Raw genomic sequence first — 56,296 nt, 5'->3', positions numbered from 1 at the left:
GGACCGCCGCAGCGGCCAGACCGCCGAGGTCGACGCCGCTGGCGACTCGGTGTCGATTGCATGGAAGGAGGATGCCGCCAGTGAGCTGCGCAGGCGCCGGCTTGAACAGCCGCCGGACGCGGTGATCGATGCGGGGTTTGATGCCGCAGTACGCCTGCACTGGCCGGCGCTGCTGCGCGGCGAGCGCATCACACTGCCTTTCCTGGTGCCTGCACGCCAGCGCTACTTCCCGGTGCAGGTGCGGCGCATCGGCCCGGTACGCTGGCAGGGCATCGACGCCCAGGCCATCGAGGTCAGCCTGGACACCTGGTACGGCGGCATCGCGCCGCGCCTGGCCCTGGTCTACGCCACGGCCGACCGTCGTCTGCTGGAGTTCCGCGGCACCAGCAACCTGCGCGATGCGCGCGGCACTTATCCGCAGGTGACGGTGCGCTTCCGGTCGCCAGCTGCCGAGCGACCGGCAGGTGACTGGCAACAGGCGTGGGCGCAGCCCCTGGCCGAGCGTTGCGCCGTGACGCCCAGGTGAAGCGAAATTTAGTTCGAAGTGGCGCATCCATTGCGCCCCCTGCTGCGTAAAGGAAGACACGACACCCGCCGAGATCCGCCATGGCCTCTGTAGCGCCCCTCCCCCGTCGACGCTGGCGCCTGCTGCGTACGTTGCAGCGGTGGGTGGATACCAGCAACGCCACAGAGACCACCGGCGAACAGCCAGGACGCATCGACTGGGTGCGCGCGGTACCCTTTGCACTGATGCACCTGGCCTGCATCGCGGTGATCTGGGTGGGCGTGTCATGGACGGCGGTCGTCGTGGCCACGGCGCTCTACGCCGTGCGCATGTTCGCCATCACGGCGTTCTATCACCGCTACTTCTCGCACCGCACCTTCCAGGCATCGCGTCCGGTGCAGTTCGTGTTCGCAGTCATCGGCGCGTCCAGCGTGCAGCGCGGCCCGCTGTGGTGGGCCGCCCATCATCGCCACCACCATCGGCATGCCGACCAGCCGCTGGACCCGCATTCGCCGCGCGAAGGGGGTTTCTGGCGCAGCCACATGGGCTGGTTCCTCACCCGCGAGGCATTCGCCACCGATCTGTCGCGGGTACCTGACCTGGCGCGCTTCCCCGAACTGCGCTGGCTCGACCGTTTCGATACCGCCATTCCCGTGCTGCTGGCCATCGGACTGTATGCATTGGGTGCAGCATTGGAACGCTGGGCGCCCGGCCTGCACACCACGGGCCCGCAGTTGCTGGTATGGGGCTTCTTCATCTCCACCATCGTGCTGTTCCACGCCACCGTCACCATCAATTCGCTGGCCCACCGTTTCGGCCGCCGCCGCTTCGAGACCCGCGACGACAGCCGCAACAACCTGTGGCTGGCGCTGCTCACCTTCGGTGAGGGCTGGCACAACAACCATCACTTTTTCCCCGGCACCGTGCGCCAGGGCTTCCGCTGGTGGGAAGTGGACCTGACCTGGTACGGGCTGCGCGCGATGGCGGCGCTGGGCCTGGTCAAAGGGCTCAAGCCCATTCCCGGGTGGGTTCTGGCCAAGGCGAGGTACTGAGATGCGCATCGCGGTCATCGGCTCGGGTATCGCGGGGCTGGCCAGTGCCTGGTGGCTGGATGGCCAGCACGACGTCACGCTGTTCGAGGCCAACGATTACCTCGGCGGCCACACCCATACCCACGACGTGCAGGTGGCGGGCCGAGGCATGGCGGTGGATACCGGTTTCATCGTCTTCAACCCCCAGCACTATCCCTTGCTGTCGGCGCTGTTCGACGAGTTGGGCGTGGCGTCGCAACCGACCACGATGAGTTTCTCCATGCACAGTGAGCGCAGCGGCGTGGAGTACAACGCCACCTCGCTGGATGGGCTGTTCTGCCAGCGCCGCAACCTGGTATCGCCGCGCTTCTGGGGCATGCTGGCCGACCTGCGCCGGTTCTATCGCGACGCTCCGTTGCTGCTGGCCGAAGAAGACGGCCCCACGCTCGGCGAGTACCTGCGCAGCCAGCGCTATGGCGAGGCGTTCATCGACGAGCACCTGCTGCCGATGGCCTCGGCGCTGTGGTCCTCGCCGACGGCCACCGTGCAGGCATTCCCGGCGCGCTACCTGGCCCAGTTCATGGCCAATCACCAGATGCTGCAGATGACCGGGCGGCCAAGCTGGCGGGTGGTCAGCGGGGGATCGGCGCGCTACGTGGATGCGCTGCGTCGCCGCTGGCGCGTGCATGAGCGGCTGCAATGCCCGGTCAGCAGGGTCGAGCGCATGCCCTGGGGTGCACGCGTGCACAGCAGCGCCGGCGTGGAGGCCTTCGACGAAGTGATCCTGGCCTGCCACAGCGACCAGGCACTGGCGTTGCTTGCCGACGCAGATGCCGTCGAGCGTGAGGTCCTCGGCGCCATCCGCTATCAGTCCAACGAGGCGGTGCTGCATACCGATGCATCGTTGCTGCCGCGCAACCGCAAGGCGTGGGCGGCCTGGAACGCGCACGTACCACAGGATCGCGCGGCGCCCTGCACGGTCAGCTACTGCATGAACCTGCTGCAGGGCCTGCCGGGCGACATCCCCCTGGTAGTGACCCTCAACCGCAGCGAGGCAATCGATCCGGCCAAGGTGCTGCGGACCCTGCATTACGCGCACCCGGTACACGACCACGCTGCAGTGCGCGCACAGCAGCGCTGGGCGGAACTGCAGGGCCACCGCCACACATGGTTTGCAGGCGCCTATTGGGGCTGGGGATTCCACGAGGATGGCATCCGCAGTGCCCGCCACGTGGTCGATGCCCTGCAGGCCTGCGCTCCGCATCGGAACGTATCCGCCTCGGATGAGGTGGCGGCATGAGTGCCAGCGCGCTCTACATCGGGCAGGTGATGCATCGCCGGCATCATCCGCATCCGCATGCATTCCGTTACCCCATCGCGCAGCTGCTGCTCGATCTGGATGAACTCGACACGGTGTTCGCCGGGCGCTGGTTGTGGTCAGTCAATCGCCGCAACCTGGCCGAGTTCCGCCGCAGCGACTACTTCGGTGATCCCGCGCGGCCGCTGGCCGATACGGTGCGCGACCACGCTGCAGGCACGCTTGGCTACCGGCCAACCGGTCCGATTCGCCTGCTCACCCATCTCCGCTTTGCCGGGCATGTCTTCAACCCGGTCAGCTTCTACTACTGCTACCAGGCCGACGGCAGCACGCTGGACTGCATCGTGGCCGAGATCACCAATACCCCCTGGAAGGAACGGCACGCCTATGTGCTGCCGGTCGCCACGGCCCTCCACGAAGGGGCGTCATTGCGCTGGCAGTTCGACAAGCGCTTCCATGTCTCGCCGTTCATGCCGATGGATTGCCGCTACGACTGGCGCTTCAACCGCCCGGACCAGGACCTGCGCGTGCACATGCAGGTCTGGCGCGACGGGGTGCGCCAGTTTGATGCCACCCAGGCCATGCAGCGACATGCCTTGAACGGCCGTGGGCTGGCCCGGGTGCTGGCCTGCTATCCGCTGATGACCACCCAGGTGGTGGCCGCCATCCACTGGCATGCACTTCGGCTGTGGATGAAACGCAACCCCGTGCACGACCACCCTGCTCTTGCCGAGAAACCACGATGAACTCGATGACCCCTCTGGTCGCCCTGCCGCGCCCCGGCGCCCTGGATGCGTTCCTGCGCCGCCGCCTGCTGGCCCTGCTTGCCCCCATGCGCGACGGTCGCCTGTGCGTACGTGACGCATTGGGCGAGGTCTGGCTGGGCGATGCCCGTGGCGAACTGCATGTCACCGTCACCATCGATGACCCGGGGTTCTATCGCAAGGTTGCAGCGCAGGGCAGTGTGGGCGCAGGTGAAAGCTACATCCAGGGCGAATGGCACTGTGATGATCTGGTGGCACTGATCCGGCTGCTGGTACGCAATCGCGACCTGCTGGACGGCATGGAGCGTGGCCCGGCCCGCGTGGGTGGCTGGCTGCTGCGGGGCTGGAACCGCCTGCGCCGCAACAGCCGTGAGGGCAGCCGCCGCAACATCGCCGCGCACTATGACCTGGGCAACGATTTCTTTGCCCTGTTCCTGTCGCCGGACCTGATGTACTCGTCGGCGTTGTTCGCCAGTGAGTCCGAACCGCTGGAATCGGCCTCGCGGCGCAAGCTGGACCGCATCTGCCAGCAGCTGCAGCTCAAACCCGGCGACCGCGTGGTGGAAATCGGCACCGGCTGGGGTGGTTTCGCGGTCCATGCCGCCCGGCACTACGGCTGCCATGTCACGACCACCACCATCTCTGCGGAACAGCATGCGCTGGCCGCCCGGCGCGTACGGGAGGCAGGCCTGCAGGACCAGGTCACGCTGCTGATGCAGGACTACCGCGACCTGCAGGGCCAGTTCGACAAGCTGGTGTCGATCGAGATGATCGAAGCGATCGGCGCCGAATACCTGGACACCTACATGGCCACGCTGCAGCGCCTGCTCAAGCCTGATGGCGTTGCCCTGCTGCAGGCCATCACCATCGAGGACCACCGCTACGAACAGGCCCGGCGCAGCGTCGACTACATCAAGCGCTATGTATTCCCGGGCAGCTTCATCCCGTCCATCAACGCGATCATGGCCGCCAAAACGCGCTCCAGCGACCTGCAGCTGATCGCCCAGCAGGATTTCGGCCACTCCTACGCATTGACCCTTCGCGCCTGGCGCCAACGCTTCCTGGCCCAGCTGCCGGCAGTGCAGGCGCAGGGCTTTGACGCGCGCTTCTGCCGACTGTGGGAATTCTACCTGGCCTATTGCGAGGGTGGCTTCCTGGAACGTTCGATCGGCGTCTCGCATCTGCTGCTGGCCCGTCCGGACCACCGGCCCATTTTCGTTGCGACCGACAGCCGCTGACATGCATCGCTTCTGGGCCAATCTGCTCGGTAACCAGCTGGTCTGGCTGTGTGCTGTGGCCGGCGCGGGCCGCGGCTGGCAGTGGCCGGCGCTACTGGCCGCTTCGCTCTACGTCGGCAGCCAGCTGCTGACCTCACCGCGCCCCCGGCTGGATCTGCGGCTGTTGCTGTTGGCACTGGCCTGCGCATGGCTGGTCGACGCCAGTGCCGCCGCCAGCGGCACGGTGCGCTACGCGGCGGCCCCACTGGGTTGGGCGCCACCGCCGTGGATCATGGCATTGTGGGCCGCGTTCGCGATGACGCTGACCACGTCGATGCGCTTCCTGCAGCACCACCCGGCCCTGCCGGCCCTGTTCGGCCTGCTGCTGGCACCGCTGGCCTATCTGTCTGCCGCACGCGGTTTCGACGCAGTGCGGTTCGCGGATCCCGCATGGCCAGGACTGCTGGTGCTGGGCGCGGGCTGGAGCATTGCGCTTTCCCTGCTGTGCCGGAACGCCCGTCGCGGCATGCACATCCCGCAGCCACCCTTCGCAGGAGCGTCGTCATGATCAATCTGATGTGGGTCCTGCTGTACGCCGTACTGGTGATGAGCTGGGGTTGGGCCTGGCAGCGCCGCCACCACAACATCGGCGTGGTCGATGTGCTCTGGGCAAAGGGCGTGGGCGCCTCGGCGCTGTTGCTGGCGCTGCTCGGCGACGGTGCGGTGATGCCGCGGATCGCGCTGGGCGTGCTCGGCGGCCTGTGGGGCAGTCGACTCGCCCTGCACCTGTGGCACCGGGTCCGTCACGAAGAAGAGGACGGACGCTACCGCTACCTGCGCCAATACTGGCACGGCCACCAGGGCAAGATCTTCGGCTTCTTCATGGCGCAGGCGTTGCTGATCGTCCTGTTCGCCCTGCCCTTCGTGGCGGTGGCTGCCAATCCTCGGACCGACCTGACCCTGTGGGTGGTGGCCGCAGCGCTGGCCTGGCTGCTGAGCGTCGGCGGCGAAAGCCTGGCCGACCGCCAGCTGGCGCGTTTCCGCGCCGACCCGGCGAACAGGGGCCGCACCTGCCGCGTCGGACTCTGGCGCTATTCCCGCCACCCCAACTACTTCTTCGAGTGGCTGCACTGGTTCACCTATGTCCTGCTCGCGGTCGGCTCGCCACTGTGGTGGCTGGCCTGGGCCGGCCCGCTGCTGATGTACGTGTTCCTGCGCTATCTGAGCGGCATCCCATTCACCGAGAAACAGGCGCTGCGCAGCCGCGGCGACGACTATCGCGCCTACCAGCGCAGTACACCGATGTTCTTTCCCTGGTTTCCCCGTTCTTCCAAGGAGCATTCCGCATGAGCGCGATCCCGTCACTGAACCCAGCCCAAGATGCGGAAACCGGGCTGATCGCCTGGGCCGAACGCGGGCTGGTCCCCGATGCGGCGCTGCGTGCGGGCATCCGCCGCTTGTGCGCGCAGCGCCTGCATGAGGAAAGCGAGGGTGGCATCGAAGGCCAATCGGCACGCTTCAGCCGGCGCATCGCCGAACTGGCCGACAGCCCGCTCGCGTTGCATACCGACGCAGCCAACCGCCAACACTATGAAGTGCCGGCAGCCTTCTTCCAGGCCTGCCTGGGCAAGCGACTGAAGTACAGCAGCTGCTACTACCCCACCGGGCGCGAAACGCTGGACCAGGCGGAGGACGCCATGCTGGAACTGTACGGCCAGCGCGCCGGACTGGCCGATGGCCAGCAGATTCTTGAGCTGGGCTGCGGCTGGGGCTCATTGACCCTGTGGATGGCCGAACGCTACCCGCAGGCGCATATCACTGCCGTCTCCAACTCGCACAGCCAACGCCAGCACATCATGGCGCAGTGCCAGGCGCGCGGCCTGGACAACGTTGAGGTGCTGACCTGTGACGTCAACCAACTTGATCTGCCGACAGCCCGGTTTGACCGCTGTGTCTCGGTGGAGATGTTCGAGCACGTACGCAACTACGAGCGCCTGCTGGCAGGCATCGCACGGTGGCTGAAACCGGATGGCGCGTTGTTCGTGCACATCTTCGCTCATCGCACACTGATGTACCCGTTCGAGACCGAGGGTGGCGACAACTGGATGGGCCGCCACTTCTTCACTGGCGGACTGATGCCGGCCGCCGACACGCTGCTGCATTTCCAGCGCGACCTTCGCCTGGATCAACGCTGGTTGCTGGACGGCACCCACTACCAGCGCACGGCCGACCACTGGCTGGCCAACCAGGATGCCGCCCGCGAGCAGGTGATGCCGGTACTGATCGCCACCTACGGCCACGCTGCGGCGAAGGTCTGGTGGCAGCGCTGGCGGATGTTCTGGATGGCATGTGCCGAACTGTTCGGCTACGACGACGGCCAGCAGTGGCTGGTCGCCCACTACCTGTTCCGACCCCGCTGAGGTGCCCCATGCGCATGTTCTCGCTGCTTCCGCTGATCGCAGTCGGCCTGTTCGGCTCAGGCTGCACCTCCAGCGACACCCGGCCGCTTCCGCGTGCGCCTTCGGTGGATGTGCCACGCTTCATGGGCGACTGGTACGTGATCGCCCATATTCCGTCCTGGCCCGAACGCGATGCCTACGATGCGGTGGAAAGCTATGCCCTGAAGCCCGACGGGCGCATCCAGACCACCTTCACCTATCGCAAGGGCAGCTTCGATGCGCCGCAGAAGTCGATGCACCCCATTGGCCGTGTCGAGAAGGAAGGTAATGGCGCGATCTGGGGCATGCAGTTCATCTGGCCGATCCAGGCCGAGTATGTGATCGCCTGGCTGGATGACGACTACCGCCAGACCATCGTGGCACGCAGCAAGCGCGACTATGTCTGGTACATGGCGCGTACGCCGCAGGTGTCGGACAGTGACTACCAGCAGGCGGTGCAACGCATTGCCGCGATGGGCTATGACACCCAGAAGCTGAGACGCGTGCCGCAGTCGGTGCGATGATGCCCCCGCGCCAGAAACCGGCGAATCCAGGCGACACTGCGCGCCAACCTGACGCCGCGCACCCACGATGTCGATGCCTCGTCGAGCGTCCTGAGCATGCTGCACCGGAAGTCAGGCGGACCGGATGGCCTGCACGGGCATGATCGCGGACGCCCTCAATGCAGGTGCAAGCACCGCCACCTGCCCCAGCAGCCACAGCGCCAGCGCACTGATCGGCAGGTACGCCAGTGGAAGCCGTGGCAGTTCGTAGAACCGCATCAGGCCGAGGTTGAATGCATAGGCCAGCAGCGCACCAACGACGACACCCAGGCTCACGACCAGGAAGTTCTCCAGCTGGAAGTAGTGCAGGATGTCGCGGCGGGTTGCGCCCAGTGCACGGCGGATGCCGATCTGTCTGCGCCGCTGCTCTACCCAGTAGCTGGCCAGGCCGACAATGCCCAGCGCGGTGGCTCCCAGCAGCGCGACGATCACGCCCGCCAGCAGCGCCATCATCAACCTGGCGCCATGGAAATAGTCCGCGCGCAGCTCGGCGACGGTACGGCTGGCGGCCTGGTCGAACACCACGTCGGGGGCCACCGCGGCCACCGCCCGCTGTGCGCCGGCCATCACCCGGGGCAGCGCTCCGGGCGCCGCCCGCACCAGGTAGCGCCCCGCCAACTGCGGACCTGGCTTGGCCGGCATCAGCACGGACCAGTCATTCCCCAGCGCCTCCCCTCCACCGGGTTGTGATACGGCCAGGTGCTCGACCACGCCGATAACGGTGAAGCGGCTGTCCATCGACCACAGGCTGCGCCCGACTGCCGGCGCATTGGGCCAGTAGCGCTCCGCCAGCTGCCGCGTTACCAGGATCGGCGCATTGGCGGGCACGTGCTGCCCGATCGGTGCGTACTCGGCGACGTCCGGCAAGCGCCCGGCCAACAGCTTCAGATCCAGCGCCTGGATCGCCGCCGCGTCACCCAGGTAGAAATCGAGGACCCCACCGAAGACCTTGCCGCTCTCATCGGTATGGACGCCCGCGCGGACACCCGGTTCACCGAACGGAACGGCGCTGATGATGCCGACCGACGTTACGCCCGGAATCGCCTGCAGTGCGCCGGTCACCCGGGCAGTGAGATCGGCGGCCTGGGCGGCGTCGAATCCGGAGAGCTGCACGATGCCCAGCGACGACTCGGCGATGCCACTGTCCAGGTTCAGTGCACGCCCCTTCTCCGTGAGCATGAAGATGGCATTGCACAGCACGGCGCAGGCCAGCGCGATCTCCATTGCGATCAACAGGGTGGCCAGCCGGTGCTTGCGCAGCGCTGCGATGATCAGTCCGGTTTGCATGATCGTTTCCTTTACAGCAGCTTGAGCTGCGCCACAGGCTGGATCGAACTGGCGCGATAGGCGGGAATCGCGCCTGCCGCCAGGCTGGCCAACAGGGAAAGGCCAAAGATGGCCATGAACATGGTCAGGTCCAGATGCATCAGGTCCGCGTAGGCAACCGGCTGGGCACGGATCACCCACAGACCCAGCAGGGTCAGCAGCAGCCCGCCCACCCCTCCGGCGACACCGATCAGCCCGGCTTCCAGCATGCATTGCGTGAATACCGCACGCCGACTGGCGCCCAGCGCGCGCCGCAGGCCGATTTCTCCGCCGTGGCGCAGGAAGCGCGCCAGCAGCAGCCCGACAACATTGGCCAGGCAGACCACCAGGAACGCAAAGGACAGCACCGTCTGCACCTTCACGTCGCTTGGCACCACCTGATTGAAGTCCAGCCACTCCATCAACGAACGAAGCCGGGTGTTGTCCGCGTGCCGGATGCGCCCCAGGCGCTGTTGTTCGCCCGCGTAGTTGGAGAGGTAGCGACGATAGCTGGCCACCTTCTCCGGGCTGCCGAGCTCCACCCAGACCGCGACCGCCACGCAGGGCGAGTTCTGCAGTACCCCAGGGGTCTCGGGCATCGCCCAGCAGGTAAAGGGCTGGAAGTCGCCCTCGTTGATATCCAGGCTGGTCGACATCGGCAGATAGATGTCATCGGCCGCGGCGTAGAAGCTTGACGTCTCGCCACCCGAGAACCGCCCTCCCCTGATCTTGTAGAACAAGGGAGAGGGCCGCCAGTGATCCAGCACGCCGATGACCTGCACATGGGTGTCCTTGACCCGAAGGGTCTGTCCGACACTGTCGCGGCCCCCGAACAGGCGCTGGTTCAACCGGGCCGAGATGACCGCGACGCGGCCGCGACGCTGGTCATCCTCGGCTGTCCAGGCGCGGCCATACTGAAAGGGCACCTCGAACATGGGGAAGAAGTCTGCCGTGGTCGAGATCGAAGATCCCATCAGCGGCGCCATCCCAGCCAGATCCGAACGGAGCTTCACCGGATTGACCACCACCATGGTCTGGCGGTCCGCCTGGCCGGATGACCAGAGATCGTGCGCGGTCCGATAGTCGAGCACGTCGTGGGGTTCGCGCCCTTTCGATCCGGGATCGACATCCACCTGCGGGTAGAAGATCCGATCGCTCCGGCCCGGCAGCGGATCTCCGGAAAGCAGGTGGGTGACGGTCAGCGTGGTCATGCTGGCGCCGATTCCCACGGCAACCGCCAGCACCATCAATGCAGTAATGATCGTATTGCGCCTGGCGTTGTGCAGCGCCAGCTTCAGGTAATAGTCCATCATGGAAGGTGCATCCCCCTGCGTTCGCCATGCTCCATGCAGATACGATGCAGGGGTTGCCAGAAAGGTTTAAACGGATGAGGCGGACGATGAGCGAACGCCCCGACAAGACAGACGCGCAGGCATGGGACGGCCTTGCGATTCGCCCCTTGTACCCCGATGACCTGGATCTGATCTGCGCCCACCGCGAAGCGATGTTCCGCGAGAGTGGTCGCCCCGCGGAGGTGCTGGAGCAGATGGCCGGCCCTTTCCGTGCCTGGCTCGCGCCGCGCCTGGCCTCCGGCGACTATTTCGGGTTTGCCCTCACGGACCAGGGGCGCGCCATCGCGGGCATCGGCCTGATGCTGATCGACTGGCCGCCGCACCCGGCCCACCCCCTGCAGGACAAGCGCGGCTACGTGCTCAACGTCTATGTGGACCCCGGCTATCGGCGCAGGGGCGTCGCCCGCAGGCTGATGCAATTGGCCGATGACGCGTTCGCCGAACGGAAGGTGAGCTACATAATCCTGCATGCCACTGCCCAGGCGACTCCGCTGTATGCCGAGTTGGGCTGGGTGGCAACCAGTGAGATGGCGCGTGCACTGCACAGGAATGGCAACCGTGCATGAGGCGCTCGGCCCGACATGACGCGTCACGCTGACACGCCTCACTTCCATGCAAAAAGCCATCGGCTCGCATGGAACATGCGCCTCACCACGCAAGTACGTTTCTTTGTGAGACAACGCATCCTTGTTTGCCCGCTCATCCAGAAGCAGGGCGCCTACGTGCTGCCCGCGACTCGCTTGCTGCTGGCCTGGCGATCCATCAGTTCAATCAATCGGTGTTAATCGATGGTCACAATCCATCGATTCTTAGGAATAATCGCAAAAAACCTGCAGATTCGATGATCAGCAGGGCGCCAGCGCCAGAATGATCGCCACGCCCCCAGGCGCCGATCACCTCCCCGCGCATGAAAGGACATCCCGCACCGCGCCGACTGCGCCTGGCACTTCTGGACGACCATGAGATCGTTCGTCGTGGCACCGTCCTGCACCTGTCGCAGGACGCCCGCTTCAGGATCATCGCCAGCCATGGGCACAGCGACGCCTTCATCCAGACGCTGCAACAGACGCGGGTGGATGTCGCCGTCATCGATCTGACGCTGGCGCGTGGCGACCGCAGCAGCACAGAGCTGATCCCCCTCCTGCGCGCGGCATTCCCGGAGACGCCGCTGCTTGCCTTCGCCACCCTCTCCCCCTGCACCCGTCTCCACCACCTGCTCATGGCCGGCATCAGTGGCGTCGTCAGCAAAGCCGAGCCCCTTCCCATGCTGTCCGAAGCGATCATTCGTGTTTCACAGGGACTGGAGCGGCTGCCGCCCGACTACTCCATCCCGGCGGACTACACTGAGCTCAGCCGCAACGAGCGTGAAGTACTGGACCTGCTGCTGTCCGGCCTGACCGTCTCCGAGATCGCGCAGCGACGCCATCGCAGCGTCAAGACCATCAGCACGCAGAAAGTCGCGGTGCTGCGCAAGCTTGGGCTGCGCAACGATGCGGAGATCTATGCGCTGCGGCGCCCGCCGGATGCACCATGAGGCCGCCACGTCACTCACAGCCGCACGCCCCCACCCTCCTGCTGCCGGCCCTGCCTCTGCTGCCGGCCGCTTCGGCCGGGGACGCGCAATCGCATCAGTGGGCCGCCGGCCGTGAGGTGCGCGAGGCCACTGCGCCGTCGTTGCGCCCGTTGCCACCGGCACTGGCCGGTTCCGCCCCGCTGCCGACCCGGGCGCATCGTGCCGCTGGCCCCGGTCCATCTGGCCGACAACAAATGCGGGCCGAGCGGCATCGCCGAGGCCATCGAAAAGCACGGCGATGGCATTGCGTGATCGCGCGCGCCGCCTGCAGGGCACGCCGCAGTTCTGCGGTGCAACCGATCAGGTCGGAATCGCGGCCGATCCATGGGAGCTCGGGAACGACGCCGCACCCGACGGGTTGATGTGCGGTGCCTGCTGCAGATACTGCAGCGCTGGCATGGCTCCCGCGCTGCGGAAGCCATGCCGCCTGACTGATCAGGCCGCCAGACGCTCGACCTGGCGACGGGTCAGGTCGTTGAAACGGCCCAGCGACATCAGGTGCTGGTGGATCAGCGCCAACCAGCCACTGCGATGCCACTCGATCACAGTCGCTTCCGGCAGCGCGACGAACTTCTCGACGTCGACGACCTGGAAACCATTGAGGTTGAATTCACGACCATCCGGGGTACGCACGGTGGCGTTGCGCTCGACCAGCAGGCCGTTGTCGATCAGGGCCTTGGAGAAGGCCTGGGTCTGCTCGTGCTCACGGGTGAACTGGCCGCAGAACTCCAGCGCCTGCTGCACCATCTCGGTGGCCTTGCCATCAACGAACAGCGGCTGGCCTTCGTCACCGCCCTTGACCACGCGCGAGCTGTCTTCGTCGATGCCCAGCAGGAAGTCGTTGTCCGCACCGGTGTCGATGAAGATGAAGGGGTGGCGACGCAGGTAGGCCGGGATATAGGCCTCGTCTTCCCACAGGCCGTCCTTGATGAACAGGTTCTGGTCGGAAACACCGACGGCGGCCATCGGCACGGCGGTCGGGCCAGCGAACAGGATCGGGAAGTGGTGCAGCGCCAGCGAGAACTCGCCGAGCACCAGCGGAATGGCGTTGTTGCCAGCAGCAAACTCGAGCCTGCCCGGCAGGATGCGCAGATCGGCGTGCACATCGGCCTGCAGCGGCACCGGACGGGTGTAGAACAGGGGGGCGCCGCTCGGCGCCGCTTCGGTGGTGGTGTCGCTGGTGGTGGTCATCTTGGGAACCGTTCGATCATGCGCGCCTGCCATCCCGGGCGCGCCAGCGGGAACAACCTGAATCCCGCATTATCAACAAGCTCGATGACAACGGCCACCCCACCGACGGCCTATTTCAGTTGCAGGGGGTAGCGCTGCCAGAGCACGTGGACCAGGAACCCAGCCAGTTCGGTGTCGCGCGCGCTCACCGCGGCACGGATCTTGTCCAGCAGCACCATGTCGCTGCAGGAGCGCACGTCGGCATGGTTGGCCTGCCCTGCCCGGCGCGCGCGGTAGCGCGCGGCCCGTTGCGCGTCACTCATGGCGTACCCGAACTTGGGCGGACGGCCGCGCTTTCGCGGCAGGGTCAGCTCCAGGGTTCCGGGGTCTTTGTCATCACGCATGAGAAGGGTGCGGGCGGCGGCGAGCAACGGGGGGTGCGCAATTTATCGTGAGGCATCACTTTAATCCAGCCTTTTCTGCGGTTTTGTTGCGATGCAATGCAAAAAATCGCATCCCGAGGGCCGCATCCACGCCATGCATGCACGGCTCCAACTACAAAAAAGGGAGCCCGCGAACGGGCTCCCCTCTCCTTCCTCATGCAGCACGTACCGGCTCATAGCCGTGCAGGTGCGCCTCACTGCTGGCCCGCCCCTGGCTGAGCGAACGCAGCGAGGTGGTGTAACCCACCAACTGCGCCAGTGGCGCGAAACCACTGACCTCGGCACGACCGTCCTGGTCCTCGATGCGGGCGATGCGGCCATGGCGCCGGTTGAGGTCGCCGACCACATCACCCACCGACGCCGACGGCGAATGCACCGTCACCGCCATCACCGGTTCCAGCAACTGCGTGCCACCTTCAGCCAGCGCGGCCTTGATCGCCTCGGCACCCGCGCGATGGAACGCCATCTCCGAAGAGTCCTTGGCGTGGGTCTGGCCATCGACAAGACTGACCTCGATGCCGACCACCGGATGACCCTGCGGACCTTCCGACAGCGCGGCACGCACGCCCTTCTCCACCGCTGCGATGAAGCTGCGCGGCACCACGCCACCGACGATGCGGTCGTTGAACACCACCTGGTGATCCTCGCGCGGCGCCACATCCAGCACCACGTGCGCGAACTGGCCTTGGCCGCCGGTCTGCTTGACCAGCCGCCCGACTACACCGGACATCGCGCGCAGCGGTGTTTCCTGGTAGGCCACGCGCGGCGCACCTACGCCCACGTCCACCTTCCACTCACTGCGCAGGCGCTCGACCATCACCTCCAGGTGCAGCTCGCCCATGCCCCAGACCAGGGTTTCCGCCGTGTCGCGATCGGTTTCGACGCGGAATGACGGGTCTTCCTGGGCCAGGCTGGCCAGGCCCTGCGCCATCCTGATCAGGTCGGCCGCACGCGCCGGCTCCAGCCGCCACGCCAGCACCGGCGCCTGGGCCTGGATGTTCTCCAGGCGCAGCGGCTGCGCACGGCCACTCAGCGTTTCGCCACTGACCGCATCCTTCCAGCCCAGCACCGCCACGATGTCGCCGGCCACGGCCTGTTCGATGTCGTGGGTCTGGTCAGCCTGCACCCGCACCAGGCGACTGACACGCCGCCCTTGTGGATGCTGCGAACTGGCCACCGCGTCGCCCACCTTCAAGCTGCCCGAGTACAGCCGCACGAAGCTCAGTGCGCCGTGCTGCTGGTGGGTGATCTTGAACAGCAGGCCCGCCAGCGGACCGTCCGGATCCGGCGGCAGCACCACCTCACCGCTCTCGCTTTCAGCAGTGACGGCAGGACGATCCAGCGGCGACGGCAGGTAATCGACCACGGCGTCCAGCAGCGTCTCGATACCCTTGTCCTTGAACGCAGCACCTGCCAGAACGGGCACGCCCGCACCGGACAGCGTCGCCCGTCGGATCGCCGCGCGCAGCATCCCGGCATCGATCACGCGACCTTCCAGCCAGGCATCGGCCAGTTGTTCATCGTGATCGGCCACGGCTTCGACCAGCGCATCGCGCTGAGCCTGCCACTGCGCGCGTGCCGCGTCGTCCCACGGGGCCACCGTGGTTGCGGCGCCATCCTGCCACTGCAGCACGCGCTCATCGACCAGGTCGACCCAGCCATTGAAGCCGCTTTCGCTGCCCAACGGCACGCCCAACGCCCACGGCCGCGCCTGCAGTTTGTCCTGCAGCTGCTCCAGCACGCGCTCGAACGAAGCGCCGACGCGGTCCATCTTGTTGACGAAGGCAATCAGCGGCACGCGATGGCGACGCGCCTGGCGCCACACCGTCTCCGACTGCGGCTGCACGCCGTCCACGGCCGAGAATACGGCCACGGCACCGTCGAGCACGCGCAGTGAACGTTCGACTTCGATCGCGAAGTCAATGTGGCCCGGGGTGTCGATCAGGGTCAGCCGATGCGGCGGCTGGTCACGCGGCGCCCACTGCGCCTGCACGGCGGCCGCGCCGATGGTGATGCCGCGCTCGCGTTCGATCGCCGAGAAATCGGTGGTCGCGTTGCCGTCGTGCACTTCACCGACGCGATGGATTTCGCCGCTTTTCCACAGCAGGCGTTCGGTCAACGTGGTCTTGCCGGCGTCGATGTGGGCAATGATGCCGAGGTTGCGACGGCGGGAAAGGACTTGGGTGTTCATAAAGAGGTTCCTGCAAAGCCAACTTCAGGGGCCGCACACCCCGGTTGGCGACAGGGTGCGCGGCTAGCGTTCGGTCTCGGCGATCTGGTGCATGGCACGTTCTCCTTGCGGTACAGCGGGTTATGGAAAATGGAACTGCGGAAACGAAAAGAGCGCCCCGGAGGGCGCTCTGTCGAAGGTCCAGCGATGGCCGTCTCAACGGCCTCGTGGGGCTCCAGGCAGACACGCCCGCTCCGCGCTTGCGCGGGTCAGGGTGAAAAACGTCAGGAGCGGCATCCGGTTCATGGCGCGCATTCTAGACCTGCCAATCTGGCGCGCAAGTGAATATTGCAAACATAAATAGAACGACGAGGCCAACAAAGATCGAGGTCAGATCCCTTTGCCCTTGGCAAAGGGATCTGACCCCTGGCGGCCCTCACTTGCAGCCGTGCAGCTTGCGCGCCTCGGCCACCGTCGCAGCCTGGTCATCCCCCATCGAGATCCAGCCCTGCAGCGACATCGCCGGATCTACATGCGGCTGGCGCGCGCCACCGCGCACCACCACTTCGGTCCAGCTGCCCACCGGCGCCAGTTCCGACAGGCGTGCCGCCTGATCGTCCTCGGTACTGAACATGTCGTCCGGGCCCGCCGGAGGCGTGGTATTCACGGTTTCCGTCTTGCGGGTCCGGACCCGAAGTGCACCGTCCGGCAGCCGCTGGGTGATCACCTCGTATCGCTCAACACCATACGCCCAGCTGCTTTCGCCAACGCTGCGGGTCTCGCTGCCGTCATCGGCCACGGTCACCACCTCGCCTGCCGGCCCGATGACGCCCGCGACAGCCCCCAGGCCTGACATCAGCGCCTGATAGACGATCATCTGCCGCTGTTCGGGGGTCAACGCACCGGCCTTGAGCTTGGTCGCAGGAATCTTCAGGTACGCCGCCTCCCTGCACAGCACCAGCACCTGCTGGTCGTCCCAGCTCACCGACATTTCCTCGTTGGCGAAGTACTGCGTCTTCATCGACGTCACAGCGGCACCGTCGCTACTGGAATGCCGGGTCTCGATCAGCGAGGCGTTCTCGGCCGCGTCGGTCAGCGAAACCTGAGCGGTCGAAGCCGCATTGGCAGCGCAAGCGGAAGCAATCATTGCGGCGAGCAGCACGCTGCAGGTAACGGTGCGGAACATGGCATCAGTCCATTGAAGAAAACGAAGCAATCATGATACCCGGAGCAACCTGGCGGGCCCTCGCTCAGGTCACCACCACCAGCGGCACCCCGCGCCGCGGATGCTCCAGCACCACCACATCCTGCTGGTAGACCCGCTGCAGGTTGTCTTCGGTCAGCACCTGCAACGGCGTGCCGTCGGCCGCCACCCTGCCCTGTTCCAGCAGCACGATGCGGTCGGCATAGCCGGCGGCAAGATTGAGGTCGTGCAGCACCACGATCACGCACGCACCGGCTTCGGCACAGGCGCGCACACTGCGCAGCGTGCGCTCCTGATGGCGCAGATCCAGCGCGGCGGTCGGCTCATCCAGCAGCAGCAACGGCGTGTCCTGCGCCAGCACGCGCGCGAACGTGGTGCGGGCGGACTCGCCACCGGACAGCTGCTGCACCTCGCGCAGGCGCAGCGCCTGCAGTTCGGCGGCATCGATGGCCGCTTCCACCCGGGCTTCGTCCGTGACCGGGTCCGGCGGGTGTGGCAACCGGCCCATCACCACCACCTCCTCTACGCTGAAGGCGAAACGAACGCCGTGCTCCTGCGGCATTACCGCGCGCTCGCGCGCCAGCGGCCCGGCCTTGTAGCTGGCCAGCGGCTTGCCCAACAGGCTCACCTCGCCCGCATCGGCGCGCAGGTCGCCGGCCGCTACCGCCAGCAAGGTGGACTTGCCTGCGCCGTTCGGGCCAACCAGCGCGGTCACGGTACCCGGCTCGAACGCGAGCGAGATGCCATGCAGGATCTCGCGCTGCTGGCGGCGCACCACCACCTCATGCAGCTTCAACAGCACGCTCATGGCGCCGCCTTGCGGCGCTGCTGCAGCACCAGCCAGAGGAAGAACGGCGCACCCAGTGCGGCCGAGAACAGGCCCAGCGGAATCTCCGCGGGCGGATCGAGCGTGCGGGCCGCGGTGTCGGCCACCACGATCAGCAGCGCACCGAGCAGGCCGGACAACGGCAGCAACCAGCGATGACCGGGGCCGACCAGCAGGCGTGCCACGTGCGGCACCACCAGGCCAACGAAGCTGATCGAACCGGCAAATGCCACCGCCGCACCCACCAGCAGCGCACTGAACGCCACCAGTCGGCGACGCGTGCGGGTGACATCCAGCCCGAGGTGCTGTGCCTGGCGTTCGCCCAGCGCCAGCATGTCCAGCGGCGTAGCCAGCCGCTGCAACGCGAACACGCCAATGGCGAACAACGGCACCACGGCCGCCACATCAGCCCAGTTGGCACGCGCCAGCGAGCCCATCTGCCAGAACACCAGCGACTGCAGTTCGCTTTCGCTGGCGATGTAGGTGAGGAAACCGATCAGCGCCGAGCAGAACGCGGCCATCGCGATGCCTACCAGCAGCAGCGTGGCATTGCCACTGCCTTTCCCGGGCCGCGCCAGCGCGTAGGTCAGGCCGATCGCCAGCGCACCGCCGACGAACGCGGCCACCGGCACCAGCCAGCCTGCCGCACCGGCGGCCCCCAGCACGATGGCAGCCACCGCACCCAGCGCAGCACCCTGGCTGACACCGACGATGCCGGGATCGGCCAGCGGGTTACCGAACAGGCCCTGCAGGCTGGCACCGGCCATCGCCAGCGACGCACCGACCATCGCACCCAGCAAGGCACGCGGAATACGCAGCTGCCAGACCACGGCGAGGTCGCGGCTGCTGACCGCCTGCGGATCGAGCAGGCCCAGCTTCACCGCCAACGCCTGCATCACCTCCAGCGGCGGCAGCCGCAACGGGCCCACAGCGAACGAGGCCAGCACCGCACCCAGCAGTGCCAGCAACGCCACCAGCAACATCGTCCGCCCGCGACGGCGGCGCCGATCCGCCGGACTCATGCCTTCGGCAACGCCGCCAGGGCCTTGGCCAGCGCCAGCGCGCCAGCACCGGAACCGACACTGGTGTACTTCAGCTGCACGTCCGGCATCACCCAGACCCGATTGGCCTGCCCAGCCGGGGTCTGCTTCAGCGTCGGGTACGCCTTCCACAGGCCCTCGGCACCGCCGAACAGCTGCAGGTCATGCTCGGTCACCAGGATCACCTCCGGTGCTGCGGCGACCACGCCTTCATTGCTCAGCTGCGAGTAGTTCTTCACCCCCGCCTCGGTGCCGATGTTGACGCCGCCAGCCAACGCGATCAGCTGCGCCGAGGCGCTGTCGGCACCGGCAACAGTTGGTGAGCCGCCAGCGCCGGTGGCCGATACGTGGATCAGTCGTGGCGCATGGCCCAGGCCCTTGCCAATCGCTGCAGCCTCGTCGAGCTGGCGCTGCACCTGCGTGGCCAGTGCTTGCCCTGCCTCGGCCAGCCCTAGTGCCGCGGCGACCTTGCGCACCTTGTCCGGGGCCGGCTGCAGGTCATCGATGACCACCGCCGGCTCGCCCACTTCGCGCAGCTTCTTGGCCAGTTCGGTATGGCGGCGCAGGCTGTTGCCGAGGAACAGCGAGCCCTGCAGGCTCAGCACGCCCTCCACGCCAGTGGTTCGGTTGAACAGGAACTGGTGCGGCGCGGCCAGGCCAGCCTGGGTGGTGGTGTTGGTCGGCGCGGCAAAGACCTGCTTGCCCAGCCCCAGTGCTTCGATCACCGCGATGACGTCGTCGCCACCGGCGATGATGCGACTGGTATCGGCCACTTCAATGTCAGCGCCATCGTCGGAATGCACCTTGGCCGGCAGCACCGCCTTCTGGCCTCGCACGGCCGGCATTTCGGCACCTGCCACGCGCTGCCAGCCTGCCGGCAGCGCGGTTTCCGCAGCGGCCGCCGTTGCTGCGGGCGCCTCGGCAGGCGTATTGGCATCAGAGGGAGCCGACGAGCCGCCACAGGCAGCCAGCGCCAGCGAAACAGCCAACGGAAGCGCACACAGGCGCAGACGGGACGCAATGTTCATGCACATTCTCCTTGCTGGCAGGGCGACACGCACGCCGCCCTGCCCTGTGATTTACTGCTTCGGGGTGATGCGGGTGATGCGGTCACCCTTCGGGTCTTCAGCGCCGCGCGACTTGTTCACCGCGAACACGTTGCCCTTGCCATCGGCGCGGACGTGGTTCGGCAGCGTGCCGCCATCAAGATTGGCGACCACCTTGCCGTCACCGTTCACCACGGTGACCGTGCCAGCGCCACGGTTGCTGACATAGGCCAGGCCGGAGGCATCATCGAAGGCGACGTTCAGCGCGCCGGCGCCGACCGGCACATCGTGCAGCACCTTGCCGGCGGCCACATCAACGATCAGCAGGTTGTCGGTGCCCTGCGAGGCCACGTACAGACGGTTGCGCGCGGCGTCGAAGGCCACGCCCGAGGCACTGATCGAATTGCCCAGATCGATGACCTTCTCGACCTTGCCGCTGGCCACATCGATCACTGCCGCCTCCGGGGTGCCGATGCTGACGGTGAACAGCTTGCCGCCCTTCTCGTCCAGCACCAGGCTCATCGGGGTGAACTTGCCGTCGTCCACGCCGGATTCCAGCGTCACCTGCGGCAGTTCCTTGAAGGTCTTCGCATCGAACACCGACAGGTGGTCCTCGCCGGTGGCAGAAGCGAACACCTTGCCGCGCGTGCCGTCGACCACCACGTCACGCGCATGCGGCACGGCATCGACCGGGAACTGATGAACCAGCGACAGGTCCTTCTGGCGATAGACCGCAATCGAATTCTGGCGCGTGTTGGTGACCCAGACGTTGCCGTTGGTGTCATCCACGCCGACGCCGTAAACCGCGTACACCGCACCATTGGTGCTGCCGGGCACCTGCGCCGGGGTGATCGCCTTGGTCACCTTCAGCGACTTCGGGTCCAGCTTCAGCAGCTGCGATCGGGTCACCGGCGGGCGGCCCACGGCCGAGGTCACGAACACCGCGTTGCTGGCGGCGCTGTAGGCAGACTGGTACAGGCCCGGCACCAGCTTGTTGGACTGCGTGGCGAACTGCGCCTGGCCGGACAGCGGCAGCTGCGGCGAGACGCGCAGCTTCAGCACGGTGGCTGCAGCCGGCTGGCTGGCGCGTACCACCACCGGGTGGGTACCCGGCACCGCGTCGGCCGGAATGCTCAACTGGGTCTTGAAGTTGCCATCCGCGTCGACCACCAGCGGCTGCGCGTTGAGCACGCTGTCGCCACGCAGCAGGCTGACCTTCTGGCCCGGCACGAAACCGCGGCCGACCACGTCGGCAGTGCTGCCGGGAACCACGTTCTCACCGCGTGAGACAACTTCACCCTTGAAGGTGGCGTTGGCCGGCTGATCGAACACCGGCTGCGCGGTGGCGGTTACCGCCAGCAACAGGCCGGCGGCGAGGAAGGTGAGACGGAAAGACGGACGGAACGACATGGAAGGCTCCTTGCACACGTAGACCGCGCCACGCGACGCGGGATTCATCGGTTGCCTGGGCCGCTGCACGCCGGCAGCTTCGCCTGGGTAGTGGGGTCGCACGGCATCGCGTGCGAAGGGATTCACTCGGCGGCGTTGTCACCACCCGTGGCGGCACCGTCACCGGCGCTGCGGTCGGTCACGCCGTACAGTTCATGCAGCGCGGCATGGAACGAGGCCGGCAGCATCGGGCCGTGTCCCAGCCCCGGGAACTCGCGGTACTGCACGCTCAGGCCCGGCACCTTGGCCAGCCGTTCGGACAACTGCATCGCCGCATCCGGCGTGGCACCACCGATGCGGCGCAGGTGCGCGACCACCCGTGGGTTGCTCAGGTCGCGCTTGCCACGGTCGCCAACACGCTCGGCGCCACCCAGCATCAGCCAGAGCTTTGCCGGCTGGCCATGCACGTTCTGCACGAACTGCTGTTCCGGATCACCCAGCGCCGCGCCCTGGCTCCACCACAGCGACGGGCTGGCCGCCAGGTAGGACTGGAAGGCGGCGGGACGGGTGTACAGCGCATTGAGCACGAACAACCCACCCAGCGAGTGGCCCCACAGCGCTTGCTGCTGCGTATCGATGCGTGCGCGACGCTCGACTTCCGGCTTGATGCGGCGTTCGATCACATCCAGGAAGGCCGCAGCACCACCGCCGACCGCCTGGGTCGTACCGCTCTCATCGTCGGCGCGGTCGATCCACGCGGTGTAGTCGCGGGTGCGCGCCTTGGAATCGATGCGCAGGTCATTGTCGTAGCCGATCAGCACCAGCACCGGCGGTGCCTTGCGCGCGGCCAGTTCGGCCAGCAGCGGCTGATCCAGCACCATGGCCACGGCATTGCCATCCAGCGCGTACAGCACCGGCAATGGCGCCTTGCCGGCCTTGGCCGGGATCGCCAGGTTCACCCGCCAACGGCGTTGCTGGTCGGGACTGTCCACCACGAAATGCTCGAAGCGATAGCTGGCCGCGGGCTCGTCGAGCACGGTGTGGCCGATCTTCTGCAGCGGATTGCGCTGCTGTGCATGGGCGTACGGGGTGGCCAGGAGCAGACCCATCATCAAGGCGGCCACGCCGCAGGCCAGCGGACCACGGCGCAAAGGCGGGACGAAATGCTTCATCAGCGGCGGCAGAAGCGGCCCAGGGCCGCCGGTTCACAGGGGACCGCAGTCTACCTTAAACGCGAATGATTATCACATCGATCGAACGTCACGCTGTGTATCACGCGCGCGACGACCGGTTGCGCTGGGCACGGCATTTCCCCTATTTTGCCGGCCACCGGGGCATTGGATCGCCCCGCTTACAGCGCGTCCACGGAAGGCGGGCAGTCTGCCGTCGGTCCGGTCGCGTTCATCCGCGCCATGACCGCCATGGGATTGGATCCCATGATTGTGAGAACCCGTGAAGCACACCGCACTGATTGCCCTTACCCTCGGCCTGCTCGCCCCGCTGGCCGCACAGGCCGCGCAGGACCTGCCAACGCTCTACCAGGCCTATGAAGAGGCCGGCAACTCGACACTGAGCATGGAAGAACTCAACCAGACGGTGACTTTCAGTGCTGTGGCGCTGGGCGTCTCCAGCAACCTGGCGGGCGAACCGCTCATTGAGGCCGGCGACGACCAGGGCAATGTCCTGGCCCGGCTGACCACTGACGATGCGCAGCAGGCCGCCAAGCTCAGCGCGCTGGAAGAAGGCGCCGTGTTCACCGCCAGCTGCACGCTGCAGTTCAGCTCGGGCACGGACTACCTGTCCTTCGGCGATTGCGCCATCAAGTAAAGACGAAGCCGGCGAAACGCCGGCTTCTTTTCTTTGCCTCTATTGCGTCGAGCCATGCTCGACGCATGCAAGATCACGGCCCCGAAGGCACCGGACCATACACGTTCTCCTGCGGCGTGCCCGGCAGCAGCGAGAAGATCATGATCACAATGCCACCGCCCGGCACCAGCGCCAGCAGGAACAGCCAGCCCGACTGGTTGCAGTCATGCAGGCGGCGTACGGTCACAGCGATCAGCGGCACGATCGTGGCCAGCCACATCACACACAGCAGTACCACCATGCCGATCAGGATGGCGGCCAGTGCATCGGGGCTATTGCGCAGCAGGATCGCCAGCACGCCAGCCAGCAGCATCACCGCGGTTGCGACCAGGAACAGGAACAGCTGGTACATCCAGTACTCGCGGCGGTTGGCACGGCCCTCGAACTGGGCGTAGCGCTTCAACGGCAGAATCATTTCCTGCACGGCATCGATCCTTGAAAAGAGAAGCCGCGCAGTCTGCCAAACACGTCCCGAACAGGCAACGGCCCGGCGCCGTCGTGCAGTGCCTCAACGCTGCCAGGGCTCGAAGATGACGGTCACGCTGCCCTGGTAGTGCGTGCCGGGGTGGCGCAACAGCTCGGCGGTGGCCTCGGCATCGGTCTCCACCCGCAACCGTGCATGCGGGGACAGCTGCGCCCCGATCGACCGATCAGGCTCGACCACCAGCGGCGGCCCTGACGAGGCCTCGGCAGGGATACGCGCGTAGTGTACCGGCCCACCCTCATACCGGGCGTAGCCGGCCAGGTTCACGCTCAGGTCGATGGGCACCGGTGCCGGCCCGGCGCCCGCCGGCGCGATCGCGCAGCGCTCGCCGGCATACAGCCCGCAGCGCAGCCTGATCGACAACGGCGCCGTGCTGCCAAAGCGTAGCGGCACCTCCTGCAACAGGCGCTGGGGCGCCGGATTGGCACGCCAGCCGCCCTGCGGGGCCAGGGTGACCTGCGCGGAGGCGGCGCCATCGCCGAAGCTGACCACCACCTGGTTGACGACCTCGACTTCAAATTCCACCTCGAGTGTCGTCGCGCCGTCCGCGCCCACGTCGATATCACCGGTACGGCCGACCTGGATGCGCCGCGTGCCGCGATAGATGCCGTTGCCCACGCCAGCCAATCCAGGCGCAGTCATGCGGAACGTCAACGCGGTCAGCTCGACGCTTGCATCGATCTCATCTCCCGGCACGACGTTATCCCAGTCGCCGCCGATGCCGGTGATCGGCTGCGGAAGGCAGAGCGCCGGCCCCGTTGCGCTGGCAAGCACATACAGATTGCTCCAGCTGCGCGGCCCGGCGTGACCGAAGCTTCCCACATCGGAAGTACGGCATCCCCCACTGTCGCTCGCACGGGCACGCGGATTGCGCCCCTCCGCCACCTGGTACCTCACCGCGGCGCCGATCAGCTCGACCTCAATCCTGAACCACTCGCCGTTCTCGCGGGTCAGGTATACGCCCTGGGGACCGGTATCCAGCTCGATGTGCGGGCGAGAGGTGAGCACGGTACTGCCCGCCACCAGGGTCTGCCGGCCGATCACCACGCCCGGGCTCTGGTAGCGTCGCCATGCCCATCGCCCGGCAGGCCTCCGGCGTGGCCCCCACGTCTCCGCCTCTTCTGCCACACGGCCCGTTGTGATTGGCGGGGTTCATCTCGGTCCACTGCACGCGCGGACGGCCCTCGCCCAGTTTCGGCGCAAAGCGGCCGGCAATGGTTTCGCTGGCGGTGGCACTACCGGCCAACAGCAGCAGCGCCCACAGCGGCAACCACGCCCACCGCGGGAGACCGCGGGCCGGTGTGCAGCTCCATACGCTGCGCCCCTTCCGACCGCACCCGCATCGGCCCGTGCAACCCGGCAACGGCATGAAGACTTCCAGCAAACAGACAAGGATGTCTTATCCCACGCCGGGTCCACGCTGCCCATGCAACAAGTACGAAAATGCGGGCTACCTGCCCTTTGCCGCCCTCGCCGCTTCGCGCTCGGCACGCAGCCGGTCCAGCTTTTCCTTCAGCTTGATTTCCAGGCCGCGCGGCACCGGGTTGTAGTACACCCGTTCGCCCATCGCATCCGGGAAACCCGTCTGGTCCAGCGCGATGCCGCCTTCGGCATCATGGTCGTACTGGTACTCGGCGCCGTAGCCGAGCTCCTTCATCAGCTTGGTCGGTGCATTGCGCAGGTGCAGCGGCACTTCTTCGGTACCACTCTCGCGCACGTCGGCCTTGGCCTGGTTGAAGGCCGCATAGCCGGCATTCGACTTGGCCGTGCTGGCCAGATAGAGCACCAGCTGGGCGAAGGCCAGTTCGCCCTCCGGGCTGCCCAGCCGCTCGTAGATGTCCCAGGCCTCCAGCGCCATGCTCTGCGCGCGTGGATCGGCCAGGCCGATGTCCTCGATGGCCATGCGGGTCAGCCGCCGTGCCAGATAGGACGGATCGCAGCCACCATCGAGCATGCGGGTCAGCCAGTACAGCGCCGCATCGGGGTTGGAGCTGCGCACGGACTTGTGCAGCGCCGAGATCTGGTCGTAGAACTGCTCACCGCCCTTGTCGAAGCGACGGGTGCGGTCGGCCAGCACCTGGGTCAGGGTCTGCGGGGTGATACGCCCCCCCTCCCCGCCCGCCAGCTCGGCGGCGATCTCCAACAGGGTCAGCGCACGGCGCACGTCGCCGTCGGCGGCGGTAGCGATTTCCAGCAGCAGCTCGGGGGCGACCTCGATGCCCTCTTCGCCCAGGCCGCGCTCGCGGTCGCCCAGTGCGCGCTGCAGCGCCTCGACGATGTCGGTCGGCGAAACGCCTTCCAGCACATGCACGCGGCAACGCGACAGCAGCGCCGAGTTCAGCTCGAACGACGGATTCTCGGTGGTGGCACCGACGAACAGGATCGTGCCGCGTTCGATGTGCGGCAGGAATGCATCCTGCTGTGCCTTGTTGAAGCGGTGCACCTCGTCCACGAACAGCACGGTGCGACGGCCTTCGGCGAAGCGCTGCGCCGCCTCGGCCAGCACCTGGCGCACTTCCGGCAGGCCGGACAGCACGGCAGAAATGGCGCGGAATTCCGCATCGGCGTACTCGGCCAGCAGCAGCGCCAGCGTGGTCTTGCCGCAGCCCGGCGGCCCCCACAGGATCATCGAATGCACCCGCCCGGATTCGACCGCGCGGCGCAGCGCGCTGTCCGGCGCCAGCAGGCGCTTCTGCCCGACCATTTCGTCCAGGGTGCGCGGGCGCATGCGCTCGGCCAGCGGGCGCATGTGTTCCCGATCGACGCTCAGCAGATCGGGGCCGGGGAAGGAAGTGGAGCGATGTCTTGGCACCCGGTCATTGTACCGCGCCGCCAAAAGGTAGCGCCGGGCCGTGCCCGGCGGGCGGGATGCGATGTCTGGTAGTGCCGGCCGCTGGCCGGCAGATCAACAGCGTGTCAACCAAGGTTGACACCCACCAGGGCGGTCCCGGTTGAAACCCACCAGAGCAGAAAGCGCCGGGCCATGCCGGCGATCAGGCCGCACGGGTGGTAGTGCCGGCCGCTGGCCGGCAGCCCCGCGATGTGTCGGAAATGAACCGAAGCCGGCGCAGCCAATCCACCGGTAAGCCGCTGATTCACATGGAGCATGCTTTCGCGGGGCCCTTGTGTCCTCATCAGTAACCGAGAATTTGGAACTCAACCATTCAGGACCCATTCGTGCGCGATCCCGAATCCAATGTCTTTGAGTTCATTGCTGGCTGCGCGGTCGATGCGGACATCTACTATCTGGCTGCAGCCCTTGGCCCTGGGCATGAATACTACGACCCGGATCCCGGCCCACCCACCCGCATGTTCGTCTTTGGCCGCACCCCCAAAGAGGAGTGGTTCTACCATGACCTGCAGGACTTCCAGGTCATGTCCACAGAGCTTGTCCCAGAGGAAGAAGGCGGTCGCCCCCGTCGTGTGCTTGCCCTTGATTTCTATGGGCAGCTGGAAGATTACTCCCGTGCTGGGGCCACGATCGAGTACGTCTCGGCGGAAGGCGCCGACTTCCCCGGAGGTCTTACCCGTTTGCGACTGCTGGGCGACGCCCTTTTCTGCGCGGGCCCAAGAGGACAGATCTATCATCGGGGCGACGGCGGATGGCGGCAGCTTCCAACCCAATTCGCGACTGCCTTCTGCGAGGAGGACGAAGACGAGTCGGATCTGGATGACTTCGACAGTTGGCTCGAAGATTTCGGCCACCTGCTCGAACTGGGCGATGCTCCCGCACTTCCTCGAGATCCGATGGAACGCGACGCAGAGCTTCGCCGGAGATTCGCCGATTGGCGCGCCCACATGACCCATGTCCGGGAGGATGAGCGATTCAACCAGCTACTCGCTGAGTTCCGCGTGGGCAGCGTGAACGACCTCTGCGGAACGGGCTTTGCTGACCTCTACGCAATCGGCTCCCAAGGCTTGATTGCGCACTGGGATGGCTCGAGCTGGACCGTGCCCGAACAAGTCACTACTGCCGAGCTGCTTCATGCTTGCAGGACCGACCAGGGCCGCCTCGTCCTTGTAGGAATGCACGGCACCATCGTTACGGGCGACATCTCCACTGGATTCGAGTGCCTCCAACACGAGGTCGGCGAAGGCATCAACTTCAACTCTGTGTGCCAGTACAAGCAACAGGTTTACATCGGCTCTGAGAATGGCGGCCTCTACGTCTACAGTCTAGAAACCGGCGTAGTTGAACCGTTGCTGGAAGGCATCCCCGAAGAACTGAGAGATGCAACGATTGTTGATATCAGTTCCGTCGGTAGCGTGCTGTGGGTGCTGACGCCCTGGGACCTGGTTCGATTTGATGGCACCGCGTGGCAGGTGATCGTTCACCCGGACAACGGATGAGCTGGCCGAGCGCTTGCCAACCAAGGTTGGCACCCACCAGAGCGGGTCAGGTCGGATTGCGGCAGCGCCGAACCCTGCCCGACGGATCAGGCCGCAAGGGTCGGTAGTGCCGGCCGCTGGCCGGCAGATCAAAACATGTCAACCAAGGTTGACACCCACCAAGGCGGTCCCGGTTGGCACCCACCAGAGCAGGCAGGGCCAGGCCATGCCCGGCAGATCAGGCCACAGGATCGGTAGTGCCGGCCGCTGGCCGGCAGATCAAAGGCATGTCAACCAAGGTTGACACCCACCAAGGCGGTCCCGGTTGACACCCACCAAAGCGCCTCCGCCCACAGATCAGTTACCGATGACGTCGGTGCCCTTCGGCGGGGTGAAGCTGAAAGTGCCCGCAGCAAAGCCCGGGTTGCGCTTCCAGCCACTGAAGGTGATCACGGTGCGCTGGCCGACGGCGTCGGTGATTTCCATCTTGGCCAGGCCCTGGGCGTTGAAGCCCAGCGCGGCGTACTGGAAGCTGGCCTCGGTCTCGCGCTTCGGCGACAGCGACAGCCACTGCAGGCCATCACGCTGTGCAGCCTCTTCGCTGACGTCGTACTGCTGCTCCAGCAACGCCGGGTTGATCAGCGCGGTCAGCGGGCTGTTCTGCTCTTCCTTGCCCTGCTCGCGCACGGTGGCCTGCTCCAGGTCCGGCTCGTACATCCAGACCTTCTTGCCGTCAGCCACGATCAACTGCTCGTGCGGGCGCACGTATTCCCAACGGAACAGGCGCGGCGCCGACAGCGCCACACGGCCGCTGGTCGATTCCTTCACCTTGCCGCGGCTGTCGAACACCTGCTGGCTGAACTGTCCGTCCAGGCCCTTCAGGCCACTGGTGAAAGTCTTCAGGTCATCGCGGGCGCCAGCCCAGGCGCTGCCGGCGGCGGCGCAGGCCACGGCCAGGGTGGTGGTGGCAAGGAAACGACGGAAGCGGAAGTTCATGCGGGAATCCTGTGGGCGCGGGCGCCAGGAAAGGTGGTTGCCAGTGTGCCCGGGGAAAGATGAATGGGCGATCAGGGCGACATTATGCCGCCCTGAACGTCCATCGGCGATTCAGCCACCGGATCCCGGCAGCTTGCCGTACAGCACCTGGCCACGGAAGCCACGCCGCACTTCGCGGTACAGCGCGCGGAACGCCGGATAGTCCTGCGGCTGGCACAATGCCTCCGGGCCGCGCACCGCATTCTGCTGCAAGCGTTGGTGCACGATCACCTCCTGGCCCTCGCGACTCCAGTCCACGCGGTACTCGCCGGCGGCATTGGCGAAACGCTGGCTGGCCGGAATGGCGATGATCGGCGCGTTGGCCGGGAACTGCAGGCGATAGGTTTCCTCGCGCAGGCTGGCATTGCAGTAGAACGGCGTCTCGTTGGCCGGCGCCGAGGCGGTAGCGTACAGGCCACGCACCGACTCGCCACCTGGCGGGTCCGGCACGGCCATGCCGCCGGCCACGCTGAAGTCGGCGTAGTCCTCGGCCTGGAACGCCATGCGATAGCCAAACGGCCGGGTCAGGTCGACCGGCACGCCCTGGATCTGCAGCTGCCCTCGCCCGTCGAAACCGGACGCGGCCATGATCTGCTCCTCGGCGCGCGCACGGTTCTGCGCGTTGAGCTGGGAGAACTGGGCGCGCATGCCGATCTCGGCGTTCTCGCCCAGCTTCGGAATCGTCTCGCCGCGCAGGTTGCCGTTGGCATCAAACGTGAAACGCACCTCCATCGACGTCGCATTGCGCTCCGGCGTATTGGCCGGGGTACGCGCCAGCGTAGCGTCACGGGTACGCATCACCGGTGCACCCAGGTCACCCTCTGGCAGCTGACCGAAGCGCGCCCACGCGGTGGTCGAATCCAGGTACAGATCAAACTCGGGAATGTAGGTGATGGCGTGGTTGAAGCGGCCCAGCACCGGAATCTTCGGCAACGTCGGGCCACCGCCCGCACCGATCAGCACCGGCGAGCTGGCGATCCCCTTGGCCGCCAGCAGCGCCTCCAGGATCGTCACGTGGTCCTTGCAGTCACCGTAGTGGTTGTCGAGGATGCTCTGCGCGCTGTTCGGCTCCAGCCCGCCATTGCCCAGGTACACCGCCACGTAGCGGATGTTCTGCGCAACCCAGCGGTACAGCGCATCAGCCTGCTCGCGGCGGTCGCTGATACCCGCGGTGATCTCATCAGCCAGCGCCTGCAGCGCCGGGGTCACCTCGGCCGCCGGGCCCGCCTTGAGCTGGTAGGCGCGACCCATCTGCGACCAGTCACGATAGGTACTGGCCATGATGTTCGGGCCGAACTCCCAGCCCGCCGCCGACCAGTTCTGCGCCGGCATCGCCTCGCGACGCTGGTAGCGCCAGCGCCACTGCGCCTGGCCGTTCTTCACCGTCGGCCGATCGCTGCCCTGCACGCCGCGGCTGTCGATGAACATCGGCAGGTTGGCCGGCGCACTCAGGGTGACTTCGGCGTCCTCGTACTCGGTGAACACATTGAAGGTCTCCCACAGGCCGAAATAGCCCGGGAAGTACGGCGTGGCCTGGGTGCGGCGCACCTGGTAGTACAGGCGGGTGCCCGGGGCCAGGTTCGGGAACACGATCACCCGTACCTTGCGGTCGGCATACATCGCCGCCGAGGCGCTGGAGTAGCTTTCCTGGGTGTAGATGCGGTCGGCCGGCACGTCGCGGCGCTGGCCGTCGGCGGTGATGGTGTAGGCGCCAAGCACCTCCAGGGTTTCCATCTTCTCGCTGTAGCTCAGCCGCACCTGGCTGAACTGCTCGACCGAGGCCTTGGTCTTGAGCAGCACTTCGTAGGTTTCGGTCTGCACATTGCCGGCATCCGGCCGCACCTGGTAGTCGGCGCGGTAACGGACAATGCTGAAATTATTGCTGGCTTCGGTATCGCCGCTGGTGGAAGGCGGCGCCGTGGCGGGCGCGGAGGTGGCGGTGTCTGCCAGTGCCGGGCCGGCAGCCATCAGGGCAGCCAGCGCCAGCGCCAGCGCGCTTGGTACGGGGTGAAGCATGCGTCGGTTCCTTGGACGTCGTGGGGGATACGTCGGGTCTTACTTCGGCGGCGGCGGTGCCAGCACCGTGCGGTCGCCGTTGTGCTCGGGCGGGCTGACCACGCCGGCCGCTTCCATGGCCTCGATCAGTCGCGCTGCACGGTTGTAGCCGATCTTCAGCCGGCGCTGCACGCCGGAAATCGATGCACGGCGGGTCTCGGTGACCACCCGCAGCGCTTCGTCATACAGCGGGTCGGACTCGTCGCCGGACGAACTGTTCTCGGGCAGGCCGGTGGCGCCGACGACCACGCCGTCGCCCATCGTCTGCACTTCGTCCAGCACGCCGTCCACATAGTCGGCAGGGCCCATCGCCTTGAGGTGCTCGACCACGCGATGCACTTCATCGTCGGACACGAACGCACCATGCACGCGCTCGGGTAGCGCGGTGCCCGGCGGCAGGTACAGCATGTCGCCGTGGCCGAGCAGGGTTTCCGCACCGGACTGGTCGAGGATGGTGCGCGAGTCGATCTTGGAGCTGACCTGGAAGGCGATACGGGTCGGGATGTTGGCCTTGATCAGGCCGGTGATCACGTCCACCGACGGGCGCTGCGTGGCCAGGATCAGGTGGATGCCGGCCGCACGTGCCTTCTGTGCCAGGCGCGCGATCAGCTCTTCCACCTTCTTGCCGACGATCATCATCATGTCGGCGAATTCGTCGATGAAGATGACGATGAACGGCAGGGTTTCCAGCGGGCGCGGCGCCTCTCCCAGTTCCGGGTTCGGCTTGAACAGCGGGTCCATCAGCGGCTGTCCTGCGTCCTGGGCTTCCTTCACCTTCTTGTTGAAGCCGGCCAGGTTGCGCACGCCCACTGCGCTCATCAGCTTGTAGCGGCGCTCCATCTCGGCCACGCACCAGCGCAGGCCGTTGGCGGCCTCCTTCATGTCGGTGACCACAGGTGCCAGCAGGTGCGGGATGCCCTGGTAGACGCTCAGTTCGAGCATCTTCGGGTCGATCATCAGCATCCGCAGGTCTTTCGGCGAGGCCTTGAACAACAGGCTCAGCACCATCGCGTTGACCGCCACCGACTTGCCCGAACCGGTGGTACCGGCCACCAGCAGATGCGGCATGCGCGCCAGGTCGGCCACGGTCGGGCGACCGGCGATGTCCTTGCCCAGCGCCAGGGTCAGCACGCTGGCCGACTTGTCATATTCCTTCGAGCGCAGCAGCTCGGACAGGAAGATCATCTCGCGGGTGACGTTGGGGATTTCCAGGCCGATCACCGACTTGCCCGGAATGACGTCGACCACGCGCACCGACTTCACCGACAAGCCGCGCGCGATGTCCTTGTCCAGCGAACTGATCTGGCTGACCTTGATACCCGGTGCCGGCTCGATCTCGAAGCGGGTGATGACCGGGCCGGGATTGGCGCCGACCACCTGCGCATCGATGCGGAAGTCCTTCAGCTTGAACTCGATCTGCCGCGACAGGGTCTCCAGCGTCTCCTCGTCGTAGCCCTTGGGCTGCGGCTTGGGATCATCCAGCAGCGCCAGCGGCGGCAGGTCCGAGCCATCACCGTTGACGCCGCGGAACATCGGAATCTGGGTATCGCGCTTGGCCCGATCGCTCTTCTCGATCACCGGCTCCGGACGCGGCTCGATCTTCACCGGCTCGCGCTTGGCGCGCACCTCGGCGTCGGCCTTGCGCACTTCCTGGCGCTCCTCGCGCATCACCCGGGTCTGCTTCCACTCGGTGACTTCTTCCTTCTTGCGTTCCAGCAACGGCGCCAGCGACATCACGCCGCGGCCGATCTTCTCCATCACCGTGAACCAGGACAGCCCGGTCGCGAGCGTGATCGAGGCCAGCAGCAGCACCAGCACGAACAGGTTGGCGCCCAGCGCGCCGAAGCCCACCGTGAGCGAATTGCCCACCAGCTTGCCAAGGATGCCGCCGGCGCTGGAGACGTCGCCACTGAACAGGCGCACGTGCAGGAAGCCGGTGCCGGCGATGAGGAAACCGACCAGGCCGACCAGGCGCAGCGCAGGATCCAGGTCGTTCTCGCCCTTGCTCTCGCGCTTGAGGCCGAACATGGCGATCCACCCCAGCGCGCCGAGCACCACCGGCAGCAGGAAGGCGATGTAGCCGAACAGCTGCAGCAGCACGTCGGCGATCCAGGCCCCGGCGCGGCCACCCAGGTTGTGCACTGGCGCGACCACACTGCCGGTATGCGACCAACCCGGATCAGTCGCCGAATAGGTGAAAAGACTGGCCGCCAGGTACAGCAGGGCCGGCGCGATGGCGATCAGGCCCAGATCGCGCCAGAGACGCTGGCGGCGTGGATTGTCGGTCGTCGCCGCCGCGGCCGTGCGACGTGACGCCTTGCTGTCGTCGGACTTGGAGCGTTCGGGGACCTGCTTCGCCACCTTAGACCATACCTTTGGAATGCGCTGTTAGTGATTGATAATAAACGAGACGGCGTCAGTTTTCAGTTACGCGACGTCCGGCAGGCCAATCCGGGGGCCGAAACCACTGCTGGATGACGGCGTTCCGTTCATCGGCTTGAATCGCCCTGCCCCAGCCGCCACTCTATGACCAGCCGAGGATGCTGCGCAAACATCGCCAGCGCCTTGTCCCATCTACCTTTTCGCGAGTTTACATGAGCACCAGCCTGCCCTCCCGCCACCAGCGCCTCGTCATCCTCGGTTCCGGCCCGGCCGGTTGGACCGCCGCCGTCTACGCCGCCCGCGCCAACCTGAAGCCGGTCGTCATCACCGGCCTGCAGCAGGGCGGCCAGCTGATGACCACCACCGAGGTGGACAACTGGCCGGGTGACGCCCACGGCCTGATGGGCCCGGACCTGATGGCGCGCATGCAGGCCCATGCCGAGCGCTTCGAGACCGAGGTCATTTTCGACCACATCCACACCGCCGACCTGTCGCAGCGTCCGTTCAAGCTGATCGGCGACAGCCACGAGTACACCTGCGATGCGCTGATCATCGCCACCGGCGCCACCGCCAAGTACCTGGGCATCCCGACCGAAGACGAGTTCAAGGGCCGCGGTGTGTCCGCCTGCGCCACCTGTGACGGCTTCTTCTACCGCGACCAGGACGTGGTCGTGGTCGGTGGCGGCAACACCGCCGTGGAAGAGGCCCTGTACCTGTCCAACATCGCCCGCAAGGTCTACCTGGTCCACCGCCGCGACACACTGAAGGCGGAAAAGATCATGCAGGACAAGCTGTTCAAGAAGGTGGCCGAAGGCAAGATCGAGACCGTCTGGCACCACCAGGTGGAAGAAGTGCTGGGCAATGATGCCGGCGTGACCGGCGTGCGCGTGAAGTCCACCCTGGACGGCAGCACCCGCGACATCGACGCCCACGGCTTCTTCGTGGCCATCGGCCACCACCCGAACACCACCCTGTTCGACGGCCAGCTGGCAATGAACAACGGCTACCTGGAAATCCGTTCGGGCCTGGGCGGCAATGCCACCCAGACCTCGGTGGAAGGCGTGTTCGCCGCCGGCGACGTGGCCGACCAGCACTACCGCCAGGCGATCACCTCGGCCGGCTTCGGCTGCATGGCCGCGCTGGATGCCGAGCGCTACCTGGACGCGCAGGGCAAGGCCAGCTGAGAGGCTGACCCGCTCCTGTAGGGCCGAGCCACGCCCGACTCCGGATGAAAGGCCGACGCCAGTGCGTCGGCCTTTCTGTTTCATCTGCCCTATCCTTCCCTCATGCCTTCCCCCCGCTTCCTCGACTCCCTGCAGTCCATCCCCGCCACCGACTGGGATGCCCTGCACGACAGGCAGAACCCCTTCGTCAGCCACGTCTTCCTCTCAGGCCTTGAACAGCACGGCTGCCTGCGCGAGGACTGGGGCTGGCGGCCTTGGCACTTCACGCTCTGGGAAGGCGACAGCTTGGTCGGCGCCATTCCGGGCTACCTGAAGACCAATTCGCACGGCGAGTTCGTGTTCGACCATGCGTGGGCCAACGCGTATGCCCGTCATGGCCGCGACTACTATCCGAAGTGGCTGGGCGCGGTGCCGTACTCACCGGTCACCGGCCCGCGGTTGCTGGCCCGTCACGATTCAGATCGCGCCACCTTGCTGTCGGCATTGCGCGAGGCGCTGCCGGCACTGGACGTGTCCTCGGCCCATATCAACTTCCACACCGCAGTGGACGAGGCGCTGTTCGGCGATGACTGGCTGCTGCGCGAAGACGTGCAGTTCCAGTGGCAGAACCCGGGCGATTGGGTCACGTTCGAGCAGTTCCTTGGCGCGATGAACCACAAGCATCGCAAGAACATCCGCCAGGAACGGGCCAAGGTCACCCGCCAGGGCATCACCTTCCGCGTGGTGCACGGCGATGAAGCCAGCCGTGCCGACCTGCAGGCGATGTATCGCTTCTACCTGCAGACGTTCCTCGAGTACGGCAACGCTCCGGCGCTCACCGAGGCCTTCCTGCGCCATCTGGCCATTTCATTGGGCCGCAGGCTGGTGCTGTTCCTGGCCGAACAGGACGGCGAGCCGATTGCCGGCGCGCTGTGCCTGCGCGGTGGCGACACCCTGTACGGCCGCTACTGGGGCGGCGCCACCCTGCCCGGCCTGCACTTCGAGGCCTGCTACTACCAGGGTATCGAATACTGCCTGCGCGAAGGGCTGACCCGATTCGAACCGGGTGCACAGGGCGAGCACAAGCTGGCGCGGGGCTTCCTGCCGACGCTGGTGCGCAGCCGGCACTGGGTGGCTGATGCGGATTTCGCAGAAGCACTGCAGGATTGGTGCCGGCAGGAACGGCGCGATGTGCGGCGCTACCAGCAGGAGCTGCAGGGGCATGGGCCGTTCCGCGTAGAGCCGTAGTGCCGAGCTGGCTCGACTGGCGCGGCGCCGAGAAGCGTGCCAACCAGGGTTGGCACCTACCAGGGCAGTGGGGCGCGCCAACCAACGTTGGCACCTATCAGGACAATGGCGAGGGCGCTGCGCTCAGGTGCACTGCCAGAAGTGTCCGCTCACCCGGCACTTCGCACACCAGAACGTATAGAGCATGCCGCCGCTGCCCCACAGCAGCGTGCCCTCACTCGTGGTGGGCAGCGTCGAATCCAGCTGCATCACGAAGGGCATCTCCTCGCCGCAATCGATGCACGCCGGGTACCAGGCACTCTGCACCCAGCTGGGCGCGCCGCCCACGCGCGACAGGTTCTGCCGATGGTTGGACTGGCCCCAGTCCTGCTGCTGCCACCGCAGGGTATCCATGGCGACCAGGCCGATCTCGGCACGCATCAGGTCACCGCTGTCGGTCGGCGTGGCCGGCACCTCCAGACGCTGGCTGGGGTGGCAGCTGGGCAGGCCGACGGCATCGTGGCGATAGAAGCGCACGGGCGGGTCTTCCCAGCCGCAGCAGTCCAGGCACAGGCCCAGCGTGATCTCACCCGCCGCGCCCGGCTGCAGCGCGGCAGCGTCGGTTCGCAGCAGGCGCTGCAGCGATGCATGGCAGCTGCCACACAACGCTTCCAGCGGTCCTCCCATCTGCCCCGCATGGTGCACCTGCCCACCAGTCCAGGTCGGGTGCAGGCGCCAGATACGCTTGCGCCAGCTCGGTTCGTCCGCCTGCTGCGCGCGATGCTGCTCGCGGCCAAAGCGGATGTGCAGCGGCCGCTCCCCATGCAGGCGGCGCGGCAGCGGCCCATCGGCCACGCCGGCCCAATGCGCCCAGACCTCAGCATCCAGCGCGCCCCAGTCAGCGAGGTAGCCGCGGGCAACGGCATAGCTCTCGGGCTGCGCCGCGAGCAGCAGCGCCCTGGCCCGCGCCATTTCGCGATCGTCATCGGCTTCGGCCAGAATCTGCGCCCACTGCACGGCAGTGGCAGACGGCAGGCCCCGCCACACCTGCGAGGCCAGCTGCAGCTCATCTTCAATGGCCACCGCCAGCAAGGCTTCCCAGTCGTCCTGCAGCACTTGCGGCGCCTGGTAGCTGGCGAATTCGATCACGCTGGCCAGCAGCTCACCGCGCTCACCATCACGATAGCGACGCCAGGCCTCGGCACAGACCGGCGCAACCGCTTCGTCGGGCAGCAGATCCAGCGTCATGTCGAGAAAGGCCGAGCTGGGTGAACGCCGGGCAAGGGCCAGCCGCATCAGCGCACCGAGCTGACCCGGCTGCTCAGTCGCCAGCGCCAGCAGCATGCTCTGGCTGTCGTTGCACGTGCGCGGGTTGTCGTGCACATCGAGGATGGCGGTGATCGCGTCACTCATGCGTGGGCTCCTTGCCGTTGGACGCTGATGGTGCCAGACATCAGCGGTCACCACGACGAATACAATGAGGGCATGACCCGCCAGCTGCCCTGGCGCCTGGCTGATGCGCCGGACGCCCCCTTCCCGCCGGCCGAGACCGCGCTGCGCCAGCCCGACGGCCTGCTCGCCGTCGGCGGTGACCTGCACCCGGTGCGCCTGCTCAATGCCTACGCTGGCGGCATCTTTCCGTGGTTCAGCGAGGGCGAGCCGATCCTGTGGTGGTCGCCGGACCCGCGCATGGTGTTCCGCACCGAGGGCGTGCATCTGTCCAGCCGGTTCCGCCGCCAGCTGCGCAGCAGTACGTGGGAGGTCACCGCCGACACCGCCTTCAGCCGCGTGATGCGCGCCTGTGCGGCAGCACCGCGGCCCGGCCAGGACGGCACCTGGATCAGCCCGGCGATGGTCGAGGCCTACGGCCAGCTGCACGACCTGGGCTTCGCCCATTCGTTTGAAGTCTGGGACCGGCAGACCCTCGTCGGTGGCATCTACGGGGTGGCAATCGGGTCGATGTTCTTCGGCGAAAGCATGTTCAGTGGTGCCAGCGGCGGCTCCAAGATCGCCCTGGCCGCCCTGGCATCCACCCTGCATGGTTGGGGCTGGGAACTGATCGATGCCCAGGTGGAGAATCCGCACCTGCTGCGGATGGGCGCCGAGCACCTTCCGCGCGAGGAATTCCTGCAGCATGTGCGCCGGGCCGTGCGCGGTGACGGCCGGGAAGGCCCGTGGACCCAAGCGGTTGGACGCCTGCCAGCACGGCGTTTGGCCGGGGGTTAACACAAACTTTGCAAGCTGGCGCCGTCACGCGTAAAATACCGCGCCTTAGGCCCAGCGTGGCCGTTTTCTGAACCGCACAGGACTACATGTCGAAAGACGATTCCATCGAGTTCGAGGGCACCGTCAGCGAGACGCTGCCGAACACCACTTTCCGCGTTCGCCTGGAAAATGGGCACGAAATCATCGCCCATATCTCCGGCCGCATGCGCAAGAACTACATCCGCATCCTCACCGGTGACCGGGTCAAGGTTGAAATGACCCCGTATGACCTGACCAAGGGTCGTATCACCTACCGCATGAAGTAAGCGGTCGGCGCCTGGCGCCACTCGACAAGGCCAGCCCTGGTTGCTGGCCTTTTGTCATGCCCGGAATCCGGCCCTGCCGGAGGTCACCGTGACCGAGCTCACCGTGGCGTCGGTCAGCCCCGCTTGCGGCAGATTCGCGCCTGCAGCAGCCGCGGCATCGTGGGATCCGATCCAGTCCGGATCGCCACCCCCTCCCGATCATGAACGCCCTGCTCCCGCACGTCCTGCTGCCGGCAGTTCTGCTGGTCAGCCTCCCCCTGGCGGCATTCGCCGCTGAACCCAGCAAGCCCTCCAAGGCGTCCGAGTGCATTGCCCTCGGCGCCAATCGCGATATCCGCCCCTCCAGCACGGAACGCGAGGTGCTGCTGCGCGACGGCGACAACCACTATCGGGTGCACCTGCAGAAGCGCTGCCTGGGCGCTGCCGCCTCGGCCAGCTATGTCTTCTTCACGCCCAGTACCCCTGAACGGATCTGCGGCGATGCCCGCAGCACACTGAAAACCGACAGCAACCACTGCACCGTGACCCGGATCGAACCGATCGATGCGGCGACCTTCAGGCGGCTGGCGCAGCAGGGGCGTTGAGTTGCAGTGCATGCGACAAGGGCGGCCGAAGCCGCCCTTGTCATTTCCAGTCTTTCACGCCAAGCCTGCGGCGTCAGCTCATTCCACCGTGACCGGCAGCAGCCGCTCCGGCTCGGCCTGGGTCTCGACCACCAGCTCGTCGTCGCGCACGTCGATGCTGACCTTGCCGCCGTTGACCAGCTTGCCGAACAGCAGCTCGTCGGCCAGCGGACGCTTGATCTTGTCCTGGATCACGCGGGCCATCGGACGGGCACCCATCAGCGGGTCGAAACCATGATGGGCCAGCCAGTCGCGCGCGGTCGGGGTGGCCGACAGGCTGACGTGCTTGTCCTGCAGCAGCATCTCCAGCTCGATCAGGAACTTGTCGACCACGCGCAGGATGTGCTCGAAGCCCAGCGCCTGGAACTGCACCACCGCGTCAAGACGGTTGCGGAATTCCGGGGTGAAGCTGCGGCGGATGGTCTCCATCGCGTCGGTGGCATGGTCCTGCTTGGTGAAGCCGATCGACCGCCGCGAGGCCTGCGCGGCGCCGGCATTGGTGGTCATCACCAGCACCACGTTCTTGAAGTTCGCTTCGCGACCGTTGGTATCGGTCAGCACACCGCGGTCCATCACCTGCAACAGGATGTTGAAGATGTCCGGATGCGCCTTCTCGATCTCATCCAGCAGCAGCACGCAATGCGGCGTTTTTACGATCTTCTCGGTCAGCAGGCCGCCCTGGTCGAAACCGACGTAGCCCGGAGGCGCGCCGATCAGGCGGCTGATCGAATGCGGCTCCATGTACTCGGACATGTCGAAGCGGACCAGCTCGATGCCCAGCTGCAACGCCAGCTGCTTGGTCACTTCGGTCTTGCCGACACCGGTCGGCCCGGCGAACAGGAAGTTGCCGATCGGCTTTTCCGGGTTGCCCAGGCCCGAACGGGCCAGCTTGATCGCCGAGGACAGCGTCTCGATGGCCGGGTCCTGGCCGAAGATCACCATCTTCAGGTTGCGCTCCAGGTGCTGCAGCACATCCTTGTCGGTGGCACTGACCTGCTTGGCCGGGATCCGCGCCATCTTGGCCACGATCGCCTCGACCTCCTCGACGTCGATCAGCTCCTTGCGCTGGTCCTCGGGCAGCAGGCGCTGGCGGGCACCGGCCTCGTCGATCACGTCGATGGCCTTGTCCGGCAGCAGGCGGTCGCCGATGTGCTTCACCGACAGGTCCACTGCGGCCTGCAGGGCCTCGTCGGAGTAGGTCACACCGTGATGCAGCTCGTACTTGGACTTCAGGCCCTGCAGGATCTCGTAGGTCTCGCCCACCGTCGGCTCGACGATGTCGATCTTCTGGAAGCGGCGCGCCAGCGCGCGGTCCTTCTCGAAGATGCCGCGGTATTCCTGGAACGTGGTCGAGCCGATGCAGCGCAGCTCGCCCGACGCCAGCGCCGGCTTGATCAGGTTGGACGCATCCATGGTGCCGCCCGACGCCGAACCGGCACCGATGATGGTGTGGATCTCGTCGATGAACAGCACCGCGTTGGGCACCTTCTTCAGCGCGGTCAGCACGCTCTTCAGGCGCTTCTCGAAGTCGCCACGGTACTTGGTACCAGCCACGAGTGCGCCCAGGTCGAGCGAGTAGATCACCGCGTCGGCCAGCACGTCGGGCACCGAGCCTTCGATGATGCGGCGGGCCAGGCCCTCAGCGATGGCCGTCTTGCCTACGCCCGCCTCACCGACGTACAGCGGATTGTTCTTGCGGCGGCGGCACAGAACCTGGATGGTGCGCTCGATCTCGTCGGCACGGCCCACCAGCGGGTCGATGCGACCGGCCCGGGCCTGGTCGTTGAGGTTGCTGGCGAATTCGGTCAGGGCATCTCCCTTGGGCTCGCCCTCCCCGCCTTCCATGCGGCTCTCGCCCTCCGGGGACGAAGACTGCTCGCCTTCATCGCCCAGCTTGGCGATGCCATGGGACAGGTAATTGACCACATCCAGCCGGGTCACATCCTGCTGGTTGAGGTAATAGACGGCGTGGGAGTCCTTTTCGCCGAAGATGGCGACCAGCACATTGGCGCCGGTGACCTCCTTCTTGCCCGAGGACTGCACGTGGTACACGGCCCGCTGCAGCACACGCTGGAAGCCCAGGGTCGGCTGGGTGTCGCGGCCATCGTCTTCCGCCAGGCGGGACACGGAGGCCTCGATGGCCTGCTCCAGCTCCTGGCGCAGGCGGTCGGCATCGGCACCACAGGCCTTCAGTACGGCCTGGGCTGACGGGTTGTCGAGCAGTGCCAGCAGCAGGTGTTCGACCGTCATGAACTCATGCCGGGCCTCACGGGCGCGCTTGTAGCACTGGCCGATGGTGTGTTCGAGGTCTTTGCTGAACATGGATTACTCCGGCGGCAGATGGGGACAATATGCGGCCTGACTACGCGATTTCCATCACCCTAGCGGATTGCTGCGTTCAGATGGCGTTAGCAGTACAGATCGCTTGATCTTCATTCACTCCAGGACAGCCCACCCAGCATGAGCGAACCCTACCTGAGCCGCTGGCGATTGCGGCGTGATGGCCCGGCCATCCGTACGCCCCACGCCCGGCTCTGGCCGGTGCTGACCGCTGCGGGCGAGCCAGCGATGCTGAAGATCAGCAGCGAGACCGAGGAGCAGAACAGCCATCGCCTGCTACGCTGGTGGAACGGCGATGGCGCCGCCCGCCTGCTGGCCCACGAGGGGCCTGCGATCCTGATCGAGCGTGCCCGCGGTGACTCGCTGCGGCAACGCTCGATCGAGGGCGACGATGACGCCTGCACCGCGATCCTGTGCCAGGTCCTGCAGCGGCTGCACCGGCCACGGAGCGCGCCGCCAGCGGAACTGGTCTGCCTGCGTACATGGTTCGCCGACCTGCTGCAGCCAAGGGCTGTGCTGCCGCCACTGCTGGAACAGTGCAGATCACTGGCGGAGGGGCTGCTGCGTGACGAACAGGAGATCCGGCCGCTGCACGGCGACCTGCATCATGACAATGTGCTGGATTTCGGCCCGCGCGGCTGGTTGGCGATCGACCCGAAGCGACTGCTGGGGGACCGTGCGTTCGATTACACGACGATGTTCAGCAACCCGGACCTCTGTGGTCCGGGCATCCACGTTGCGACGCGGCCCGAGCGGTTTGCGATCCGCCTTGAGCAGGTCTGTGCGCTGGCCGAACTGGAACGCACACGCCTGCTGCGCTGGATCGCGGCCAGCACTGCGCTGTCGGCGGTGTGGTTCAGGGATGACGGCGACCCGGCCGATATCGACGAGACAGTCGCCCGGATGGCCCTGGAGGCGCTGGCGGAAGCGTGAAACCCACCCCGTAGGCGCCCACCCTGGTGGGCACGCCCCATCCACGGTCGATACAGGCTTCTGCCTTGGTAGGTGCCCACCTTGGTGGGCACACCCATCCGGGATCGATGTGCCCGGACGAGAATCGGCAGCTGGTCAGGCCTTTTCCATCGTGCACAGCAGCGGGTGCTGGTTCATCCGCGAGTACTCGTTGACCTGGGCGACCTTGGTCTCGGCCACTTCGCGGGTGAACACCCCGCACACGCCGCGGCCGCGGGTATGGACGTGCAGCATCACCTGCGTGGCCTTGTCCAGGTCCATGCTGAAGAACTGCTGCAGCACATCCACCACGAAATCCATCGGGGTGTAGTCATCATTGAGCAGCATCACCTGGTAGAACGGCGGCGGCGCCACTTCCGGGCGCGCGGCCTCTACGGCGACGCCGTGCTCGTGCTGGGAATCGGGGGAAGACTCATGGGGCATCGGGCCATTATAGAGGCTCGGGCGCGCCTGCGTCGGCCTGCTGCAGATTGGACGGCACGCACGCCCACCGTCACAATTGCACCCTCTCTCAACACTGTTTCACAGGATCTTCATGAAAAGGACCCTTCTCCCCGCCTTCCTGATCGCTCTGGCTGCCACCGGCTCCGCTGCCGCCGCAGACGCCGACAAGGCCGTGGCCCGCCATCTGGACAAGCTGGGCTACACCTACGAAGTCGATGAGGACGGCGACTACCGCATGGTCTTCGACGTCGAGGGTGACCGCACCCAGATGGTCTACGTGCGTTCGTCGGTGGAAGATTTCGGTACCCACAACATCCGCGAGATCTGGTCGCCGGCCTACAACGCGAAGACCAAGCAGTTCCCGGTGGCCGTGGCCAACCGCCTGCTGGAAGATTCGCAGGATGCCAAGATGGGCGGCTGGGTAAAGCAGGACACCACCGCCATGTTCGTGGTCAAGATCGACGCCGATGCCACTGCCGAGCAGCTCAGCGACGCCATCGATGCGGCCATCCGCACCGCCGACGCCATGGAGCTGGAACTGACCAAGAAGGACGAGTTCTGAGTTGAACGCCACGCCGGACCCGCGCTGGGCACCGCACGCCACCGTCGCCACGGTGGTGGTCGACGGCGGCCGCGTGTTGCTGGTTGAAGAGACCATCGATGGCCGGCAGGTGCTGAACCAGCCGGCCGGCCACCTCGAGCCGGGCGAAAGCCTGGCCGAGGCAGCCCTGCGCGAGACCCGCGAGGAAACCGGCTGGACGGTGCAGCTGACCCATTTCATCGGCTGCTACCAGTGGACTGCCGGCGACGGCACCGCCTTCCTGCGATTCTGCTACGCGGCGCGCCCGGTCTCGCACGACCCGGCGCAGCCACTGGACACCGGCATCGACCGCGCGCTGTGGCTGACCCCGGCCGAACTGCAGGCCGCCGGCGAGCGCCAGCGCAGCCCGCTGGTCTGGCAGGTGGTGGCTGATTACCTGGGTGGCCAGCGCCATCCGCTTTCGCTGGTCCGGGAGGTCGCATGAGCACGCCGCGCGTGATGGTGGGCGTCTCCGGAGGTGTCGACTCTTCGGTCGCCGCCTGGCGCCTGGTACAGCAGGGCGAAGCCGTGGCCGGCCTGTTCATGCAGAACTGGGCCGACGATGGCAGCGGCGACTGCCGCGCCGAGGACGACCGCCGCGATGCGGTGGCCGTCTGCGGCCTGCTCGGCATCCCATTCCACTTCCGCGATTTCTCCAGCGAGTACTGGCAGGGCGTGTTCGAGCACTTCCTGGCCGAGTACGCCGCCGGGCGCACCCCGAATCCGGACGTGCTGTGCAACCGCGAAGTGAAGTTCAAGCACTTCCTGGATGCCGCCCGCGAGCTGGGCGCCGAGCGCATCGCCACCGGCCACTATGCACGAGTGACCCAGCGCGGCCACCAGTGGCTGCTGCTGCGCGGCGCCGACCGTTCCAAGGACCAGAGCTACTTCCTGCACCAGCTGGGCCAGGAGCAGCTGGCGGCCACCCTGTTCCCGATCGGCGACCTGGAAAAGACCGACCTGCGCCGGATCGCGCGTGACGTCAGCCTGCCGACCCACGCCAAGAAGGACTCCACCGGCATCTGCTTCATCGGCGAGCGTGACTTCCGCGAGTTCCTCGGCCGCTACCTGCCGGCCAGGCCCGGCCAGATCCTCGACCCGGCCGACGGCAGCGTGATCGCCGAACATCCTGGCGTGTTCTATTTCACCCTGGGCCAACGCGAGGGCCTGAACATCGGCGGCGTGCGTGGACGCCCGGCCGCGCCGTGGTACGTGGTCGGCAAGGATGTGGCCAGCAACGTGCTGTACGTGGACCAGGACCGCGACAGCAAGTGGATGCTGTCCGAGCGCCTGCGTTCGGAAACCGCGCACTGGATCGCCGGTTCGCCGCCGGCACGGCGCTTCGAATGCACCGCCCAGACCCGCTACCGCCAGCCCGATGAGCCGTGTACGGTCCAGGTGCTGGACGATGGCAGCGTGCTGGTCACCTTCGCGCGCCCGCAGCGCGCCGTTACCCCCGGTCAATCGCTGGTGCTGTATGACGGTGACGTGTGCCTGGGTGGCGCGGTGATCGCCGCCACCGATGCGCCGCTGGAACAGCGCCTGCGCACCACCCCTTCCCCTTTTGAGGTAATCGCTGCATGAGTTTCACTGTCGACGACCGCGTCCTGGCCCTGGCCGGCATTGCCCAGGCCCTGCAGCAGGTACGCCGCATCGCCGATACCGGCCATTCCGACGCCGCCGCCGTGCGCACCGCCGTGGACAGCGTGTTCCGTGTCGATGCGTCCTCGCCGCAGGAGGTGTTCGGTGACCGCCATGCACTGAAGTCCGGCCTGCGCCTGCTGCACAACTACTTCCGCAGCCAGGGCCAGGACCCGATCCTGCCCAAGCTGGCCCTGTCGGTGCTGCAGCTGGAGCGCCGCTTCGTTCAGGATGGCGCCACCGTGAACAAGGTCGCCTCCGGCATCGAGCGCGCCCAGCGCCAGGCCACCGAACTGGGCGACAGCGGCCACCCGGACGTGCTGGCCAATCTGGGAGGCCTTTACGCCGACACCATCAGCCACCTCAAGCCGCGGGTCATGGTGCAGGGCAACCCACACTACCTGGGCCAGGCTGGCGTGGTGGCCGAAATCCGCGCCCTGCTGCTGGCCGCGGTGCGCGCTGCGGTGCTGTGGCGGCAGCTGGGCGGCAGCTACTGGGACTTCCTGTTCAGCCGCAAGGCGATGATCGAGGCCGTGGACCGGCAGCTGGCCTGAGGGTGTGGGGTCGGATCCCTTTCCGGCACGGAAAGGGCCCTGACCCCGAAGCCGCCAAGGCGCCGGAAAACCGGCGCATTCAGAATGCACTTCGAGGCACATCGACGTTAAAGAGAAAGGGGGTACGGCCGATACATCCTCCGTGCACCTCCCGAGAACGTCCATGTACTCACGCATTTTCATCCGTCTGGCCGCCCCCCTGGCTCTGACCCTGCTGCTCCCCTTCGCCATCGGTTTCGAATGGCCGGCCGCCCTGCGCTGGGCGATCCTGACCACGATGACGCTGAGCTGGCTCGGCTTTGCGTGGTGGACCACCCGCGCCCAGGCACACCGTTCCCCGGAACACGCCCGTGTCCTGCGTGAGCAGGACCAGCTGCTGACCGAACTGCGCAATTTCGTCGGCAACGAGATCGAGGGTTCGCGCGGCGAAGTGGAACGCGCCCGCGACCTGATCCGCCAGGCCGTCTCCAGCCTCGGTGGCAGCTTCGATGCGATGAACCGCAAGTCGCGCCAGCAGAGCCAGGCCCTGTCGCGCATCGTCGACCGCGCCGGTGACGAAGGCAATGCCGGCCTCGACGTTGCCCGTTTCGCCCAGCACGCCAGCCACCGCATGGAACAGCTGGTCGAAGCGCTGGAACAGGTGAGCGGCCAGAGCAGCACCACCGTGCAGCACATCGACCAGATGGCGCAGCACCTGGATGGCATCTTCGCGCTGCTGGAAGACGTCAAGTCGATCGCCGACCAGACCAACCTGCTGGCCCTGAACGCTGCCATTGAAGCGGCACGTGCCGGTGAAGCCGGTCGTGGCTTCGCGGTGGTCGCCGACGAAGTGCGCAACCTGTCCGAGCGCTCGACCACCTTCAACGAGCAGATCCGCAAGCTGGCACACAGCTCCAAGGACGCCATCGCCAAGGTGCGCGAGACGGTCTCGCACATGGCCTCGCGTGACATGGACCGCTCCCGCGAAGCGCGCCAGGAAGCGGCGGCGATGCTCGACAACGTCGCGCAGATCAATGCCTCGCTGGGTGACGGCATGCGCGAAGTGTCCGAGTGCGCCCGTTCGATCGATGGCAGCGTAGCCGAAGCCGTGCGCGCCCTGCAGTTCGAGGACATCGCCACCCAGGCGCTGGGCGGCGTGCACACCCACCTGGACCGCCTGACCGCGATCAACCGCGAAGCGGTGGCCCTGCAGGAGCTGCTGCACCGCAATGGCGGCGTGTTCGACGAAGAGATCGCCACGGCCCTGCAGCGCACCGGCAACCGCCTGCGCGAACTGCGCAGCGAATGGGAACGCCCGCCGCACAAGCCGGTTGCCCAGCAGAGCATGGGTGCCGGCACCGTCGAGCTGTTCTGACCCTGATGTCCGCTGCCCTCGCCGGCAGCCCGCAAGGCCCCGGTTCGTCCGGGGCCTTTGCCTGTGACCCGCCGTTGGATGCATCCTGTACCCGCACCATGACCCTGATCCGCGCCCTGCCCTCCCTCACCGATACCGAGCGCCCGCGCAACGCGAGCGTGCGTGAGCAGCTGCAGCAGCTGGAGGATGTGGCACGCGAGGAGATCCGCGAACTGCAGCAGCTGGCGGACGCGCGCCCGGCCCCGCCGCGGGCGGACGAGGCGCTGCTGGGACTGGCCTGGGACCTGGGGTTGGACGGGGAAGCGCTGAAGTAGATCCACGCCGTGCGTGGATGGGTGCCGCGACATCTGCAATCTCTGCTTCGCCTGTCGCCTTTTAGGATTTGTTGCATAGCCTGAGGAAGGGGAAGAGGACACACTGCCCACTCCTCCCCTGTCTCTCTGGCCTCTGCATGACGTTCAATCTGGAAGAAGCCCGCGAGGCATTTGAGCGATTCCTGGTGTTGATGGACGGCCAGATAGAATGGCTGGTTGCGCAGGCTCAAATGCATGGCATTGAACTGGATAGCAGCCCCGAAAGTCTCGACAGGCTGGAACACCTCCATGACTTGATGGCAGCCACGCTGTCTGAGGATGAGCGGGACTCTCTGAGGGTCGTGTTCGCCCGATATCTAGGAGAGACCGTCAGGCTGGTACACGGTGGGAAGTGGACCCTGCCACTTGATGACCCAAAGGACGTCAACTTCAACAGGCCCGTCATCGTGGGGCACTCGCGCTACCCCATGTGTGAATTCAGCCCCATCCATGCGATACGCGCCTACTCGCTTCGCCGCCGCCCGGGGCTGATCAGAAGCATCGTAGCCAGCAGCGTCAACCCGCAGATCCTGGACCTAAGCGATCTGGCGGAAGAGGATTGAGCCAAATCGATCCGGCAAGGCATGTGACTTGTTGCTCGCACTCGAACCCGCAGTGCTAGCGCCGGCCATCCACATGGCATGATGACCCGGTCCCGTTCATGGAAGACCGATGGCCATCGCCCTGATCGCACTCCTGCTGATCGAGACCGTCCTTCTGATGGCGTGGGTGACCAGCTATTTCAGCTGGGGCATCACCCTGTTCAACGAACGCATCGCGGCGTCACCGGCCATGCAGGCCCGGCTCTCGCTGGGCAGCCTGGAGCGTGACCTGCCCCAGGACAGATGGCTGCAACTGGCCTTCCATGCGCTGCCCGATGGCAGCGTGGCGTTCCGCGAGAGCTTCGCGCCGAGCTTCGGCCTGCGCTACTTCCCGGTGATGCGTGGACGCATCGTGCTCAACGCGCGACGGCACGAGGTGCGGGTGATCGGCCTGTGCAGCTGGTTCGTGGCGATCCTGTCGCTGTTGCTGTTGCCACTGGTGGCGATGCGCCCGGTGGTGGCGCCGATGCTGCTGGTGCTTCCGCTGTTCCTGGCCAGCTATCTGGTCCAGAAGCGGCGCTATGCGGCCATTGTAGAAGCGCTGCGCATGCAGCTGAGGGCGGATTTTCCGAGGTAGATCCACGCCATGCGTGGATGATCGAGAGGCACAGGCATCCGTGCCGACCAACGGTCGGCCCCCACCAAAGCGGGTTGCGGTAGATCCACGCCATGCATGGATGGTCGCCATGCGGCGCCTGCTTAGGCATCCGAGACACCCTTTCCGTGCCGACTGAGAACACCCGAGACAATCCCCGCGCCAATCGCGCCGAAACCGAAAGCGATGACATTCCTGACGGTCGATATGAGCAGCGCGAAGTTCAGTTGCCACGCGGTAGGAGGTAACCACCTGGAAATGTCCTGCAGCCGATCAGATAGCAGCTCGAAGCTCAGATAGTTCACGCTTGCACTGAGTATCAGGAGACTTCCAAACACACATTTCGAATGATCGCCATGTACGTTTCTTCTGCAGAAGAGGTAGAAAACCAGGTAGCAATTGATCACCAACGACGCAATTGCGCTGGCGAAACTACCGTCGGCCGTGATGAAACGCGCCTCCGGCAGCCGTGCCTGAAGCTCACTGAGCCCACCCCAAGTGCAGAGCGCGACGACAACGAACATCTCGACCATGCGCATGTCGCTAGTTCGGGAAGGATCGTCGATCCATTCCCGGAAGCGAACAGGCAAACTCTTCGCGTCGCAATCCTCGCCCGATCCTGCTGATGAAATAATGCGCAACTGAGGAATCATCTACTCACCGCACCAGCATCACTTCCCCACTGGCATCGGTGCGCAGCGAAACCGGCTGTGGCTGGCGCAGCCACTGCGCCAGGTCACGTGGGCTGAGCGGGCGCGAGTACAGGTAGCCCTGGATCTCGTCGCAGCCCTGGCGGCGCAGCATGTCCTCTTCCTGGTGCGTTTCCACACCTTCGGCCACCACCTTCATGCCCAGCGCGTGGCCCAGGTGCACGATGGCCTGGGTCACTTCGGCCGTACCCGAATCGTGCAGCATGCCCTGCACGAAACTGCGGTCGATCTTCAGGCGCCCCACCGGGAAGCGGTTGAGGTAGTTGAGATTGGAGAAGCCGGTACCGAAGTCATCCACCGCCAGCGGCACGCCGTGCCGTTCCAGCACGTCGAAGCAATGGCGCAGGATGTCGGTGTCACGGATCAACGCCGACTCGGTCAGTTCCAGCTCCAGCCGCTGCGGTGGCCAGCCATGGGCGTGGCAGATTTCGATCACGCGCTCGGCAAAGCCGCGGTCTCGCAGCTGTACCGCAGAAACATTCACCGCAATGCGGTCGAAACGCAGACCGGCACGGTCCCAGGCGGTTGCCTGGCGGCAGGCCTCATTCAGCACCCAGTCGCCGATCCGCACGATCTCGCCGCATTTTTCGGCAATGGGGATGAACTCGGCCGGGCTGCAGTAGCCGATCCCGGGGCGGTGCCAGCGCAACAGTGCCTCGATCGCCGGCGGCTCGCCGTGGTGGGCGTGCAGCAGCGGCTGGTAGGCCAGGCTGAACTCTTCGCGCTCGATGGCGCCGTGCAGGGCATGCTCCAGCTCCAGCTTGCGCTGGATGCGGGCCAATGCGTCCTGGCTGTAGTACTGGTAGGTGTTGCGCCCCGCTTCCTTGGCCGCGTACATCGCGGCATCGGCGGCACGCAGCAATGAATCGAAATCGGTCTGTGCATCGCCCAGCATCGCGATGCCGACGCTGGCGCCGACCTTCAACGTGGTCTCGCCACGACGCAGCGGCTCGGCCAGCGAAGCGATCAGCTTGCGCGCGACGTGGCCGGCGTCTTCCGGCTCGGCCAGGTCGCGCAGTACCACGATGAATTCATCACCACTGAAGCGGCCGAACAGGTCGTTGTTGCGCAGGTTCTGGTGCAGGCGCGTCGCAGCGGCCTTCAGCAGTGCATCGCCGGTGGCGTGGCCGAAGCTGTCGTTGATGGTCTTGAAGCCATCCAGGTCGATGAACAGCATCGCCAGCGATGTGCCACGGTCACGTGCTTCCTCGATGGCCTCTGCCGTCTGCTCGCCAAGCAGCACGCGATTGGGCAGGCCGGTCAGCAGATCGTAGTGGGCCAGCAGTTCGATGCGCTCGTTGGCCTCGCGCTCACGCGTTATGTCACGGAACAGCACCACGAAGCGCGGCGGCAGGCCGTCACGGCGGTCCAGCTCGATCAGCACCTGCACCCAGACGCGCAGGCCGGACTGGCGGTAGAAGCACAGGTCCAGCTGCTCGGGCAACCCGCCGTTGGCGATGCGCGCCAACGCCGCTTCGAAGGCGTTGCGTGAGTCCTCGGTGTACAACGCCAGCGCCTGGTCGAGGGTGATCGGTTCCTTGCGCAGGCCGTGAATGCGATAGCACTCCTCGGTCCACTGCATGTGCCGGGTCTTCACCTCGATCTCGCAGCCGCCGATGCGGCCCAGCGCGGAGACGCGGTTGAGCAGCTCGGTGCGCCAGCGGATCAACGCGTCGGTCTGGTGCTGCTCGGTGATGTTCTGCACCTGTCCGAGCAGTCGCTTGGGCTGTCCGTCCATGTCCAGCAACGGCTGCATCCACAGCCGCAGGTGCTGCGACGGCTCGTTGCCCCGGGTCAGTTCCAGTTCGAGATTGGCGGCACGGCCATCGCGCCACAACCGCCGCCACGCCGCACGCAATGCGCCACGTGAACGTGGGTGCAGCTGCTTCAGCCAGCGCCGCTGGCCGGGTACGGCGCCCTGCTCCAGCGCAAGCATCGAACGCAGCTCCGGCGACCACCAGAAATGACCACTGTTGGGGTCGAACGACCAGCTGCCCATGCTGGCGATGCGCTGGGCCTCGATCAGGTGAAGCTGCTGTTCCTGCAGCAGCCCTTCCAGCTGCTTCTGCTGTTCGATATCGGTATGGGTACCGACCATGCGCAGCGGCTGGCCATCGGCGGTGCGCGCGACCACGCGGCCCCGGTCCAGTACCCAGCGCCACTGGCCATCGGCCTGGCGGAAACGGAACTGCGCGCTGTACTGCTCGCTCAAGCCACGCAGATGCTCGTCCAGTGCGCCCCGCACCTGGGCGATGTCCTCGCCGTGCACGCGGGCCAGCATCTCGATGGCGGTTTCATCGCCCACTGCCGGGGTGCGCACCACACGGTCACTGGGAATGTCCCAGTCCCACAGGCTGTGGCCGGCACTGTCCAGCGCCAGCTCCCAGCGCCCACCGCCGCCGAGCGGCACCGGTTCGGGAATGCTCAGCGTGAAGGCCAGCAGGTTGCCGGCGCCATCGTGCACGGCGCGCAGGTGACCATCGTAGTGCCCGTTCGGGCCACCCGGCAGCGTGCAGGCCACGATGCCGCCATCGGCAGCCATCAGGCGCAGATCTTCCAGCATCGGCGCATACGCAGCCACGGTGGCCGGCAGGCCATGCTCGCGCGCAGCCGGATTTGCCGCCAGCGGGCGGCCCGTGCGGTCGACGATGACCAGCGCCGACGCAAGCGGGTGCTGCAGCAGGCTGGCGATGATCCCTTGGTCCACGCGATCTTGCTCCGGATGACACGCCCGTCAGCGGGGCACGCAGTGGTTAACGGCGCCTGCGGCGGATAATTGAGTGGTCTGGGCGCACCTGCGCGGTAAGATGGCCGGCGCCCCTTTCAACCAGCCCGTCCATGCCTGCAGAACCGACCGGCACCGCCCTTGTACCCGATCCGCGGATGGCGCAGGCGCTGAGCCGCGACCGGCGACGGGTGGTCCTGAGCTACCTGGTGATGGCATTGGCCTGGATGATCGCTTCCGACAGTGCCGTGCAGGCGCTGGCGCCGGATCCGCAGCAGGCGGCGATGTGGCAGAGCGTGAAGGGCTCGTTCTTCGCACTGGCCAGTGCCGGCCTGCTGTACCTGCTGCTGCGGCCGCTGGCCGAGCATGTGCTGCACACCCATGCGCGCCAGCAGGCCTCGGAGCTGCGCCTGCGGCAGATGTTCGAGGGCAACCCCGGCCCGATCCTGGTCTACGACCTGGACACGCTGGCGATCCTCGATGCGAATCCGGCTGCCTGTACCGCCTTCGGCTGGGAGCGTGACGAACTGCTGGAGCAGACCATCGACGCGTTGTGGCCGCCAGGCCAGGACCAGGCGCTGCAGACCAAGCTGGAGGCGATCCGCGAGGCGCCGGAGGAACTGTGCATCCTGCGCACCCAGCTGCAGCTGCGTGACGGCTCGTTGCGGCAGATGGAACTGCGCTCCAACGCCATCAGCTATGACGGCCACAACGCGCGCTTGTTGATTGCCATCGACCGCACCGCCGAAGACCTGGCCCAGCTGCGCCGTGACCAGGCGCTTGCGCGGGTGGAAGAAGCCCACGAACTGGCGCGCATCGGCGCCTGGGAACTGGACCCGTCCACCGGCATGGGCCGCTATTCCAACCAGGTCTACCGACTGCTTGGCCGCCGGCCGCCGGAAGCCCGCCGCTGGCACCGCTTCGACGAGCTGCTGGTTCCCGCCGACCCTGCCACCGCCACCCAGACTGAACAGCTGCTGGCCGATCTCTGCTCGGGTGATCCGGTGCAGGTCGACGTACTGCTGCCCCTGCTGTCGATGGACGGACGCGCCCTGATGGTGCACCTGCGTGCCGCCAGTGGTGTCGATGAGTCCGGCCGCAGCCGCGTACTGGGCACCCTGCAGGACGTGACCGAGCGGGAGCAATCGCGGCGCCTGCTACGCGAGCGCGAGGAGCAGTTCCGCGAACTGGTGCGGGTGCTGCCCGATGGCGTGGTGATCCTCTCCGACGAGCACGTGCTGTACACCAACGCCTGGGCGGCCAGCCTGTTCGGCTATGGCAGCCATACCCTGCTGGGTGAGCCGCTGTCGGCGCTGGTCGCTGCCGGTGATCTGGCCCGCGTCCGCGGCCAGCTGCGTGCTGGGCAGCCACACCTGGGCCCCGGCCACAGCAGCGTGGTGGCCATGCAGCGCGCCGACGGCCGCAGCTTCCATGCCGGCCTGGCGGTGGGCGAGGTTCGCTATGGTGGCCGCGACTGCAAGCTGCTGATCGTGCGCGACCTCAGTGATTCCGAACGGACGCGCAGTGCACTGGAAACCAGCAACCGCGAACTGCAGGCGATGGCCGGCCGCCTGTTCTCCCTGCAGGAAGACGAGCGCCGCGCGATCTCGCGCGATCTGCACGACGACATCGGCCAGGCGATCACGGCGATCAAATTGTCCGCCCATGCCGCGCAGGACGAGCACGATCCGCAACGCCGCGCCGAGGACCTGGCACAGATCGTCAGCCTGGCCGACACCACGGTAGCCAAGCTGCGCGACATCTCCACCCTGCTGCGCCCTCCGCAGCTGGACGCGCTGGGCCTGGAAGCGGCCCTCAGCTGGCAGGCACGGGTGCTGTTCCGTTCTTCGCAGGTGGAGCTGCTGGCCGAGATCGAGCCCCTGCCGCATCGCCCCGACAACAGCATCGAACAGGCCTGCTTCCGCATCGCACAGGAGAGCCTGACCAACGTGCTGCGGCACGCACGCGCGAGCCAGGTACACCTGCAGCTGCGCGACATCGGCAAGCGCAGCCTGCACCTGCAGATCCGCGACGACGGCGAAGGTTTCGACCCGGACGGCCCGCGCGGCCTGGGCCTGATCGTGATGCGCGAGCGCGCGCAGAGTGTCGGCGGCCATGTGCGCATCGAGTCCGCACATGGCGAAGGCACCCTGATCGACGTTCACCTCCCCTACCAGGCGGCCAGCATGGCCGCCGTTGAGTCACCGGAATACTGAGCCTATGTGGAATCCCAACCAGCCGCCGGTCAGCATCGATGATGCACCCGATCGCCTCGGTGCCGGCAACCCCGAGCTGCAGGCGATGGTCGCCGAGGCGGCCTCCGGCGGCACCGCGCTGATGCTGATGCACGTGGACATCGACCACTTCGCTTCCGTCAACGAGAACATGAGCGCCGAGGTGGGTGACCAGGCGCTGGTGCTGGTGGCGCAGCGGCTGCAGTCCTACCTGCGCGGTCGCGGCAAACTGTGGCGGCATGGCAGCGACGAGTTCCTGATCGCGGTCCCGCGCAACGCCGACGTGCCGCTGCCGGAGGACTTCGCCGAGGAGATCCGGCAACAGCTGGAGTTGCCCCTGTCGGTGCTGCCGTACACGCTGTTCATGACCGGCAAGCTGGGGGTGAGCCTGTGCCCGGAACACGCCAGTAACGCCTCGCGACTGCTCGACCACGCTGAGGATGCGCTGTACCAGGCAGCCCGCGAAGGTGGAAACGCGGTGCGCATCCATGCAGTGGATACCCCGCCGAGCGCGCACAGCGAGAGCATCATCGCGCGCCAGATCGTCGACGCGATCCCCAACGGCGAGCTGAAGCTTCGCTACCAGCCGCTGGTCAGTGCCCGCGACGGCCACGTGGTGGGCATGGAGGCGCTGCTGCGCTGGCAGTCCCCCACGCTGGGCATGCTGGTGCCGGAGCGCTTCATGCGCACCGCCGAGCGGCTGGGCATCATCGTGCAGATCGGCACCTGGGTGCTGGAGGGCGCGCTCAAGCAGGCCCGCCTGTGGCGCGACCAGGGCTTCGACGACTTCACCATTGCCGTGAACGTCTCCACCCTGCAGCTGCTGCGGCCGAACTTCTTCGCTGAAGTGATGGGGCTGATCCAGGCCGCGGGCGTGCCGGCACAGATGCTGACGCTGGAGATCAACGAAAGCGCGCTGACCAACAATGTCAATTTCGTGCACGAGACACTGGCCAACCTGCGCAACGAAGGCATCAGCCTGAGCCTGGACAACTTCGGCACCGGCGATTCCAGCCTCAGTGCGCTGGTGCGTTACCCGGTGGACAAGCTGAAGATCGACCGCAGTTTTATCAAGAGTGCACCAGCCGGCAACCGCGAAGCGGCCATCGCACGCGCGATCATCGCCATGGGCCACCAGCTGGGCATGACGGTCATTGCCAACGGCGTGGAATCGCAGGCGCAGCTGGGCTTCCTGCGCCGCAACGACTGCGACGTGTTCCAGGGCTATCTGTTCGGCGAACCGATGTCGGCCGATGCCGCCGGCATGACCCTGCGCCGCCGCTACCTGCGCCCGGAAGCCTTCGCCGAGACCCGCCCGGACCGCACGCTGCTGCTGCTGGACGACGAGGAGAACGTGCTGCGCTCGCTGGTGCGCCTGTTCCGGCGCGATGGCTACCGCATCCTGGCCGCCGGCAACGTGCGCGATGCATTCGACCTGCTGGCGATCAACGACGTGCAGGTGATCCTGTCCGACCAGCGCATGAGCGACATGAGCGGCACCGAGTTCCTGGGCCGGGTGAAGATGCTGTACCCGGACACGATCCGGCTGGTGCTGTCCGGCTACACCGATCTGAACACGGTGACCGACGCGATCAACCGTGGTGCGATCTACCGCTTCCTGACCAAGCCGTGGAACGACGATGAGCTGCGCAAGCACATCCACCAGGCGTTCCGCACCTATGAGGAGCAGCGGCGCAGCAACGCCGGTCCGGCGCCTGCCGAGAGCGGGGATGGCGGCGAGGATCGCCCGCTGCGGTAACGATCCCGTCTGGTAGAGCCAGCCGCTGGCCGGCTGCTCTCGATGCCCAGTTCAATGGGATTGCCGGCCAGCGGCCGGCACTACCCGAAGCGCGAATCCAAGACGGGGACAAGCCCTGGTAGAGCCGGCCGCTGGCCGGCTGCTCTCGATGCCCGGTTCAACGAGGTTGCCGGCCAGCGGCCGGCACTACCCGAAGCGCGAATCCAGGTCGGGGACAAGCCCTGGTAGAGCCGGCCGCTGGCCGGCTGCTCTCGATGCCCGGTTCAATGGGATTGCCGGCCAGCGGCCGGCACTACCCGAAGCGCGAACCCAGGCCGGGGACAAGCCCTGGCAGAGCCGGCCGCTGGCCGCCTGCTCTCGATGCCCGGTTCAATGAGGTTGCCG

Annotated in this window: 51 protein-coding genes (1 of these 51 cut by a window edge); 29 read left to right on the top strand and 22 right to left on the bottom strand. The window is 66.5% G+C overall.

Going from position 1 to position 56,296, the window contains the following annotated elements:
* The 9 genes from AC5P8Y_RS08575 to AC5P8Y_RS08535 form a co-directional block, all read left to right on the top strand.
* Positions 1 to 526: the 3' portion of a hypothetical protein gene (locus AC5P8Y_RS08575; protein WP_065183793.1), read on the top strand. It extends 242 nt beyond the left edge of the window; the window shows 526 of its 768 coding nt (coding positions 243-768); its start codon lies off the left edge, out of view; the stop codon is at positions 524 to 526.
* 80 nt (positions 527 to 606) lie between these two features.
* Positions 607 to 1,557 carry an acyl-CoA desaturase gene (locus tag AC5P8Y_RS08570; RefSeq protein WP_049403006.1) on the top strand — a complete coding sequence of 317 codons (951 nt, stop codon included), beginning with the start codon at positions 607 to 609 and terminating at the stop codon, positions 1,555 to 1,557.
* 1 nt (position 1,558) lies between these two features.
* Positions 1,559 to 2,836 carry an NAD(P)/FAD-dependent oxidoreductase gene (locus AC5P8Y_RS08565; RefSeq protein WP_049403005.1) on the top strand — a complete coding sequence of 426 codons (1,278 nt, stop codon included), beginning with the start codon at positions 1,559 to 1,561 and terminating at the stop codon, positions 2,834 to 2,836.
* Complete coding sequence (locus AC5P8Y_RS08560) at positions 2,833 to 3,600, top strand: DUF1365 domain-containing protein (RefSeq protein WP_049430558.1); 768 nt, start codon at positions 2,833 to 2,835, stop codon at positions 3,598 to 3,600. The genes AC5P8Y_RS08565 and AC5P8Y_RS08560 overlap by 4 nt, the downstream gene beginning before the upstream one ends.
* Complete coding sequence (locus AC5P8Y_RS08555) at positions 3,597 to 4,856, top strand: SAM-dependent methyltransferase (RefSeq protein WP_049430560.1); 1,260 nt, start codon at positions 3,597 to 3,599, stop codon at positions 4,854 to 4,856. The genes AC5P8Y_RS08560 and AC5P8Y_RS08555 overlap by 4 nt, the downstream gene beginning before the upstream one ends.
* A 1-nt stretch (position 4,857) precedes the next feature.
* Positions 4,858 to 5,403: a DUF2878 domain-containing protein gene (locus AC5P8Y_RS08550; protein ID WP_049430562.1), complete on the top strand. Its 546-nt coding sequence runs from the start codon at positions 4,858 to 4,860 to the stop codon at positions 5,401 to 5,403.
* Complete coding sequence (locus tag AC5P8Y_RS08545) at positions 5,400 to 6,185, top strand: DUF1295 domain-containing protein (protein ID WP_049430563.1); 786 nt, start codon at positions 5,400 to 5,402, stop codon at positions 6,183 to 6,185. Before AC5P8Y_RS08550 ends, AC5P8Y_RS08545 begins: the two co-directional genes overlap by 4 nt.
* Positions 6,182 to 7,255 carry an SAM-dependent methyltransferase gene (locus AC5P8Y_RS08540; protein WP_033835153.1) on the top strand — a complete coding sequence of 358 codons (1,074 nt, stop codon included), beginning with the start codon at positions 6,182 to 6,184 and terminating at the stop codon, positions 7,253 to 7,255. Before AC5P8Y_RS08545 ends, AC5P8Y_RS08540 begins: the two co-directional genes overlap by 4 nt.
* 8 nt (positions 7,256 to 7,263) lie before the next feature.
* Positions 7,264 to 7,797: a lipocalin family protein gene (locus AC5P8Y_RS08535; protein WP_049402999.1), complete on the top strand. Its 534-nt coding sequence runs from the start codon at positions 7,264 to 7,266 to the stop codon at positions 7,795 to 7,797.
* A gap of 111 nt (positions 7,798 to 7,908) precedes the next feature.
* Here the strand turns inward: AC5P8Y_RS08535 and AC5P8Y_RS08530 are convergent, their stop codons facing one another.
* Positions 7,909 to 9,123 (bottom strand): ABC transporter permease, encoded by a 1,215-nt coding sequence (locus AC5P8Y_RS08530; RefSeq protein WP_033835151.1) that lies wholly within the window; start codon positions 9,121 to 9,123, stop codon positions 7,909 to 7,911.
* Between the two features lie 11 nt (positions 9,124 to 9,134).
* Positions 9,135 to 10,454 (bottom strand): ABC transporter permease, encoded by a 1,320-nt coding sequence (locus AC5P8Y_RS08525; RefSeq protein WP_049402998.1) that lies wholly within the window; start codon positions 10,452 to 10,454, stop codon positions 9,135 to 9,137.
* Between the two features lie 86 nt (positions 10,455 to 10,540).
* Here AC5P8Y_RS08525 and AC5P8Y_RS08520 point away from each other — a divergent pair, with 86 nt between their 5' ends.
* Together AC5P8Y_RS08520 and AC5P8Y_RS08515 are read left to right on the top strand one after the other, a co-directional pair.
* Entirely contained in the window at positions 10,541 to 11,059 is a 519-nt protein-coding gene (locus AC5P8Y_RS08520; protein WP_049430565.1) for a GNAT family N-acetyltransferase, read from the top strand.
* A 341-nt stretch (positions 11,060 to 11,400) separates the two neighbouring features.
* Positions 11,401 to 12,027 carry a response regulator transcription factor gene (locus AC5P8Y_RS08515; RefSeq protein WP_049452886.1) on the top strand — a complete coding sequence of 209 codons (627 nt, stop codon included), beginning with the start codon at positions 11,401 to 11,403 and terminating at the stop codon, positions 12,025 to 12,027.
* A gap of 474 nt (positions 12,028 to 12,501) precedes the next feature.
* Here AC5P8Y_RS08515 and AC5P8Y_RS08510 read toward each other — a convergent pair whose 3' ends face one another.
* The 9 genes from AC5P8Y_RS08510 to AC5P8Y_RS08470 all read right to left on the bottom strand — a co-directional run bounded on the left by AC5P8Y_RS08510 (position 12,502) and on the right by AC5P8Y_RS08470 (position 22,526).
* Complete coding sequence (locus AC5P8Y_RS08510) at positions 12,502 to 13,257, bottom strand: SapC family protein (protein WP_033834972.1); 756 nt, start codon at positions 13,255 to 13,257, stop codon at positions 12,502 to 12,504.
* Positions 13,258 to 13,367: 110 nt separating this feature from the next.
* Positions 13,368 to 13,640: a hypothetical protein gene (locus AC5P8Y_RS08505; protein ID WP_005409616.1), complete on the bottom strand. Its 273-nt coding sequence runs from the start codon at positions 13,638 to 13,640 to the stop codon at positions 13,368 to 13,370.
* Between the two features lie 193 nt (positions 13,641 to 13,833).
* Positions 13,834 to 15,870 carry an elongation factor G gene (gene fusA / locus AC5P8Y_RS08500; RefSeq protein ID WP_495201907.1) on the bottom strand — a complete coding sequence of 679 codons (2,037 nt, stop codon included), beginning with the start codon at positions 15,868 to 15,870 and terminating at the stop codon, positions 13,834 to 13,836.
* A 415-nt stretch (positions 15,871 to 16,285) separates the two neighbouring features.
* Entirely contained in the window at positions 16,286 to 17,035 is a 750-nt protein-coding gene (locus tag AC5P8Y_RS08495; protein WP_495201906.1) for a hypothetical protein, read from the bottom strand.
* Positions 17,036 to 17,099: 64 nt separating this feature from the next.
* Complete coding sequence (locus AC5P8Y_RS08490; RefSeq protein ID WP_111108590.1) at positions 17,100 to 17,861, bottom strand: heme ABC transporter ATP-binding protein; 762 nt, start codon at positions 17,859 to 17,861, stop codon at positions 17,100 to 17,102.
* Entirely contained in the window at positions 17,858 to 18,901 is a 1,044-nt protein-coding gene (locus tag AC5P8Y_RS08485) for a FecCD family ABC transporter permease (RefSeq protein WP_012480148.1), read from the bottom strand. Before AC5P8Y_RS08485 ends, AC5P8Y_RS08490 begins: the two co-directional genes overlap by 4 nt.
* Positions 18,898 to 19,947 (bottom strand): heme/hemin ABC transporter substrate-binding protein, encoded by a 1,050-nt coding sequence (locus AC5P8Y_RS08480; RefSeq protein WP_288418618.1) that lies wholly within the window; start codon positions 19,945 to 19,947, stop codon positions 18,898 to 18,900. The genes AC5P8Y_RS08485 and AC5P8Y_RS08480 overlap by 4 nt, the downstream gene beginning before the upstream one ends.
* Before the next feature lie 51 nt (positions 19,948 to 19,998).
* Positions 19,999 to 21,375 carry a YncE family protein gene (locus AC5P8Y_RS08475; protein WP_495201905.1) on the bottom strand — a complete coding sequence of 459 codons (1,377 nt, stop codon included), beginning with the start codon at positions 21,373 to 21,375 and terminating at the stop codon, positions 19,999 to 20,001.
* 122 nt (positions 21,376 to 21,497) lie between these two features.
* Positions 21,498 to 22,526 carry an alpha/beta hydrolase gene (locus AC5P8Y_RS08470; RefSeq protein WP_049402993.1) on the bottom strand — a complete coding sequence of 343 codons (1,029 nt, stop codon included), beginning with the start codon at positions 22,524 to 22,526 and terminating at the stop codon, positions 21,498 to 21,500.
* 280 nt (positions 22,527 to 22,806) lie between these two features.
* On the opposite strand from AC5P8Y_RS08470, the gene AC5P8Y_RS08465 reads away from it, so the two are divergent.
* Positions 22,807 to 23,181: a hypothetical protein gene (locus AC5P8Y_RS08465; protein ID WP_033834965.1), complete on the top strand. Its 375-nt coding sequence runs from the start codon at positions 22,807 to 22,809 to the stop codon at positions 23,179 to 23,181.
* Between the two features lie 73 nt (positions 23,182 to 23,254).
* Here AC5P8Y_RS08465 and AC5P8Y_RS08460 read toward each other — a convergent pair whose 3' ends face one another.
* The 3 genes from AC5P8Y_RS08460 to AC5P8Y_RS08450 all read right to left on the bottom strand — a co-directional run bounded on the left by AC5P8Y_RS08460 (position 23,255) and on the right by AC5P8Y_RS08450 (position 26,453).
* Positions 23,255 to 23,644, bottom strand: a complete 390-nt coding sequence (locus AC5P8Y_RS08460; RefSeq protein WP_049452898.1) for a DUF805 domain-containing protein — start codon at positions 23,642 to 23,644, stop codon at positions 23,255 to 23,257.
* Positions 23,645 to 23,728: 84 nt separating this feature from the next.
* Positions 23,729 to 24,751 (bottom strand): hypothetical protein, encoded by a 1,023-nt coding sequence (locus AC5P8Y_RS08455; protein WP_495201904.1) that lies wholly within the window; start codon positions 24,749 to 24,751, stop codon positions 23,729 to 23,731.
* Positions 24,752 to 25,154: 403 nt separating this feature from the next.
* Positions 25,155 to 26,453 carry a replication-associated recombination protein A gene (locus AC5P8Y_RS08450; protein ID WP_495201903.1) on the bottom strand — a complete coding sequence of 433 codons (1,299 nt, stop codon included), beginning with the start codon at positions 26,451 to 26,453 and terminating at the stop codon, positions 25,155 to 25,157.
* 428 nt (positions 26,454 to 26,881) lie between these two features.
* On the opposite strand from AC5P8Y_RS08450, the gene AC5P8Y_RS08445 reads away from it, so the two are divergent.
* Positions 26,882 to 28,054 carry a hypothetical protein gene (locus tag AC5P8Y_RS08445; RefSeq protein ID WP_227864393.1) on the top strand — a complete coding sequence of 391 codons (1,173 nt, stop codon included), beginning with the start codon at positions 26,882 to 26,884 and terminating at the stop codon, positions 28,052 to 28,054.
* A gap of 336 nt (positions 28,055 to 28,390) precedes the next feature.
* Here the strand turns inward: AC5P8Y_RS08445 and lolA are convergent, their stop codons facing one another.
* The 3 genes from lolA to AC5P8Y_RS08430 all read right to left on the bottom strand — a co-directional run bounded on the left by lolA (position 28,391) and on the right by AC5P8Y_RS08430 (position 33,484).
* Positions 28,391 to 29,029 (bottom strand): outer membrane lipoprotein periplasmic chaperone LolA, encoded by a 639-nt coding sequence (lolA, locus tag AC5P8Y_RS08440; protein ID WP_308305448.1) that lies wholly within the window; start codon positions 29,027 to 29,029, stop codon positions 28,391 to 28,393.
* Positions 29,030 to 29,140: 111 nt separating this feature from the next.
* The gene (locus tag AC5P8Y_RS08435; protein WP_495201902.1) at positions 29,141 to 31,084 is read right to left on the bottom strand and encodes a DUF3857 domain-containing protein; all 1,944 of its coding nucleotides are present in this window, start codon (positions 31,082 to 31,084) and stop codon (positions 29,141 to 29,143) included.
* A 39-nt stretch (positions 31,085 to 31,123) separates the two neighbouring features.
* Positions 31,124 to 33,484, bottom strand: a complete 2,361-nt coding sequence (locus AC5P8Y_RS08430) for a DNA translocase FtsK (protein WP_049452652.1) — start codon at positions 33,482 to 33,484, stop codon at positions 31,124 to 31,126.
* Between the two features lie 233 nt (positions 33,485 to 33,717).
* Here AC5P8Y_RS08430 and trxB point away from each other — a divergent pair, with 233 nt between their 5' ends.
* Positions 33,718 to 34,689 (top strand): thioredoxin-disulfide reductase, encoded by a 972-nt coding sequence (trxB, locus tag AC5P8Y_RS08425; protein ID WP_005409600.1) that lies wholly within the window; start codon positions 33,718 to 33,720, stop codon positions 34,687 to 34,689.
* Between the two features lie 102 nt (positions 34,690 to 34,791).
* Positions 34,792 to 35,916 (top strand): GNAT family N-acetyltransferase, encoded by a 1,125-nt coding sequence (locus tag AC5P8Y_RS08420; protein WP_495201901.1) that lies wholly within the window; start codon positions 34,792 to 34,794, stop codon positions 35,914 to 35,916.
* A 123-nt stretch (positions 35,917 to 36,039) separates the two neighbouring features.
* Here AC5P8Y_RS08420 and AC5P8Y_RS08415 read toward each other — a convergent pair whose 3' ends face one another.
* Positions 36,040 to 37,308: a hypothetical protein gene (locus AC5P8Y_RS08415; RefSeq protein WP_184013693.1), complete on the bottom strand. Its 1,269-nt coding sequence runs from the start codon at positions 37,306 to 37,308 to the stop codon at positions 36,040 to 36,042.
* A gap of 72 nt (positions 37,309 to 37,380) precedes the next feature.
* Between AC5P8Y_RS08415 and aat the strand changes: the two genes are divergently transcribed.
* The 3 genes from aat (at position 37,381) to AC5P8Y_RS08400 (ending at position 39,010) form a co-directional block, all read left to right on the top strand.
* Positions 37,381 to 38,121: a leucyl/phenylalanyl-tRNA--protein transferase gene (gene aat / locus AC5P8Y_RS08410; RefSeq protein ID WP_322534757.1), complete on the top strand. Its 741-nt coding sequence runs from the start codon at positions 37,381 to 37,383 to the stop codon at positions 38,119 to 38,121.
* 86 nt (positions 38,122 to 38,207) lie between these two features.
* Positions 38,208 to 38,426, top strand: coding sequence for a translation initiation factor IF-1 (gene infA, locus AC5P8Y_RS08405; RefSeq protein ID WP_005409596.1), 219 nt, complete (start codon positions 38,208 to 38,210; stop codon positions 38,424 to 38,426).
* Between the two features lie 200 nt (positions 38,427 to 38,626).
* Complete coding sequence (locus AC5P8Y_RS08400; RefSeq protein ID WP_184013694.1) at positions 38,627 to 39,010, top strand: hypothetical protein; 384 nt, start codon at positions 38,627 to 38,629, stop codon at positions 39,008 to 39,010.
* A 78-nt stretch (positions 39,011 to 39,088) separates the two neighbouring features.
* Here AC5P8Y_RS08400 and clpA read toward each other — a convergent pair whose 3' ends face one another.
* Positions 39,089 to 41,371, bottom strand: coding sequence for an ATP-dependent Clp protease ATP-binding subunit ClpA (gene clpA, locus AC5P8Y_RS08395; protein WP_033835506.1), 2,283 nt, complete (start codon positions 41,369 to 41,371; stop codon positions 39,089 to 39,091).
* A 138-nt stretch (positions 41,372 to 41,509) separates the two neighbouring features.
* Here clpA and AC5P8Y_RS08390 point away from each other — a divergent pair, with 138 nt between their 5' ends.
* A complete protein-coding gene (locus tag AC5P8Y_RS08390; protein ID WP_033835505.1) occupies positions 41,510 to 42,322 on the top strand; it encodes an APH(6) family putative aminoglycoside O-phosphotransferase in 813 nt (270 codons plus the stop codon).
* Between the two features lie 135 nt (positions 42,323 to 42,457).
* Here AC5P8Y_RS08390 and clpS read toward each other — a convergent pair whose 3' ends face one another.
* Positions 42,458 to 42,784 (bottom strand): ATP-dependent Clp protease adapter ClpS, encoded by a 327-nt coding sequence (gene clpS, locus AC5P8Y_RS08385; protein ID WP_005409592.1) that lies wholly within the window; start codon positions 42,782 to 42,784, stop codon positions 42,458 to 42,460.
* A 112-nt stretch (positions 42,785 to 42,896) separates the two neighbouring features.
* On the opposite strand from clpS, the gene AC5P8Y_RS08380 reads away from it, so the two are divergent.
* The 8 genes from AC5P8Y_RS08380 to AC5P8Y_RS08345 all read left to right on the top strand — a co-directional run bounded on the left by AC5P8Y_RS08380 (position 42,897) and on the right by AC5P8Y_RS08345 (position 48,466).
* Entirely contained in the window at positions 42,897 to 43,367 is a 471-nt protein-coding gene (locus AC5P8Y_RS08380) for a hypothetical protein (RefSeq protein ID WP_033835504.1), read from the top strand.
* A 1-nt stretch (position 43,368) separates the two neighbouring features.
* Positions 43,369 to 43,830 carry an NUDIX hydrolase gene (locus AC5P8Y_RS08375; RefSeq protein ID WP_005409590.1) on the top strand — a complete coding sequence of 154 codons (462 nt, stop codon included), beginning with the start codon at positions 43,369 to 43,371 and terminating at the stop codon, positions 43,828 to 43,830.
* Positions 43,827 to 44,969 carry a tRNA 2-thiouridine(34) synthase MnmA gene (gene mnmA, locus AC5P8Y_RS08370; protein ID WP_005413280.1) on the top strand — a complete coding sequence of 381 codons (1,143 nt, stop codon included), beginning with the start codon at positions 43,827 to 43,829 and terminating at the stop codon, positions 44,967 to 44,969. Before AC5P8Y_RS08375 ends, mnmA begins: the two co-directional genes overlap by 4 nt.
* The gene (hflD, locus tag AC5P8Y_RS08365) at positions 44,966 to 45,580 is read left to right on the top strand and encodes a high frequency lysogenization protein HflD (RefSeq protein ID WP_005413279.1); all 615 of its coding nucleotides are present in this window, start codon (positions 44,966 to 44,968) and stop codon (positions 45,578 to 45,580) included. Before mnmA ends, hflD begins: the two co-directional genes overlap by 4 nt.
* A 163-nt stretch (positions 45,581 to 45,743) precedes the next feature.
* Entirely contained in the window at positions 45,744 to 46,934 is a 1,191-nt protein-coding gene (locus tag AC5P8Y_RS08360) for a methyl-accepting chemotaxis protein (RefSeq protein ID WP_111188278.1), read from the top strand.
* A gap of 98 nt (positions 46,935 to 47,032) precedes the next feature.
* Positions 47,033 to 47,248, top strand: coding sequence for a hypothetical protein (locus AC5P8Y_RS08355; protein ID WP_049397481.1), 216 nt, complete (start codon positions 47,033 to 47,035; stop codon positions 47,246 to 47,248).
* A 137-nt stretch (positions 47,249 to 47,385) separates the two neighbouring features.
* Positions 47,386 to 47,850, top strand: a complete 465-nt coding sequence (locus AC5P8Y_RS08350) for a hypothetical protein (RefSeq protein WP_072166976.1) — start codon at positions 47,386 to 47,388, stop codon at positions 47,848 to 47,850.
* Positions 47,851 to 47,959: 109 nt separating this feature from the next.
* On the top strand, positions 47,960 to 48,466 hold the full coding sequence (locus AC5P8Y_RS08345) for a hypothetical protein (protein WP_495201900.1): 507 nt from the start codon (positions 47,960 to 47,962) through the stop codon (positions 48,464 to 48,466).
* 122 nt (positions 48,467 to 48,588) lie between these two features.
* On the opposite strand, the gene AC5P8Y_RS08340 is transcribed toward AC5P8Y_RS08345, so the two are convergent.
* Both AC5P8Y_RS08340 and AC5P8Y_RS08335 read right to left on the bottom strand, forming a co-directional pair.
* Positions 48,589 to 49,137 carry a hypothetical protein gene (locus AC5P8Y_RS08340; protein ID WP_141097855.1) on the bottom strand — a complete coding sequence of 183 codons (549 nt, stop codon included), beginning with the start codon at positions 49,135 to 49,137 and terminating at the stop codon, positions 48,589 to 48,591.
* 4 nt (positions 49,138 to 49,141) lie between these two features.
* Positions 49,142 to 51,901 carry a bifunctional diguanylate cyclase/phosphodiesterase gene (locus tag AC5P8Y_RS08335; RefSeq protein ID WP_111108599.1) on the bottom strand — a complete coding sequence of 920 codons (2,760 nt, stop codon included), beginning with the start codon at positions 51,899 to 51,901 and terminating at the stop codon, positions 49,142 to 49,144.
* Between the two features lie 131 nt (positions 51,902 to 52,032).
* Between AC5P8Y_RS08335 and AC5P8Y_RS08330 the strand changes: the two genes are divergently transcribed.
* A complete protein-coding gene (locus AC5P8Y_RS08330; protein WP_495201899.1) occupies positions 52,033 to 54,135 on the top strand; it encodes a sensor histidine kinase in 2,103 nt (700 codons plus the stop codon).
* A gap of 4 nt (positions 54,136 to 54,139) precedes the next feature.
* Positions 54,140 to 55,912, top strand: a complete 1,773-nt coding sequence (locus tag AC5P8Y_RS08325) for an EAL domain-containing protein (protein ID WP_184013696.1) — start codon at positions 54,140 to 54,142, stop codon at positions 55,910 to 55,912.
* Positions 55,913 to 56,296: the final 384 nt, after the last annotated feature.

Source organism: Stenotrophomonas sp. YJH_SMC_12-1 (assembly GCF_059370935.1).
This window is presented reverse-complemented; position numbering and strand designations above follow the sequence as displayed.

What these genes read in the sequence shown, in the direction of transcription:
- aat (WP_322534757.1), top strand. Translation starts at nt 37,381, where the DNA reads ATGACCCGCCAGCTGCCCTGGCGCCTGGCTGATGCGCCGGACGCCCCC.
- AC5P8Y_RS08515 (WP_049452886.1), top strand. Translation starts at nt 11,401, where the DNA reads ATGAAAGGACATCCCGCACCGCGCCGACTGCGCCTGGCACTTCTGGAC.
- AC5P8Y_RS08555 (WP_049430560.1), top strand. Translation starts at nt 3,597, where the DNA reads ATGAACTCGATGACCCCTCTGGTCGCCCTGCCGCGCCCCGGCGCCCTG.
- AC5P8Y_RS08470 (WP_049402993.1), bottom strand. Translation starts at nt 22,526, where the DNA reads ATGAAGCATTTCGTCCCGCCTTTGCGCCGTGGTCCGCTGGCCTGCGGC.
- clpS (WP_005409592.1), bottom strand. Translation starts at nt 42,784, where the DNA reads ATGCCCCATGAGTCTTCCCCCGATTCCCAGCACGAGCACGGCGTCGCC.
- AC5P8Y_RS08510 (WP_033834972.1), bottom strand. Translation starts at nt 13,257, where the DNA reads ATGACCACCACCAGCGACACCACCACCGAAGCGGCGCCGAGCGGCGCC.
- AC5P8Y_RS08495 (WP_495201906.1), bottom strand. Translation starts at nt 17,035, where the DNA reads ATGTTCCGCACCGTTACCTGCAGCGTGCTGCTCGCCGCAATGATTGCT.
- AC5P8Y_RS08355 (WP_049397481.1), top strand. Translation starts at nt 47,033, where the DNA reads ATGACCCTGATCCGCGCCCTGCCCTCCCTCACCGATACCGAGCGCCCG.
- AC5P8Y_RS08505 (WP_005409616.1), bottom strand. Translation starts at nt 13,640, where the DNA reads ATGCGTGATGACAAAGACCCCGGAACCCTGGAGCTGACCCTGCCGCGA.
- AC5P8Y_RS08545 (WP_049430563.1), top strand. Translation starts at nt 5,400, where the DNA reads ATGATCAATCTGATGTGGGTCCTGCTGTACGCCGTACTGGTGATGAGC.
- AC5P8Y_RS08530 (WP_033835151.1), bottom strand. Translation starts at nt 9,123, where the DNA reads ATGCAAACCGGACTGATCATCGCAGCGCTGCGCAAGCACCGGCTGGCC.
- AC5P8Y_RS08330 (WP_495201899.1), top strand. Translation starts at nt 52,033, where the DNA reads ATGCCTGCAGAACCGACCGGCACCGCCCTTGTACCCGATCCGCGGATG.
- AC5P8Y_RS08560 (WP_049430558.1), top strand. Translation starts at nt 2,833, where the DNA reads ATGAGTGCCAGCGCGCTCTACATCGGGCAGGTGATGCATCGCCGGCAT.
- AC5P8Y_RS08480 (WP_288418618.1), bottom strand. Translation starts at nt 19,947, where the DNA reads ATGAACATTGCGTCCCGTCTGCGCCTGTGTGCGCTTCCGTTGGCTGTT.
- AC5P8Y_RS08390 (WP_033835505.1), top strand. Translation starts at nt 41,510, where the DNA reads ATGAGCGAACCCTACCTGAGCCGCTGGCGATTGCGGCGTGATGGCCCG.
- trxB (WP_005409600.1), top strand. Translation starts at nt 33,718, where the DNA reads ATGAGCACCAGCCTGCCCTCCCGCCACCAGCGCCTCGTCATCCTCGGT.
- AC5P8Y_RS08525 (WP_049402998.1), bottom strand. Translation starts at nt 10,454, where the DNA reads ATGATGGACTATTACCTGAAGCTGGCGCTGCACAACGCCAGGCGCAAT.
- AC5P8Y_RS08340 (WP_141097855.1), bottom strand. Translation starts at nt 49,137, where the DNA reads ATGATTCCTCAGTTGCGCATTATTTCATCAGCAGGATCGGGCGAGGAT.
- AC5P8Y_RS08435 (WP_495201902.1), bottom strand. Translation starts at nt 31,084, where the DNA reads ATGCTTCACCCCGTACCAAGCGCGCTGGCGCTGGCGCTGGCTGCCCTG.
- hflD (WP_005413279.1), top strand. Translation starts at nt 44,966, where the DNA reads ATGAGTTTCACTGTCGACGACCGCGTCCTGGCCCTGGCCGGCATTGCC.
- mnmA (WP_005413280.1), top strand. Translation starts at nt 43,827, where the DNA reads ATGAGCACGCCGCGCGTGATGGTGGGCGTCTCCGGAGGTGTCGACTCT.
- fusA (WP_495201907.1), bottom strand. Translation starts at nt 15,870, where the DNA reads ATGAACACCCAAGTCCTTTCCCGCCGTCGCAACCTCGGCATCATTGCC.
- AC5P8Y_RS08420 (WP_495201901.1), top strand. Translation starts at nt 34,792, where the DNA reads ATGCCTTCCCCCCGCTTCCTCGACTCCCTGCAGTCCATCCCCGCCACC.
- AC5P8Y_RS08520 (WP_049430565.1), top strand. Translation starts at nt 10,541, where the DNA reads ATGAGCGAACGCCCCGACAAGACAGACGCGCAGGCATGGGACGGCCTT.
- infA (WP_005409596.1), top strand. Translation starts at nt 38,208, where the DNA reads ATGTCGAAAGACGATTCCATCGAGTTCGAGGGCACCGTCAGCGAGACG.
- AC5P8Y_RS08345 (WP_495201900.1), top strand. Translation starts at nt 47,960, where the DNA reads ATGGCCATCGCCCTGATCGCACTCCTGCTGATCGAGACCGTCCTTCTG.
- lolA (WP_308305448.1), bottom strand. Translation starts at nt 29,029, where the DNA reads ATGAACTTCCGCTTCCGTCGTTTCCTTGCCACCACCACCCTGGCCGTG.
- AC5P8Y_RS08485 (WP_012480148.1), bottom strand. Translation starts at nt 18,901, where the DNA reads ATGAGTCCGGCGGATCGGCGCCGCCGTCGCGGGCGGACGATGTTGCTG.
- AC5P8Y_RS08325 (WP_184013696.1), top strand. Translation starts at nt 54,140, where the DNA reads ATGTGGAATCCCAACCAGCCGCCGGTCAGCATCGATGATGCACCCGAT.
- AC5P8Y_RS08570 (WP_049403006.1), top strand. Translation starts at nt 607, where the DNA reads ATGGCCTCTGTAGCGCCCCTCCCCCGTCGACGCTGGCGCCTGCTGCGT.
- AC5P8Y_RS08475 (WP_495201905.1), bottom strand. Translation starts at nt 21,375, where the DNA reads ATGTCGTTCCGTCCGTCTTTCCGTCTCACCTTCCTCGCCGCCGGCCTG.
- AC5P8Y_RS08490 (WP_111108590.1), bottom strand. Translation starts at nt 17,861, where the DNA reads ATGAGCGTGCTGTTGAAGCTGCATGAGGTGGTGGTGCGCCGCCAGCAG.
- AC5P8Y_RS08550 (WP_049430562.1), top strand. Translation starts at nt 4,858, where the DNA reads ATGCATCGCTTCTGGGCCAATCTGCTCGGTAACCAGCTGGTCTGGCTG.
- AC5P8Y_RS08380 (WP_033835504.1), top strand. Translation starts at nt 42,897, where the DNA reads ATGAAAAGGACCCTTCTCCCCGCCTTCCTGATCGCTCTGGCTGCCACC.
- AC5P8Y_RS08360 (WP_111188278.1), top strand. Translation starts at nt 45,744, where the DNA reads ATGTACTCACGCATTTTCATCCGTCTGGCCGCCCCCCTGGCTCTGACC.
- AC5P8Y_RS08450 (WP_495201903.1), bottom strand. Translation starts at nt 26,453, where the DNA reads ATGCGCCCGCTGGCCGAGCGCATGCGCCCGCGCACCCTGGACGAAATG.
- clpA (WP_033835506.1), bottom strand. Translation starts at nt 41,371, where the DNA reads ATGTTCAGCAAAGACCTCGAACACACCATCGGCCAGTGCTACAAGCGC.
- AC5P8Y_RS08535 (WP_049402999.1), top strand. Translation starts at nt 7,264, where the DNA reads ATGCGCATGTTCTCGCTGCTTCCGCTGATCGCAGTCGGCCTGTTCGGC.
- AC5P8Y_RS08350 (WP_072166976.1), top strand. Translation starts at nt 47,386, where the DNA reads ATGACGTTCAATCTGGAAGAAGCCCGCGAGGCATTTGAGCGATTCCTG.
- AC5P8Y_RS08415 (WP_184013693.1), bottom strand. Translation starts at nt 37,308, where the DNA reads ATGAGTGACGCGATCACCGCCATCCTCGATGTGCACGACAACCCGCGC.
- AC5P8Y_RS08400 (WP_184013694.1), top strand. Translation starts at nt 38,627, where the DNA reads ATGAACGCCCTGCTCCCGCACGTCCTGCTGCCGGCAGTTCTGCTGGTC.
- AC5P8Y_RS08565 (WP_049403005.1), top strand. Translation starts at nt 1,559, where the DNA reads ATGCGCATCGCGGTCATCGGCTCGGGTATCGCGGGGCTGGCCAGTGCC.
- AC5P8Y_RS08540 (WP_033835153.1), top strand. Translation starts at nt 6,182, where the DNA reads ATGAGCGCGATCCCGTCACTGAACCCAGCCCAAGATGCGGAAACCGGG.